42 protein-coding genes and 1 tRNA gene (2 of these 43 running past the window's edge) are annotated in these 57,671 nt (G+C 42.1%); 29 read left to right on the forward strand and 14 right to left on the reverse strand.

Features of this window, described 5'->3' with window-relative positions:
- On the reverse strand, positions 1-1,168 hold the 5' portion of the coding sequence (gene pdsS / locus GZH31_RS03590; RefSeq protein WP_180311381.1) for a proteobacterial dedicated sortase system histidine kinase. The gene continues 965 nt to the left of window position 1, outside the view; the window shows 1,168 of its 2,133 coding nt (coding positions 1-1,168); the start codon lies at positions 1,166-1,168; its stop codon lies beyond the left edge, outside the window.
- Complete coding sequence (gene pdsR, locus GZH31_RS03595; protein ID WP_036970667.1) at positions 1,168-1,857, reverse strand: proteobacterial dedicated sortase system response regulator; 690 nt, start codon at positions 1,855-1,857, stop codon at positions 1,168-1,170. Before pdsR ends, pdsS begins: the two co-directional genes overlap by 1 nt.
- A 230-nt stretch (positions 1,858-2,087) precedes the next feature.
- On the opposite strand from pdsR, the gene pdsO reads away from it, so the two are divergent.
- The 3 genes from pdsO to GZH31_RS03610 are packed head-to-tail and all read left to right on the forward strand — an operon-like array spanning position 2,088 to position 5,418.
- On the forward strand, positions 2,088-2,825 hold the full coding sequence (pdsO, locus tag GZH31_RS03600) for a sortase-associated OmpA-like protein PdsO (protein ID WP_065978062.1): 738 nt from the start codon (positions 2,088-2,090) through the stop codon (positions 2,823-2,825).
- 26 nt (positions 2,826-2,851) lie between these two features.
- Positions 2,852-4,843 (forward strand): marine proteobacterial sortase target protein, encoded by a 1,992-nt coding sequence (locus tag GZH31_RS03605; RefSeq protein WP_180311382.1) that lies wholly within the window; start codon positions 2,852-2,854, stop codon positions 4,841-4,843.
- Positions 4,831-5,418 carry a class GN sortase gene (locus GZH31_RS03610; protein WP_075594533.1) on the forward strand — a complete coding sequence of 196 codons (588 nt, stop codon included), beginning with the start codon at positions 4,831-4,833 and terminating at the stop codon, positions 5,416-5,418. Before GZH31_RS03605 ends, GZH31_RS03610 begins: the two co-directional genes overlap by 13 nt.
- Here the strand turns inward: GZH31_RS03610 and GZH31_RS03615 are convergent.
- Entirely contained in the window at positions 5,325-6,272 is a 948-nt protein-coding gene (locus tag GZH31_RS03615) for a DMT family transporter (protein ID WP_036970658.1), read from the reverse strand. The two genes, GZH31_RS03610 and GZH31_RS03615, sit on opposite strands and share 94 nt — an antisense overlap.
- 122 nt (positions 6,273-6,394) lie before the next feature.
- Here GZH31_RS03615 and proB point away from each other — a divergent pair, with 122 nt between their 5' ends.
- From proB to GZH31_RS03655, 9 genes are all read left to right on the forward strand, one after another.
- A complete protein-coding gene (gene proB / locus GZH31_RS03620) occupies positions 6,395-7,498 on the forward strand; it encodes a glutamate 5-kinase (protein ID WP_036970656.1) in 1,104 nt (367 codons plus the stop codon).
- A 63-nt stretch (positions 7,499-7,561) separates the two neighbouring features.
- Entirely contained in the window at positions 7,562-8,533 is a 972-nt protein-coding gene (locus tag GZH31_RS03625; RefSeq protein WP_180311383.1) for a GGDEF domain-containing protein, read from the forward strand.
- Positions 8,534-8,600: 67 nt separating this feature from the next.
- Positions 8,601-8,960: a glutathione S-transferase N-terminal domain-containing protein gene (locus GZH31_RS03630; RefSeq protein WP_036970649.1), complete on the forward strand. Its 360-nt coding sequence runs from the start codon at positions 8,601-8,603 to the stop codon at positions 8,958-8,960.
- A gap of 80 nt (positions 8,961-9,040) precedes the next feature.
- On the forward strand, positions 9,041-10,525 hold the full coding sequence (gene gltX / locus GZH31_RS03635) for a glutamate--tRNA ligase (protein ID WP_180311384.1): 1,485 nt from the start codon (positions 9,041-9,043) through the stop codon (positions 10,523-10,525).
- A 222-nt stretch (positions 10,526-10,747) separates the two neighbouring features.
- Positions 10,748-11,959, forward strand: coding sequence for a sulfatase-like hydrolase/transferase (locus GZH31_RS03640; RefSeq protein WP_257473675.1), 1,212 nt, complete (start codon positions 10,748-10,750; stop codon positions 11,957-11,959).
- Positions 11,960-11,974: 15 nt separating this feature from the next.
- Positions 11,975-12,274, forward strand: a complete 300-nt coding sequence (locus GZH31_RS19965; protein WP_257473676.1) for a hypothetical protein — start codon at positions 11,975-11,977, stop codon at positions 12,272-12,274.
- Between the two features lie 810 nt (positions 12,275-13,084).
- The gene (locus tag GZH31_RS03645) at positions 13,085-18,952 is read left to right on the forward strand and encodes a S8 family serine peptidase (RefSeq protein WP_180311385.1); all 5,868 of its coding nucleotides are present in this window, start codon (positions 13,085-13,087) and stop codon (positions 18,950-18,952) included.
- A gap of 436 nt (positions 18,953-19,388) precedes the next feature.
- A complete protein-coding gene (locus GZH31_RS20090; RefSeq protein ID WP_180311386.1) occupies positions 19,389-25,259 on the forward strand; it encodes a S8 family serine peptidase in 5,871 nt (1,956 codons plus the stop codon).
- Between the two features lie 511 nt (positions 25,260-25,770).
- Entirely contained in the window at positions 25,771-26,613 is an 843-nt protein-coding gene (locus tag GZH31_RS03655) for a MipA/OmpV family protein (protein ID WP_075593813.1), read from the forward strand.
- Here the strand turns inward: GZH31_RS03655 and GZH31_RS03660 are convergent.
- The 3 genes from GZH31_RS03660 to GZH31_RS03670 are packed head-to-tail and all read right to left on the reverse strand — an operon-like array spanning position 26,597 to position 28,874.
- Complete coding sequence (locus GZH31_RS03660; RefSeq protein WP_180311387.1) at positions 26,597-27,787, reverse strand: ATP-binding protein; 1,191 nt, start codon at positions 27,785-27,787, stop codon at positions 26,597-26,599. The genes GZH31_RS03655 and GZH31_RS03660 overlap by 17 nt on opposite strands.
- Positions 27,784-28,473: a response regulator transcription factor gene (locus tag GZH31_RS03665; protein ID WP_036970639.1), complete on the reverse strand. Its 690-nt coding sequence runs from the start codon at positions 28,471-28,473 to the stop codon at positions 27,784-27,786. The genes GZH31_RS03660 and GZH31_RS03665 overlap by 4 nt, the downstream gene beginning before the upstream one ends.
- Positions 28,473-28,874 (reverse strand): DUF3019 domain-containing protein, encoded by a 402-nt coding sequence (locus GZH31_RS03670; RefSeq protein ID WP_036970636.1) that lies wholly within the window; start codon positions 28,872-28,874, stop codon positions 28,473-28,475. The genes GZH31_RS03665 and GZH31_RS03670 overlap by 1 nt, the downstream gene beginning before the upstream one ends.
- Positions 28,875-29,410: 536 nt before the next feature.
- On the opposite strand from GZH31_RS03670, the gene GZH31_RS03675 reads away from it, so the two are divergent.
- From GZH31_RS03675 to GZH31_RS03685, 3 genes are all read left to right on the forward strand, one after another.
- Positions 29,411-30,112, forward strand: a complete 702-nt coding sequence (locus GZH31_RS03675; protein WP_036970634.1) for a DUF3581 domain-containing protein — start codon at positions 29,411-29,413, stop codon at positions 30,110-30,112.
- 158 nt (positions 30,113-30,270) lie between these two features.
- The gene (gene tnpA, locus GZH31_RS03680; protein WP_036970631.1) at positions 30,271-30,705 is read left to right on the forward strand and encodes an IS200/IS605 family transposase; all 435 of its coding nucleotides are present in this window, start codon (positions 30,271-30,273) and stop codon (positions 30,703-30,705) included.
- 112 nt (positions 30,706-30,817) lie between these two features.
- The gene (locus tag GZH31_RS03685) at positions 30,818-32,053 is read left to right on the forward strand and encodes a DEAD/DEAH box helicase (protein ID WP_036970629.1); all 1,236 of its coding nucleotides are present in this window, start codon (positions 30,818-30,820) and stop codon (positions 32,051-32,053) included.
- Positions 32,054-32,259: 206 nt separating this feature from the next.
- Here GZH31_RS03685 and GZH31_RS03690 read toward each other — a convergent pair whose 3' ends face one another.
- Positions 32,260-33,216 (reverse strand): methylenetetrahydrofolate reductase, encoded by a 957-nt coding sequence (locus GZH31_RS03690; RefSeq protein WP_065978452.1) that lies wholly within the window; start codon positions 33,214-33,216, stop codon positions 32,260-32,262.
- A 257-nt stretch (positions 33,217-33,473) separates the two neighbouring features.
- On the opposite strand from GZH31_RS03690, the gene GZH31_RS03695 reads away from it, so the two are divergent.
- Complete coding sequence (locus GZH31_RS03695) at positions 33,474-36,359, forward strand: pitrilysin family protein (protein WP_180311388.1); 2,886 nt, start codon at positions 33,474-33,476, stop codon at positions 36,357-36,359.
- 19 nt (positions 36,360-36,378) lie between these two features.
- Here GZH31_RS03695 and GZH31_RS03700 read toward each other — a convergent pair whose 3' ends face one another.
- From GZH31_RS03700 to GZH31_RS03710, 3 genes are all read right to left on the reverse strand, one after another.
- Positions 36,379-37,320, reverse strand: coding sequence for a sensor domain-containing diguanylate cyclase (locus GZH31_RS03700; protein WP_180311389.1), 942 nt, complete (start codon positions 37,318-37,320; stop codon positions 36,379-36,381).
- Between the two features lie 404 nt (positions 37,321-37,724).
- Positions 37,725-38,042, reverse strand: a complete 318-nt coding sequence (locus GZH31_RS03705; RefSeq protein WP_036970624.1) for a helix-turn-helix transcriptional regulator — start codon at positions 38,040-38,042, stop codon at positions 37,725-37,727.
- A gap of 3 nt (positions 38,043-38,045) precedes the next feature.
- Positions 38,046-38,450, reverse strand: a complete 405-nt coding sequence (locus GZH31_RS03710) for a hypothetical protein (protein ID WP_065978449.1) — start codon at positions 38,448-38,450, stop codon at positions 38,046-38,048.
- 32 nt (positions 38,451-38,482) lie between these two features.
- On the opposite strand from GZH31_RS03710, the gene GZH31_RS03715 reads away from it, so the two are divergent.
- From GZH31_RS03715 to GZH31_RS03725, 3 genes are all read left to right on the forward strand, one after another.
- Entirely contained in the window at positions 38,483-38,656 is a 174-nt protein-coding gene (locus tag GZH31_RS03715; protein WP_155950843.1) for a hypothetical protein, read from the forward strand.
- A gap of 132 nt (positions 38,657-38,788) precedes the next feature.
- The gene (gene cysE, locus GZH31_RS03720) at positions 38,789-39,613 is read left to right on the forward strand and encodes a serine O-acetyltransferase (RefSeq protein WP_036970620.1); all 825 of its coding nucleotides are present in this window, start codon (positions 38,789-38,791) and stop codon (positions 39,611-39,613) included.
- Between the two features lie 34 nt (positions 39,614-39,647).
- Positions 39,648-40,307 (forward strand): hypothetical protein, encoded by a 660-nt coding sequence (locus GZH31_RS03725; RefSeq protein WP_074989758.1) that lies wholly within the window; start codon positions 39,648-39,650, stop codon positions 40,305-40,307.
- 11 nt (positions 40,308-40,318) lie between these two features.
- Here GZH31_RS03725 and xseA read toward each other — a convergent pair whose 3' ends face one another.
- The gene (gene xseA / locus GZH31_RS03730; protein WP_036970617.1) at positions 40,319-41,653 is read right to left on the reverse strand and encodes an exodeoxyribonuclease VII large subunit; all 1,335 of its coding nucleotides are present in this window, start codon (positions 41,651-41,653) and stop codon (positions 40,319-40,321) included.
- Between the two features lie 135 nt (positions 41,654-41,788).
- Here xseA and guaB point away from each other — a divergent pair, with 135 nt between their 5' ends.
- From guaB to rimI, 5 genes are all read left to right on the forward strand, one after another.
- A complete protein-coding gene (guaB, locus tag GZH31_RS03735; protein ID WP_036970614.1) occupies positions 41,789-43,258 on the forward strand; it encodes an IMP dehydrogenase in 1,470 nt (489 codons plus the stop codon).
- A 101-nt stretch (positions 43,259-43,359) separates the two neighbouring features.
- Positions 43,360-44,937, forward strand: coding sequence for a glutamine-hydrolyzing GMP synthase (gene guaA, locus GZH31_RS03740; RefSeq protein ID WP_065978447.1), 1,578 nt, complete (start codon positions 43,360-43,362; stop codon positions 44,935-44,937).
- A gap of 146 nt (positions 44,938-45,083) precedes the next feature.
- Positions 45,084-45,160, forward strand: a tRNA-Trp gene (locus GZH31_RS03745).
- 68 nt (positions 45,161-45,228) lie between these two features.
- Positions 45,229-45,531 carry a hypothetical protein gene (locus GZH31_RS03750; RefSeq protein ID WP_036970608.1) on the forward strand — a complete coding sequence of 101 codons (303 nt, stop codon included), beginning with the start codon at positions 45,229-45,231 and terminating at the stop codon, positions 45,529-45,531.
- Positions 45,518-45,964 carry a ribosomal protein S18-alanine N-acetyltransferase gene (gene rimI, locus GZH31_RS03755; RefSeq protein ID WP_065978446.1) on the forward strand — a complete coding sequence of 149 codons (447 nt, stop codon included), beginning with the start codon at positions 45,518-45,520 and terminating at the stop codon, positions 45,962-45,964. Before GZH31_RS03750 ends, rimI begins: the two co-directional genes overlap by 14 nt.
- 3 nt (positions 45,965-45,967) lie before the next feature.
- On the opposite strand, the gene GZH31_RS03760 is transcribed toward rimI, so the two are convergent.
- Entirely contained in the window at positions 45,968-48,622 is a 2,655-nt protein-coding gene (locus GZH31_RS03760) for a hybrid sensor histidine kinase/response regulator (protein ID WP_118844052.1), read from the reverse strand.
- A gap of 249 nt (positions 48,623-48,871) precedes the next feature.
- On the opposite strand from GZH31_RS03760, the gene prfC reads away from it, so the two are divergent.
- The 4 genes from prfC to GZH31_RS03780 all read left to right on the forward strand — a co-directional run bounded on the left by prfC (position 48,872) and on the right by GZH31_RS03780 (position 53,914).
- The gene (gene prfC / locus GZH31_RS03765) at positions 48,872-50,455 is read left to right on the forward strand and encodes a peptide chain release factor 3 (protein WP_180311390.1); all 1,584 of its coding nucleotides are present in this window, start codon (positions 48,872-48,874) and stop codon (positions 50,453-50,455) included.
- Positions 50,456-50,514: 59 nt separating this feature from the next.
- Entirely contained in the window at positions 50,515-52,257 is a 1,743-nt protein-coding gene (gene argS / locus GZH31_RS03770) for an arginine--tRNA ligase (protein ID WP_036970597.1), read from the forward strand.
- A gap of 244 nt (positions 52,258-52,501) precedes the next feature.
- Positions 52,502-53,140: a pyridoxamine 5'-phosphate oxidase gene (gene pdxH / locus GZH31_RS03775; RefSeq protein WP_036970594.1), complete on the forward strand. Its 639-nt coding sequence runs from the start codon at positions 52,502-52,504 to the stop codon at positions 53,138-53,140.
- Complete coding sequence (locus GZH31_RS03780) at positions 53,141-53,914, forward strand: TatD family hydrolase (RefSeq protein ID WP_036970590.1); 774 nt, start codon at positions 53,141-53,143, stop codon at positions 53,912-53,914.
- Here GZH31_RS03780 and GZH31_RS03785 read toward each other — a convergent pair.
- Positions 53,881-54,501 (reverse strand): AhpA/YtjB family protein, encoded by a 621-nt coding sequence (locus tag GZH31_RS03785; RefSeq protein WP_036970587.1) that lies wholly within the window; start codon positions 54,499-54,501, stop codon positions 53,881-53,883. The two genes, GZH31_RS03780 and GZH31_RS03785, sit on opposite strands and share 34 nt — an antisense overlap.
- Before the next feature lie 134 nt (positions 54,502-54,635).
- Between GZH31_RS03785 and serB the strand changes: the two genes are divergently transcribed.
- Positions 54,636-55,655, forward strand: a complete 1,020-nt coding sequence (serB, locus tag GZH31_RS03790) for a phosphoserine phosphatase SerB (RefSeq protein ID WP_036970584.1) — start codon at positions 54,636-54,638, stop codon at positions 55,653-55,655.
- Here the strand turns inward: serB and GZH31_RS03795 are convergent.
- Positions 55,638-57,671, reverse strand: partial view of a PilZ domain-containing protein gene (locus GZH31_RS03795; protein WP_036970583.1) — the 3' portion only. 447 nt of this gene lie beyond the right edge of the window; only the last 2,034 of its 2,481 coding nucleotides appear in the window; its start codon lies beyond the right edge, outside the window; it ends in the stop codon at positions 55,638-55,640. The genes serB and GZH31_RS03795 overlap by 18 nt on opposite strands.

A 57,671-nucleotide genomic window follows, 5' to 3' on the forward strand; every position in this document is an offset into this window, starting at 1 on the left:
CACCAATGACCTTATCTTGAATCCAAATTGGGTAGGCTGCTGATAAGATCACCGCCTTGCTATCGGGAGTTAAACGCCACGATGAAGCGGGTTTCCCGTTTAATGCACTGGCGATATGCGTGCCTTGCATAGCGGCCACATCATGCAAAGTATCAATAAACTCATTTTCAGGGCGAGTTAGTATTTGGTAATAAAGCGGATGCAAGTAATCACGCTCAAATTGTTGCCACCATGTTGTTGCCGGTTTATCTGTGAGTCCATCTGCCCAGACACCATCAGCGTGATGTATAGACCCCGCTTGTGCGAGTACGCGATGGTGGCTATCGACTACCCAAATTCGACTGCCGCTATGGCCCATCCCTTTTAAAATACGGTTTATCTCTGGTGAAGGCACAAGCACCGAGCCAATGTCGTTGGGATTGAGTAGGTTAGACGTTGACATAAGTTGAGGCTCAACTTTGTCATCATCCCAATCTTCAATTGCAAATCCCAGCTTGTTGCCAAGCATGCTTAATGGAAAGCGCAGTTCAATGTTATAGCCCGTTTCTGTGCTTTGAAAATAGCCTTGAATCTTTGTAACAGGCTCGCGGCTGATAGCGTCAAAGGCATTAACCCAGCCATCTTGGCGAGCAGCAATCACGTAATGCTTAAATTCACCTTCGGGGGTCTTTAACATGATTTGTAAGTGATCATTGCGCGTAATACTGAGCGTATTTTTAGCGCGATACACCAACGAGCTATCACGCACCTCAAAGACTGCATACAAATAGTTTTCGTACTTACCAACCATATGACTAAATGCTAAATCAGCGTCTTCGTGCGCGGGGTTTACACGTTGTAAGTAGCGTTTATCGTAATGCCAAAAAAGTGCCCTATAGGGTTGCCAGTCAGCAAGTTTGCCATCAAGTTGAATCGGGTTACTGAGGTTATAGGCATATAAATCACGGCCTTTAACGACCTGATCTAAAAAATTGGTTTGCGAGTCGAATAAGGCTGGCCGTTCATGTAACGCTGTTGCCAGGGCTCGTGTGGTGCCTACGAGTGTTTTTTCTTGGCCCTGCCTTAAAAACTTTTCCATTTCCCAAACATATTCATAGCCAAGCCAAGGCAGTAAAAACAAAAAGCAAGACAGTAAAATAAACTTACTGCGCAAACCAAATCTGAGCATTAAGCTTGCTCCCAGCGATAACCCATACCGTACACTGTGTCGATACAATCGAAGCTATTATCTAAGGCAATAAACTTTTTTCGGATACGCTTAACGTGGGAAGTAATCGTACTGTCATCGACATAAATTTTTGCATCGCTCATTAATTCATTGCGACTTTTTACATGCCCTGGACGCTGCGCAAGTGAATGCACCATCCAAAACTCAGTCACCGTCAAGTCAACAAGCTGATCGTGCCAAAACACTTGCATACGCTGGCTATCTAATTTTAATAGACCACGATGCAGTAGCGCATCTTGATTAGCCGGTTGTTCAAGTGCATCTAAGCGTCTGAATAAAGCCCCAATTCGTGCGGCAAGGTGCGCCATACTGATATCTTTTGTTAAGTAGTCATCAGCACCCATGCGCAGGCCGCAGACCGTATCAATTTCACTATCACGCGCGGTTAAAAAGATAATAGGCAAGGTTTTCGAGAGCGACCGTAATGTTTGACATAATAAAAACCCTCCATCAATTTCATGCGCTAAGCCAATGTCTACGATGGCCAAATCTGGCAATGACTGGCTAAACGACAGCTCTGCGCTTGCTCGGTCAGCAAACCCAATGACTTGATAGCCTTGTGCGCTCAACATTTCAGTGTAGTTTTCGCGGATGGCTGTTTCATCTTCGACAATGGCTATTTTCTTCATTCTTCCTACTTATTTAGCTTCATAGTCAGCACTATGAATACACTATACCGAAAATTTTACTGTGCGTACTGGCAAAAATGCGATTGCCATTTTTCTGCCACAATTGCTCAGCAGTTTGCCTTTTTTGATCCCCTTTATTGCCATTTCGGCTTGTTTTAATAGCGCTATACCACGTTTGCAACGCCAACCAATAGTTGCCAAACAATTAATGTAAAAGAAAGGATTAAATTATGAAAAAGATCATCATTGCTGCACTTATAACGTCGGCCCTATCAACAAGCCAATTTGTTGAGGCTGCGCCTCAAGCAAAACAAGAAACACCAAAAGAAACAGCTATTGGCCTTAGTGCAGGCGCTGTAGTTGGCGGTTTGATTGGAGGCCCTGTGGGTGCATTTGTTGGCGCATTTGCCGGAGGATTAATCGGTGAAAAAGAAGCCGGTGAGCGTGTTATCGAAGCGCAAAACCAGGCACTTGTTGTTATGCAGCAGCACACCGCAGATTATCAGCAGGTTATTGCTAATAATGCAGTTTTGACTGAGCAACTTGAGAGCTTAAATGATGAGAAAGAGCAATTGCTTCAAGCCCAACTAAATACTTTGCTGGCCATGACCGTTCAATTTAAAACAGGGTCAAGTGAGATAGCCCCGCATTTTGCCAGTCAGCTCGATAAAGTCGCACAGTTACTGATTGAACAACCGCACTTGGCTATCGACTTAAACGGCTTTGCCGACCAACGGGGTGATGAACTCGCTAATTTAATGCTATCTAAGAAACGTGTGAATGCCGTGCAAAGTTATTTAATTAAACAAGGTGTGCCGCACACGCGACTGTCTGCTACAGCATTTGGCGAGAAACAAAGTGTTGCAAGTTCAAATGATTATGAAGATAACGTGTTTGATCGCAGAGTCACACTAACCACACGACCTGTTCAAAACACGCAATTACAGACTGCAAAAAGCAATCGCTAATTCATCTGTCGATGGAGTGACATGTTATGTTGAGTAACCGAACCAAAAGGCTCTTGTCCGTGAGCCTTTTTATCCTACTTTTAGGATATGCTATAAATCCTGCATTAGCCGCTAATGTCAGTGCACAATTACGGTTTTATGATAACTTGCACAGCGAAGTGTCATCAGGCGTTTTAGTCAAAAACGATGTGACGATGACGCTCACAGGTTTAATCAATCATGTGGTTGTTAAGCAGCGTTATCAAAACCCACACCCGTTTGCAGTTAATGCGCGTTATGTATTTCCTTTGCCCGATGAAAGCGCAGTACATGCATTACAAATGCAAATTGGTGAGCGTGTGATTACGGGCAATATTGCACTCAAACAGCAAGCTGAGCAGCAGTTTAAAGAGGCGCAGCAGCAAGGCAAGCGAGCAGCCCTAGTACGTCAGCAACGGGCGAATATTTTCGCAACCGATGTTGCAAATATCGGGGCGGGCGATGAAATTGAAATCACCTTACAGTATCAAGAGATAATTGGTTTTCGTGATGGGGTATTTTCACTGCGTTTCCCAACCATGATTACACCCCGCTATGAACCAAAAACAGCTCAGCTTAAGCCTCATACAAGCGAAAACCCAGAACCTAATTCATCGTCAATGTTGAATCAGAGCGCTCTGGCTTCTGCGTGGTTAAAACCGGTGTACCAAAGCACAAATAGTCAGCAGGTTGATGCACATTTAAACTTGGCTATTAACATAGATATTGGTTTAGAGCTTAGTGATATAAATGCAAACCTGAGCGGTATGCAAATTGATAACCCACATTTTGGGCGCTATATACTTGCCCTTAATCGCGATGTACCGATGACACGTGATTTTGAGCTGACATTTAAGCCGCTCGACAAAGAGAGTTCACAGGCTGCGTTTTTTAAAGAAGTCGTCAATGGCGAAGAATATGGACTATTGATGCTCGTGCCGCCAGCGGATCATTTTACCGCACAGGCACGCCTCCCGCGTGAAATGGTCTTTGTAGTCGACACGTCGGGTTCTATGCATGGTCAGTCCATGGAGCAGGCAAAGCACGCCTTGTTTTATGCTTTATCGTTACTCGATGAAAACGATAGCTTTAATATTATTGGTTTTGATAATGACGTTACGGCTCTCAGTGAGTCTGCAATGATTGCCAATGACTTTAATATTCGCCGTGCAGAGCGTTTTATATATGGCTTGCAAGCTGATGGTGGCACAGAGATAAGTAATGCACTATCGCGGGTATTAGATGGCAAACAACATGATGGTTTTGTGCGTCAAATTGTATTTTTAACCGATGGCAGTGTGGGCAATGAAACACAGTTGTTTTCGCAAATTCAAGCTGACTTAGGTGATAGCCGCTTATTTACCGTTGGTATTGGCAGTGCACCAAATAGTTTCTTTATGACACGCGCTGCTGATATTGGTCGTGGTACGTTTACCTTTATTAGTAGCGCCAGCCAAGTACAGCCTAAAATGCAGCTATTATTCGATAAACTCGCTCACCCAGTTGTAACCGAGCTTGTCTTACATGCAGATAACCAAGAGCTTGAGTACTGGCCATCGCCTTTACCCGATCTTTATTTTTCTGAGCCCGTGTTAGTTGCGGTGAAGTTAGCTGGAAATCAACATGTAACCCTGACCGGGCAGACTCTATCAGGACCCCTTAATATTAACTTATCAGCGAATCACGCGGCGCAAGGTGAGGGCATAGCAAGACTATGGGCAAGGCAGAAAATTAAGTCACTCCTGCTTTATAATGATAAAGACAGCGTAAAGTCAGAAGTCGAAACATTGGCACTTCAGCATCATTTACTCAGTCCATTTACTGCTTTTATTGCTGTTGATAACGTCGCTGGGAACGAAATTGCTGAGCGCTCAGTGCAACTAAGAAATAGGCTGCCGAGTGGAATGACATTGCCACAAACAGATGGGCAAAGTCGTGTATTTATAGTGTTTGGCTTGTTATTGGTATCGTTAGCATGGTTATGGCAATGGCGACGTTAAAAAAGGCCTTACCACTGTGTGTGGGGTTGCTTGGCATTTCACTGCTACTCAATGGCAGTTATATGCAAGCCAAGGCGTGGCTTGCCCAGCATCTGATTGAATCAGCTTGGCAACATGCTTTGCTGACGCCAAATGAAAAAGTCAGGCCGTGGTTTTACGCTGACGGTTATGTCACAGCACAACTAAATTGGCCTACTCAGCAGCAACGTTTAACTATTTTAGCGGGGGCGTCGGGGCGTAACTTAGCCTTTGCTCCCGGGCATTTCTTACCCAGTGGTGAACTTTCGAGTGACAATGGGGTGTTAATTGCAGGCCACAACGATACCCACTTTGCATTTTTAAAAAATGTGAAAGTGGGCGAGTCGTTTTCTATGCAGTTACAAAACGGCCAAGTCGTGCACTACCAAGTACGCAGTGTTCGTGTCATTCATCAACACGAGCAGGCCTTTTTAATGCAACCCGGTTTGTATTTATTAACCTGTTACCCTTTTGATTCTTTGGCATCGGGTACCGAGTTGAGATTATTAGTGTCGGCAGACAAGCTCTCATCATCTACGTCAATTTTAAGTTCTTGATGGCGTTGACTGACAATCACGCCCGCAAATACCACACCGATACTTAACCACTGCCAAGTTGTTAGCACTTCCCCCAGTAAGATAGCGGATAAAATTAACGCAAAAATAGGAATCAAATTAGAGTAAGCCGCGGCAGTTAGAACCGATACTTTACTGATGGCATAGTTATACATACCATAGCCGCCTAAGGTCACGCACGAGCCTAAATATAAAATACTCAATAGGGCACTCAAATCATGTTGATTCTCGCTCGGCAGTTCAATAAAGAATAAAAAGGGTGCAAAGAATAGGCTGCCACTAAAGCCTTGTATGGCTATCAGTGTAAGCGGGGAGTAACGTGTTACTAAGTGTTTAACACTGACAGTATAAAAGGCCGCGCAGACCATGGCCATGAGCTCTAAAAAGTTACCCAGTAAAGGGTTTGGCGCTTGCTCGCTACTTGGCGAAAGCAAGGTTAACAAAATACTGCCACCAATACAGAGTGTAAAGCCAACCACAATGGCTTTACTGATGTACTCTTTTAACATTAAGAAAGCTAAAATAGCGACAATAATCGGTAAGCAAGACACAATAACACCCGCTTGCGATGCTGATGTGTATTCAAGCGCATGACCTTCAAATAAGTAATATAAGCAAGGCTCTGCCAGCGACATGCCTATCAAGTATTTCCAGTCGCCTTTTTTAAATTCAAAGCGGATCACAAATCGCCACAAGCATAAACAAATTAAAAGGGTGGTTAACATCCTTAAAAAAATTACCAACACGGGGTCATAAATTGTGATTGCATGCTTTAACGCAATATAGGAACTTCCCCATAAAAAAGTGGCAATTATTAAGCATAAACTGGCAGGCATAGGTGTCGCTTCGTGTGTTAAAAATGAAAAAACGATCCTAGCATGAATTTTTTTAACTTGTTCAAAAACTGTTTGCTGGTATATATAAATTCTCTATTTTATTTACAGAATTAATAACGCAGATGCAAAGGCCACACGTCGTTGTTGTAAAGCTAGGCACAAGTGTGCTGACAGGCGGTACAGACAAATTAGATAAAGCACATATGGTGGAGCTTGTTCGCCAGTGTTGTGAGTTAAAAAAACAAGGTTATCAGGTTGTTTTAGTATCCAGTGGCGCAGTCGCTGCGGGTCGTGAGCAATTAATAACCCCCTGTGGCCGTTCTTTGATCGAAAAACAAATGCTGGCAGCAATTGGCCAAGGTCATCTTATTCATACTTGGCAGAGTTTATTTGCACTCTATGGTATTAATGTTGGGCAGATGCTGCTTACCCGAGCAGATGTTGAAGACCGCGAACGTTATTTAAATGCCCGCGACACACTCAATGCATTGCTTGCGCATAATGTGGTTCCAATCATTAACGAAAATGATGCCGTAGCCACGACTGAAATAAAAGTCGGCGATAATGATAACTTGTCTGCGTTGGTGGCTATTTTAGCAAATGCAGAAAAACTTTTGCTGCTTACCGACCAAGAGGGGTTGTTTACTGGTGACCCGCGCTCTGATGTTAATGCAACTCTCATAAACGAAGTATCACACATTAACGATGAGCTCAGAGAGCTTGCTGGTGGAAGTGGTACAAGTTTAGGAACTGGCGGAATGGCAACTAAACTTCAAGCTGCTGATATTGCTCGTCGTGCAGGCGTTGAAGTGATTATTGCCAAAGGTGCGGGCAAAAATGTGATTTTAAATTGCATGGCTGACAAACTGCCAGGTACTCGGTTTTTAAAATTAACCGCCCCCAAAGATGGTCGAAAAAAATGGCTATTAGCGGGCCCTAAAAGTTCTGGGCAACTGGTGATCGATGATGGTGCCAGTTTGGCACTTCAAGAGCGCGGAGCCAGTCTTTTAGCAAAAGGGGTCAGAGCTGTTAGAGGCCAATTTGAACGAGGTGATGTAATTGAAGTGATATCGAGTGAAGGTCAATGTATTGCAAAGGGGCTCGTTAACTTTAACCATCAAGAAATCGATACAATAAAAGGCTGCCACTCATCACAAATTGCGCAGTTACTTGTGTTTGCACCAAGCAGTGAAGTAATACACAGAGATGATATGATTTTATTATAGTTTTTTAGTAATTTTTATAAATTTAACTACACTAAAGTTACTTATAGTTCTGGGGACTTTTCAATGCAGGCAAACCCTTGCGGACATGAATGGGTTGTGACGATAACACAGCAAGAAGAAGAGCCAGAGCTTGATCAGGCCCTTATCGATGCGGTGGCAGGGTTAGGTGAGTTTTCGCGGTTTGCTGTTTACGTCAATAAATTTTTTAAACCTGGGCTACCTGCACAATTAATTAATAAAGACACCGTGATAGAGAAGCTCTCTGAACACGAGGTCAATGAATTAATAGAAAAAGTCAGTCGCAATAAAATCCGCATTAGCCTTAATTATGGCTGCATTTATACCTATGTGCCTGTTTATCATACGGGAAATGTAGTAGGGGTTTTAGTGATTGAGTCGAATCAAGAGCTCACCGAACGCTGTAGTATGTTAGCAATTTACATGCTAAATATTTACGCTAACCAACTTTCATTGTTGTATAAGTCCCGCCTTGACCCATTGACAGAATTACTTAATCGTCAAACGTTTGATAAAAAAGTGATTGATATTGCGGCGCAAGCCGCGCATGGAGTTACTCACTCAGATGTAAATCACCGCCACTGGTATTTGGCAATGATCGACATTGATCATTTTAAACGTGTGAATGATAACTACGGCCATGTTATTGGTGATGAAGTCATTTTGCTGGTCGCACAATTACTCAAAAATAACTTCCGATTCGAAGATTATGTATTTCGTTATGGGGGAGAAGAGTTTGCCATTTTATTTCAAGCAACCGACGAATGTGATGCGCGCAACGTGTTAAATCGATTTCGTGCGTGTGTCGCTGAGTATCCATTTCCGCAAGTAGGTAGCCTCACTGTAAGTTGTGGTTTTTTGCCTATTTGTGAGTTTGAAATGGTTGCAAGCTTAGTTCAAAAAGCAGATAACGCCTTGTATCATTCAAAGAACATGGGGCGTAATCGCATAACGGCGTATTGCGAATTGGATATTCAAGATAATAAACACAATGATGACTCGATAGAGTTATTTTGAGCCTGTTGCAGCGTGTAGTGCTGTGTTAAAATTGCCCACCTTATTTTATTCAGTATGAGAATGTGAGATGAAGTTTGTCCGCTGGTTGTTAGGCCGCCTTATTTTACTTTTTGATTTTATTTTTACGCCGCGCAGTAAAAAACGTCCTGCTGCAGAGCAAGCACAGCTTGATTTAGTAACATCACAATTTAAGCTATATCAATTCAAAGCGTGCCCATTTTGCGTAAAAGTACGCCGTGCGATTAAACGCCAGGGCTTATCTGTGGAAACTCGAGACGCCAAAGGTAATGAACTCTTTCGCCAAGAGCTATTAGAGCAGGGCGGAAAAATTAAAGTACCGTGTTTACGTATTGAAGAAAACGGCCAAGTAACGTGGTTGTATGAATCAAACGATATCATTGCTTATTTAGATAAAGTCGCTGCATAAAGCGGCTTTTCACTTCGATAATAGCTCATGCTGTGCTAGCATTTGGGCAAATTTTTAATTGTCTTTTGAGAGATATAACCATGACAATTCGCACCCGTGTTGCTCCTTCACCAACAGGTGATCCGCATCTAGGTACTGCTTACATCGCTTTATTTAACTACTGCTTTGCAAAACAGCAAGGTGGGGAGTTTGTTTTACGTATAGAAGACACTGACCAAGTGCGCAGTACAGCTGAATCAGAGCAAGCTATCATGGATAGCTTACGTTGGTTAGGCTTAAACTGGGATCATGGTCCTGATGTGGGCGGTGAGTTTGGTCCATACCGTCAATCTGAGCGAAGTGATTTATACAAAAAGTTTGCGCATCAGTTAGTTGAGCAAGGCAAAGCATTTTATTGTTTTGCAACTAGCGAAGAGCTAGATCAAATGCGTGAAGAACAAATGGCCGAGGGTTTGCGTCCTAAATATGATGGTCGTGGTTTAAATCTATCAGACGATGAAATCAAAGCGAATCTTGACGCGGGTAAGCCGTACGTTATTCGTATGAAGATCCCAAGCGAAGGCACGTTTAAGTTTAACGACTATCTTCGTGGCGAAATTGAGATCCCGTGGGAAAACGTAGACATGCAAGTGTTGTTGAAAGCCGATGGCTTCCCAACGTATTTCCTTGCTAACGTTGTTGATGATCACCACATGCAAATTAGCCATATTTTCCGTGGTGAAGAGTGGATCAACTCAGCGCCTAAGCTATTAAAATTATACGAAGACTTCGGTTGGGAAGCGCCTGTACTTGGTCACTTGCCGTTACTTCGTAACCCAGATAAATCAAAGTTATCAAAGCGTAAAAATCCAACTTCAATCAATTACTACAAAGAAATGGGTTACCTGCCAGAGGCACTATTGAACTATTTAGGCCGCATGGGTTGGTCAATGCCTGATGAACGTGAAAAGTTCACGCTAGATGAGATGATTGAACACTTTGATATGAAACGTGTTTCTCTGGGTGGGCCAATTTTCGACGTGGATAAGCTTAGCTGGTTAAACGGTATGTGGATCCGTGAAAACTTGTCAGATGCTGAGTTAATGCAACGTTTTGTTGATTGGAAATTTAATACTGAGTTATTCGCTAAAGTATTACCAGAAGCAAAAACACGTATTAATACGTTATCAGACATGGTTGATCTTGCCGGTCATTTCGTGGGCGGTATTCCAAGCTATGATCCTGCGTTGTTAACGGCTGGTAAAGCGGGTGAAGATGCAACACGTCAAGCACTGCAATTCTTCATCTGGCAATTAGAGGGCTTACGTACATGGGAAAAATCAGCGATTTTTGCCATTGCGAAAGAAGTTGCAACGTTCCATGAACTGAAGATTAAAGATTTTCTTGAGCCGATTTTTGTCGCTATTACGGGCAAAACATCATCAACATCGGTACTTGATGCAATGGAAATATTAGGCTCAGACCTGTCGCGTGCGCGATTACGTGTTGCACTTTCGCACATTGGCGTGTCAAAAAAGCAAGCGAAAAATATTGAGCGCGCTTACCGCGATTACCCGCAAGCTTAAAAATTATTACGCTTTAAAAACCGAGCTATATGCTCGGTTTTTTTATATTTAAATCAAAGTTAACGCAGATTTAACTATGTAAATAGGTACTACTCTAATAGTATTAAACATGTACAACTTATCACTTGTAGGAATATCTTAATTAAGCAGTATAAGGTGGCTGCAAGCGAGGGATTTTTTAAGCTGAAGTGAATGCTTCGGTTAATTTTCAAGGAGAAAGTGATGTTCAAATACTTATTGGTCTGTTTGACCTTTTTTGGCATTAGTATGTCGAGTTTCGCTGCTGATAAACCCAATGTGCTTATTATTTGGGGTGATGATGTTGGTATGTGGAATATTAGCGCTTACCATCGTGGCATGATGGGAGGTAGCACACCTAACATAGATAGCATTGCCAATGATGGCATGATATTTATGGATCATTACGCACAGGCCTCGTGTACGGCTGGTCGTGCTGCATTTATTACTGGTCAGTACCCAATGCGTACCGGTCTTAGTACGGTAGGTCTACCTGGAGCACCACAAGGTTTGCAAAAGAAAGATCCAACGTTAGCAACGATGCTTAAATCTAAGGGGTATGTAACAGGGCAGTTTGGTAAAAACCATTTAGGTGACCTTGATGAACACTTACCAACAAATCATGGTTTTGATGAATTTTTTGGTATTTTGTACCACCTCAATGCGGGTGAATACCCAGAACAGCAAGATTATCCACAAGACGCCAAAACACAAGAAAAGTTTGGTCTAAAAATGCGTGGAGTCATTCATTCAAAAGCGCTTGCTAATGGTAAACAAGAGGTTAAAGATCTTGGCCCATTTGGTAAAGAACGTCAGCGTAATTTAGACCAAGAAGTGCTTGTTGAATCAAAACGTTTTATTCGTGAAGCAGTAAAACAAAATAAGCCTTTCTTCGTTTGGCATAACACCACACGGATGCATTATCAAACTAACCTTAATAAAGCGTATGACGGTAAAACAGGGTTTGGTTTATATGCTGATGGTATGGCTGAACTGGATGATGATGTAGGAGAGCTGCTTAACTTACTTGATGAGCTTAAAGTATCTGATAATACAATAGTGATGTTTTCTACCGACAATGGAGCTGCATCAAACTCATGGCCTGATGGTGGCAACCAGCCGTTTCATGGTGAAAAAGGTGTTGGTGGCTGGGAAGGTGGTTTCAGAGTTCCTATGCTTGTTAAATGGCCAGGCCATATTCCAAGTGGTGTAAGCACGGGTGAGTTTATGACCATGGAAGATTGGATACCAACGATTATGTCATGGCTCGGTGATAAAGACCTAAAAGCTAATTTGCTTAAAGGTACAAAAATTAATGGCCAAAAGTATAAAGTTCATTTAGATGGCTTCGATCAAAGTGATATCTTGTTGAATAATGGTAAAACAAACCGTAAAGAGTTTTATTATTTTACCTAAACGACTTTCCACGGTATGCGTTACGGTGATTGGAAGTTAATTTTCACAGAGCAAGAGCATTGGTTCAGATCTTCGCAACAAGCCCTTACTACACCTTATATCATTAACCTAAAAATGGACCCATTTGAGCGCTTCATTGATGCAAGGGGTTACGATGAGTGGGCAGAAAACCGTAGCTGGATTTTAGGCCCTGCAGGTAATCAAATTTCAGAGTTTGTAAAAACCTTTAAGGCTTTCCCGCCTAGCCAAGAGAGCATGTCAGTACAAGTGGATAGTGTCGCTGAAATGATTTCAAAGCAAGCGCTAAACCGCTAACAATATAGGCTTTACCAGGGCACGACGTTGCGACATCGCAGTTTTGTTCGTCACTGGTAAAGCTTTTACAGCTTTCAATCCCGTAGCCATTACCGCCTCTATTTACCCCCTCACGTTTTAACGGCTCAATAGCAATACTCTATTTATCGCTGTTGGATTGTAACCGCTAGATTGCACTGAACGTTGCCCTTGGCAGCTAAGTTCTTCAACATCGCCAAAATAATATGCATCACTTTGAATAGCTTGTTCTTCACTTATAAATTCCTGTATTCGCTACTTTTCGAATTCATAAGTAAACAAATTAGGGGACTGTTAGTCTTAAACCTATGTTGCCGCAGGCAGATAAAGTTGAAAAAGTGGTGAGTAAAACGAGCAGTCGAGTGATGTCTTTTTCACTTTAACTAAGTTCTATTGTTCTATCGCTAAAAGCATGACTTTGTTGTTAAAAATTGAGGCTAATATTGAATCAATACATCTATTTATGCACTTTGGTTAGTCTTAAATGGGGTTGAAAATGTAACTAAGCTTGAATCTTTGTTAACAGTGTCGATTTTTTGCGTCTTAAATAAAAGTAGAAATTTTCACATTTAGAGAGTGTTCATTAAATTTCGATTAGCGTTATGGCTTGTTTTATAAGCTTAAATTTGATTTTGTCGTTATTTTGGTAATTTATTTGTTAAGGTTAAGTACAAAACGCTACAACTAAGTTGATTAATTTGTTTCATGGGTGTGATTGAATAACGGTTAAGTTTTGAAATGGATATTCATAAAACTTAAATAATTATTCAAATAACTATCCAGGAATTACTTATGCAAGTAAAAACACTCTCAATTGCTGTCGCTGCGGCTCTTTACAGTGCCAGCGCAGCCTATGCGACTGGTATTGAAGCTAATAACAACGCAAATAAATTACAAGCACCTAATATTACATTCGATGAAGTAAAAGCACTTTCAAATAAAGTTCATGACGCTAGTTCAGAAACAATGTTGCAAAACAATGGCTTGAACGTAAAAATAAATGCACAAACAAGAAAGTTCGTTGAAGAAGGCATCACAGGCGAAAGTATTTATATTGTAAAACTTCGTGACAATGCCGTTGCATTAGAAGCAAGAGATATTCAGTCTCCACTTGCTCGTAGCTTGCAACAACAAGGTGTAAGCAAGATTTTTGAACACGGTAAGCCGTCTTCTCCTGCTGTAATCGACTATCAAAATAAGTTATTAACTAAGCAGCAATCGGTAATGCAGAGCGTGGCTTCAGTAACAGGCCGTACAGAAATGCGCCGCCAGTTTACTAAAGCAATCAATGGTTTCTCAGTAAAAATGACAGAAGCCGAAGCGCGCAGAGTGTCAGAGCTTGGCTCTGTTTCATCTGTTATGCGTTCAAAGAATTATGACCTTTTATCTGATGAAGGCCCTCGTCATATTGGTGCAGACCAAGTGTGGAATGGTACGAGCGTACCAAGCGGTATCAAAGGCAAAGGTGAAGGGCAAATCGTTGGTATTATCGATACCGGTATTAATTCAGATCACCCGTCTTTTGCAGAAGTTGGCGGCGACGGTTATGTTCACACTAACCCGCTCGGCGATGGTAACTTCTTAGGTGACTGTGTTGACGATGCAGAGTTCATCCAATGTAATAATAAATTAATCGGTGTACGTTCTTATGACATGATCACCGATGTGTTCTCTGAAATTATCCCAGGCTGGCCTGCAATTGGTGAAGATTACCAAGGGCATGGCTCGCACGTTGCGTCAACAGCAGCGGGTAACGTAGTTAAAAACGTACCATTAGTCACTGTTGGTGCTGGTGACCAATCAGATGGCATGGTGATTAAAGAAGATCTCTTCCCAGAAATTTCGGGTGTGGCACCGCATGCAAATATTATTTCTTACCAAGTGTGTTACCCATCAAATGATATCGGTGCGAATGGCTGTCCGGGCGAAATATTACTAGCAGGTATCGAAGATGCGATTTCTGATGGTGTTGATGTTATTAACTTCTCAATTGGTGGTTCAGATTCAAACAGCTGGACAGACCCAGTACAACTTGCATTTTTAGCAGCACGTGAAGCGGGTATTAACGTTGCGGCTGCGGCTGGTAACAGCGGACAAGGGTGTGGCAGCGCAGAGTGTTTCGGCTATTTGGATAACTCATCACCTTGGCTTGCGCAAGTTGCAGCAACGACGCATGGTCGAAGTGTTGTGATTGAAACGCCGGTTGAATATGCAGGCTTTGCTGACGCATCAATGGGCTCTGAAGTGCCAAGCTGGTCAGAAATGGGTCTAACAGGTGGCTCACTTAACCAAACAGACATCACGGGTGTCGTTGTGTGGGCTAAAGACTATGCTGATGTGAATGGTGTTAAAGATGCGAATGGGTATTGTACTGCTGACTACCCAGCTGGCACATTTGACTTTTACAAAGATGGCTCGCCAATTGTGGGTGCTGCAGAGGGTGAAACTAACGTAATCGTTATTTGTCAACGCCATGACCCTCAAGACCCTAATGCTAATGCACGTGGTGCAAAGTCTGATCATATCAAAGCAGGCGGAGCAGATGGTTTCATTATGTTTAACCGTAATAGAGACCAAGGGACAGTTGCTGAAGGCTACTCACTTCCAAGTGTTCACTTTACTTATGATCAGTGGAATGGTGTATACCCAAATGATGGTTTAGAGGATTGGGTTGATAGCTTCTCTGAAAAAGGCCACATGATCACCATTAAAGCAACCAATGTTGAGCGTATAGTTAATGCTGAAGATGCTGATTGGTTAGCGCCATTCTCTTCTCGTGGTCCGTCGTATCCAAACCGTGAAGTATTGGCTCCAGCCCTTGCAGCGCCAGGTGTTGACATTTATGCGGCTTACGCTGATGAACATCCATTTGTTGCCACACCATACGGCACTGATTACTCAAGTTCTAGTGGTACATCAATGGCATCACCGCACGTTGCAGGTGCAATGACATTGCTACGCCAGGTACACCCAGATTGGTCAGCAACTGAAATTCAATCAGCATTATCAATGACTGCTGATAACGTGGTTAAATATCATCGCTTGAACAATGAAAAAGATACCATCGGTGAAGCGTCAGTTTACCGTGCTGGTGCAGGTCGTATTAATGTTGCTAATGCAGCTAAAGCCGGTTTTGTCATGGATGAGTCTGCGGAAAACTTTATTGCAGCAAACCCTGACAGTGGCGGTACACCACATAAGTTGAACATGCCAAATCTTGTTAATTTCTCATGTAAGCCAGAGTGTCAGTGGGTGCGTACCATTACAGCCACCGAAGATGGTACATGGACAGTAAGCAACGAAGAAGTTGTGAACTGGAATTTCGACATGAATAAGCAAATTCCACAAAATGGTATCAACTTTGAAATTACCCCTAATAAGTTCTCTCTAAAAGCGGGTGAAACACAAACCATTATTGTTAAAGCATCAATCATGGAAACACAAGATTGGTCAAGTAACTCAGAAGTAGAGCTGCACAGCAACCTACTGTTTAAAGCAGAAGAAGAGAACATTCCTGATGCGCGTTGGCCTGTTGTATTCAAATATGATCGTGGTGATTTACCAGCGAACCTAACAACCGTTGCACACTCTGATAAAGGCAGCTACGTTGTACAAGGCGTTGAGTTACCAGTTGTTTCATCACCTGTTGCACAAGCATATATGCCAGTTGAAGCAACCATAGATACGTTTGAATTACCAAAAGATAAAGACAATTTCTTCCCGTGGGCTTCTAATCGTACGGTTGAAGTAGACCCCGCTGATATACTTGATGAGGCTACCTATTCTAAGTTCATCACTGTGCCAGCTGATTCTAAACGTTTAGTCGTTGAAGTTGTGGGCGTAGAGTCTGAACTTGAAGGAAACTCTGACCGTGCTAACCCGCTTGTCTACATTGGTAAAGACTACAATGGTGATGGCGAAATTCAGATTGAAGATGAAATCTTGTGTGTCTCTGGTCACGTTGTTTATAACAACTTCTGTAATATCAATAACCCAGAAGAAGGTGAATATTGGGCCGTTATTTATAACCCAGCGAAACAACGTAACCCTGACTTTATCGAAAAAATTCAAATTGCAACAGCCGTTGTTAGTAATGATGTAGCGGATACGCTTGACGTTACACTTCCTGCAAGTGATGGCGTAAACCCAGTTGATATGACAATCAATTGGGATATGAACATGAATGCAGGCGGTATTTACTACAGTGCAATCGACGCTGGCACATCAACCGTAAATCCAGATAATCTAGGGACTATTCCACTTCGCATTGAACGTGGTGTTGATGTTGTTGACGTAGCCGTAGGCACTGAAGCAGCTAAAGTCGGTGACTTAATTCCTGTTAGCTTTAATGTACTTGCGAATAACTCGGGTGCCGACCGTGAGTTCTCATTTGATATTGATGCGCCTGCAGGATTAAATTTCCACTCTGACCGCATTGAAATCTCAAGCACATCAGATGTGGATGCTGAAGTTGTTGACGGTAAACTTGTTATCTCGGGTGTACAACCAGATACACGAGATGTTCAACCTGATTACCTTGTTACTAACAATGTAACCGATGAAATGTGTCGCCTTCCAAGTTTTGGTAATTCAAACCCAGGTGGTTATGTTAACTTATCTGATTTTGGTATTTTCCCAATGTTGTCGGGTTTCCAAGAAAATGGTCAAGCTAACTATGGCCGTGGTTGGATAATTCCAGTTAACACTTTATTCAATGGTGCATACGATAAAGTAAGCCTGTTTAATAATGGTGATGAAGTAAATATGTGGAATAACTTCATCCAAGTTAAAGGGATTGGTACGGTTGATACGCTAGGTGCGCGTTACCTTGTTCCTGCACATTTACGCTTCCCTTACAACAATGTTCCATACGAAAATATGGCACCACTTTGGCGTGGTTGGTCTATCACTGAATCATCTATCACCAAAGATGTTCTCTCTGTAGGTCTATCTGCATCTGAAGGTATCTCACTGGCTTCAACAGCAAATGGTTGGGCTATTATTGAGTGGGATAATGCATCTGACTACGGTAACGAGTTTGGCTTTAGAGGTCAGTACTCTTATGACCGTCGTGATAACTCATTCGATTTCCAATTAATTTTCAATGCTGAAACACGTTTTGGTAAGAATGAGCATGAAATCTACTATGCGTACGATAACATCGACTTTGGCAGTACAGGTACTCACGGTAGTATCGGTGTGCAAGGCTTTAAAGGCCAAGTATCAACATTTGGTCCATTAGGTGATTATTTAGGGGTTGATATTGCGTACGATAACATCGACGAAGTAGTAAAAGATGACTACATCGTGTGTATGGATTACGTTGGCCCTGAAATGTCTCAGTTCGAAGTAACGGCATGGGCTGAAGTACTCCCTTCTGCTGCAGGTCAAACATTGGCACTGAACACGATTGCAAATGTTGATGGCATCGAAGCAATCACTAAGCTTAATGAAATTACAGTACCAAGCAACATCACAGTTGTAGCGCTTGACGATATGGTAACCACAGAAGAAACAGCAATTAGCTTTGATGTTCACTATATTGATGAAACAAACTCGAAAAATGAAATTTCAGTTATTTCAGACAATGTAAGTTTTGAAGTTGATGGCGATACAGTCACCGTAACACCCAATGAGAATTTCTACGGTGAAACAGAAGTGACGGTGGTTGTTTCTGACATTGAGAACCCATCAGATGCTGCAAGCACGACGTTTATGTTGACAGTAACTGGCGTGAGCGATGCACCTGTTGCAAATGTAGCGAATACAGAGATGGTTATCACAGAAGGCGATACGGTCACACTAGATGCATCAGCGTCAATGGACCCAGATGGTGATGAGCTGAGTTATAGCTGGCAAGGTAACGGTGTTATTGCAGATGCAAGCGCAGCGTTAACAACCGTGTCAGGCTTAACTGCGGGTGACCATGTATTTACAGTGACAGTATCAGATGGTGAACTTGAAACATCAGCAACTGTGAATGTGAAAGTAGTTACTGTTGCAGAGCGCTTAGCAATTGATGTTATTTCTAACCAATCAGTTGATGAAGATAACAGCACAGAGATTGCGGTTAACTTTGACAACCAGTTAGGTAAAGAAACCGTTATTACAGCAATGGCTGACAATGCTGAAGTTGAGGTAATGGGCCATGAAACGGGTTCAATGCTAAAACTGACACCAGCAGCAAACTTCAATGGTGAAATTGAAGTAACAGTAATGGTTGCTTATACAGACGAGCCTTCGGCGGTAGCACAAACAACCTTTACACTGACAGTAAACGCAGTGAATGATGCGCCTGTTGTAGAGCTTGCAGAGACTCATTTATATGTACGTGAAGGTCAAGTACCGACACTTAGCGCAACGGCATCAGACCTTGATGGTGATGAGTTAACGTATGAGTGGACGGGTCCAGGTACGATAGAGTCAGCAAACAGTGCGAGCACGAAAGTGTCAGGTCTCGTTGCGGGTGACTATGTTTATACTGTGACAGTAAGTGATGGTACAACAACGGTTGAACAAAGCTTACAGTTATCAGTAACAGAAGCTCCCGAGGTTGATGACTCAGATGACGATGAGGATTCAAGCGGCTCACTTGCGTGGCTAACACTTCTAATGGCAGGTTTTGCAGGCTTAAGACGCCGTAAAGCAAAACGCAGCTAATCACTCCCTAAGTGTGTTATGTGACAAAGGGCCTTCGGGCCCTTTTTTCGTTTTTAGGATTCCTCATACTAATTCGCAGTAATACTCACTCATTTTGAAGGGGAGGAAGCAGAGCGTTAAAAACGTCTTATGAGTAGCTGCAACAATACAGGAATTATCACTGCTACATTGTTTACAAAAAGTAAATAATAAAAACGGTTTTGCTGCTGCCTATGAGTGAACTTACCCTAAAATAGGGTGCTTCTATTTATTAATTGCAAATAAAAATACGATTACAGGAGTTTTAAGTATCTTAAATGTTAATCGTGTGTACAAAGCGCTACACGAATGTAGGTAATTTTTTAATTCTCTGTGGTTATATTATAAGCGCGAGCGGTGGAATGGATATCCACCCAGCTTGAATAATTATACTAATTAACTATCCAGGGGATACTTTATGCAAGTGAAAACTCTCTCGATTGCTGTTGCCGCAGCTATCTATAGTGCCAGCGCTGCTCATGCAGTCGGTGTTGATAGTCAGCTTAAAACACAAAATCAATTAAAAGCACCTAATATTACATTTGAAGAAATCAAAGCATTTAGCAAAGAGTACAATCAAGGCGACTCAACTAGCATGATGCAGAATGATGGTCTAAATGTGCAATTGAGTGGACAAAATAAAAAGTTTACTGAAGAAGGCCTAGACGGTGAGCATATTTATATTGTTCGCTTAAGAGATAACTCTGTTGCACTTGAAGCGCGTGAGTTCGATTCGCCTTTAGCGAAAACAATGCAAACTCAAGGTGTGACAAAGGTTTTCGAAAAAGGTCAGCCGTCGATTTCTGCCGTGACCGAGTACCAAAATAAGCTACTTACAAAACAACGCACTGTTATGCAAAGCGTAACGGCTGTAACAGGCCGTACAGAAATGCGTCGTCAGTTCACTAAAGCATTGAATGGTTTCTCTGTAAAAATGACAGAACGTGAAGCAATGAGTGTTGCTGAACTAGGAGCGGTCGCTTCTGTTATGCGTTCAAAAAATTACGATCTTTTATCTGATGAAGGTCCTCGTCATATTGGTGCAGACCAAGTGTGGGATGGCACAAGTGTTCCCAGCGGTATTAAAGGCAAAGGTGAAGGCCAAATTGTCGGCATTATCGATACAGGTATCAACTCTGATCACCCATCATTTGCTGCAGTAGGTGATGATGGTTATGAGCACATTAATCCATTTGGCAGTGGTAATTATGTGGGTGACTGTGTTGAAGAACCTGAAGAAATCCAATGTAATAGTAAGTTAATCGGTGTGCGTTCTTATGATGTGATCACTGATGCATTTGATGCCATGATCCCAGGTTGGCCTGCAATTGGTGAGGATTATCAAGGTCACGGTTCACACGTTGCATCAACTGCAGCGGGTAACGTCGTTAAAAATGTGCCTTATATGTTACCGAGTTTTGGTGAAAATACAGATGGTAATATCCTTGCAGAAGATTTATTCCCTGAGATTTCAGGTGTTGCACCCCATGCGAATATTATTGCTTATCAAGTATGTTACCCGTCAAGTGACGAATACAGAGGGTGTCCGGGCGAAGCGCTTGTTGCGGGTATTGAAGACGCGATTTCTGATGGTGTTGATGTAATCAACTTTTCAATCGGTGGTGCAGATTCGAACGTGTGGGCTGACCCTGTGCAACTTGCATTTTTAGCCGCGCGTGAAGCGGGCATTAACGTTGCAGCAGCGGCTGGTAATAGCGGACAAGGGTGTGGCAGCGCAGAGTGTTTTGGTTATTTAGATAACTCATCGCCTTGGCTGGCGCAAGTTGCAGCGACTACACACGGCCGTAGTGTTGCTGTTGAAACCGCCGTTGAGTTCGCTGGTTTTGCAGATGCCTCACTTGGATCTGAGGTTCCTAGCTGGTCAGAAACGGGTCTAGTAGGGGGCGCAATCAACAGTGAAGAAATCACCGGGGTTGTTGTTTGGGCTAAAGACTATGAAGATGTTAATGGTTTCAAAGATTACAACGGTTATTGTACAGCTGATTACCCTGAAAATACCTTTAACTTCTATAAGGATGGCACGGAGATAGCGGGTGCGGCTGATGGAACGACTAACGTTATTGTTATTTGTCAGCGTCACTTAGCAGCTGATCCTGCTGCGAATGCACGTACAGCAAAAGTTGATCACGTGAAAGCCGGTGGAGCGGATGGTTTCATCATGTACAACCGTGATGGTGCTCAAGGTACTGTTGCAGAAAGCTATTCTTTACCTGGCGTACACTTTACGTATGATCAATGGAATGGTGTTGATGGTAATGATGGCCTAGAAGACTGGGTCGATAGTTATTCAGAAATGGGCCATATGATCACTATTAAACCAACGGTGATTGAGCGTCGAGTTAACGCTGAAGATGCTGATTGGTTAGCAACGTTCTCATCGCGTGGTCCTTCATTCTCAAATATAGAAGTGCTCGCACCAACACTTGCTGCTCCGGGTGTTGATATCTATGCTGCTTATTCTGATGAGCATCCGTTTGTAACACCACATGGCCAAGATTATGCGGCAATTAGTGGTACTTCAATGGCATCTCCACATGTTGCGGGTTCAATGGCGTTACTTCGTCAAATTCACCCAGATTGGACTGCAGCTGAAGTTCAGTCAGCATTATCAATGACGGCTGAAAATGTGGTTAAATATCACCGCTTAAATAATAAAAATGATGTAGTTGCAGATGCGAAGACTTATCGTTCAGGTGCGGGTCGCATAAATGTTGCGCTAGCAGCAAAAGCGGGCTTTGTCATGGATGAGTCAGCAGATAACTTCTTAGCTGCAGATCCATTCAATGGCGGTACACCGCATAAACTTAACTTGCCTAATTTAGTTAACTTCTCATGTGCACCAGAGTGTCAATGGGTACGAACGATTAAAGCGACAGAAGACGGTACTTGGACCGTTAGTCATGAGGATGTTGAAAACTGGAGTTATGATGTTAATTCACAATCCGCTCAAAATGGTGTGAATATTGATATCTTCCCGAAAACTTTCTCATTGAAAAAAGGTGAGACACAAACCATTATCGTTAAAGCGTCGATTATGGATACGCAAGATTGGTTTAGTAACTCTGAAGTTGAGCTACACACGAACCTAGTATTCCAAGCTGAGGAAGCGGGTATTCCAGATGCGCATTGGCCTGTAGCGTTTAAATATGATCGCGGTAACTTACCTTCAATGCTATCTACAACTGCGCATTCTGACGAAGGAACGTATGTTGCTAAAGGCATTATGTTACCAAACATCGAAGCACCTGTAGCACGTGTCTATGAACCAGTGAAAGCAGAAATTACTTCTGTAACACTGCCAAAAGATGACGATACTACTTTCCCTTGGACAATGAATCGTAAAGATGATGTAGCTGCTGAAGATATCTTAGATGAAGCAACATTCACTAAGTTTGTAACCGTCCCCGCTAATTCTAAACGTTTTATTGCAGAAACTGTCAGTGTTGAATCGGAACTTGATGGTTCACTGAAAAAAGGTAATCCAATCGTTTATGTAGGTAAAGACTACAATGGCGATGGTATTGTTCAGCCTCAAGATGAGATTTTATGCGTATCTAACCATCGAATCTACAACAACTTCTGTAATATTAATAACCCTGAAGAAGGTGAATATTGGGTTGTTTTATATAGCAGTAATAAAACCTCTGTAGGTCCAGTTGAAGAAACCTTTGAACTGGCAACTGCTGTTGTATCAGAGCAAGTTGCAACAGGGATGACTGCACGCCTTCCTGCGAGTGATGGTTTAAACAAAGTTGACATGACTGTTGATTGGAACATGGAATTTGATGCTAATAGTGTTTACTACTCATTATTGGATGTGGGCACATCAGCAGTTAATCCTGGTAACTTAGGTTCTATTCCATTCAAGATTAATCGTGGTAAAGATGTTGCGCACCTAGATGCGCCGAATACAGGTGCTAAAGTCGGTGACTTCGTTCCTTATACTTTTGAAGTATTGGCAAATAACTCAGGTGTTGACCGTGAATTTACTCTTGAACTAGCGATTCCAGAAGGTCTGGATGTTAAAGCTGAAAATGTTGCAATATCAACAACATCAGAAATCAATATTGAAGTTGTTGATGGCAAGGTTATTGTAACAGGAATGCAGGCTGATACGCGCGATGTTGAGCCAGACTACATTGTTACCGATAACATTACTGATGAGATGTGTCGTACACCTGACTTTGGTAATGCAAACCCAGGTGGTTATGTAGATTTATCACAGTTTGGGATTATGCCGCTGCTATCAGGTTTTGATGATCAAAACCTATATAACTATCGTGATGGCTATACTTTACCTATCGCAAGTTTTTACAATGGTGCGTACGATAACTTCAGTTTGTATAATAACACTGGAAATACAAACATTCAGAACCAGGTTATCCAAATTCGCGGCATGGGTACGGTGAATACAAGCGGTAGTCGCTTCTTCTACCCAGTTCACAATCCGTTCCCATATAATTCATTCCCATTTGAAAACATGGGTCCATTATGGCGTGGTTGGGAATTCTCTGAACAAGGCTTACTACGCTCTGTAATGTCTGTTGGCTTATCGTCAAACGAGGGTATTTCACTAGCAAGTACTGCAACGGGATGGGGTATTGTTGAGTGGGATAATGCATCTGATTATGACGATCCTGTTTATGACCGTTCAACAGGCACATACAGTTATACAAAACGTGATAACTCATTCGACTTCCAAGTGCTATTCAATGCAAATACGCGTTTTGGTAAAGGTGAGCACGAAATTTACTATGCATACGATAATCTTGACTTTGGTACGACCCGTCCGCACGGCAGTATTGGTCTTCAAGGTTTCCGTGGCGAAGTATATGAATACGGTCCACTTGATAAATATCGCGGCGTTCAAGTTGCTTATAACAATCTAGATGAAGTTATTAGTGACGACTATGTTGTGTGTATGGATTACGTTGGCCCAGAATCATCACAGTTCGAAGTAACGGCATGGGCAGAAGTATTGCCATCAGCGGCAGGTCAAATGCTAAATATTGATGCGAAAGCAGCTATCTCTGGCCTAAATGACATGACAACGACTGCGACACTCAGTGTACCAAGCAATATCACGGTTGTAGCGCTTGACGATATGGTAACCACAGAAGAAACAGCAATTAGCTTTGATGTTCACTATATTGATGAAACAAACTCGAAAAATGAAATTTCAGTTATTTCAGACAATGTAAGTTTTGAAGTTGATGGCGATACAGTCACCGTAACACCCAATGAGAATTTCTACGGTGAAACAGAAGTGACGGTGGTTGTTTCTGACATTGAGAACCCATCAGATGCTGCAAGCACGACGTTTATGTTGACAGTAACTGGCGTGAGCGATGCACCTGTTGCAAATGTAGCGAATACAGAGATGGTTATCACAGAAGGCGATACGGTCACACTAGATGCATCAGCGTCAATGGACCCAGATGGTGATGAGCTGAGTTATAGCTGGCAAGGTAACGGTGTTATTGCAGATGCAAGCGCAGCGTTAACAACCGTGTCAGGCTTAACTGCGGGTGACCATGTATTTACAGTGACAGTATCAGATGGTGAACTTGAAACATCAGCAACTGTGAATGTGAAAGTAGTTACTGTTGCAGAGCGCTTAGCAATTGATGTTATTTCTAACCAATCAGTTGATGAAGATAACAGCACAGAGATTGCGGTTAACTTTGACAACCAGTTAGGTAAAGAAACCGTTATTACAGCAATGGCTGACAATGCTGAAGTTGAGGTAATGGGCCATGAAACGGGTTCAATGCTAAAACTGACACCAGCAGCAAACTTCAATGGTGAAATTGAAGTAACAGTAATGGTTGCTTATACAGACGAGCCTTCGGCGGTAGCACAAACAACCTTTACACTGACAGTAAACGCAGTGAATGATGCGCCTGTTGTAGAGCTTGCAGAGACTCATTTATATGTACGTGAAGGTCAAGTACCGACACTTAGCGCAACGGCATCAGACCTTGATGGTGATGAGTTAACGTATGAGTGGACGGGTCCAGGTACGATAGAGTCAGCAAACAGTGCGAGCACGAAAGTGTCAGGTCTCGTTGCGGGTGACTATGTTTATACTGTGACAGTAAGTGATGGTACAACAACGGTTGAACAAAGCTTACAGTTATCAGTAACAGAAGCTCCCGAGGTTGATGACTCAGATGACGATGAGGATTCAAGCGGCTCACTTGCATGGCTAACACTTCTAATGGCAGGTTTTGCAGGCTTAAGACGCCGTAAAGCAAAGCGCAGCTAATCACTCCCTAAGTGTGTTATGTGACAAAGGGCCTTCGGGCCCTTTTTTCGTTTGTGTACTCTGCTCGACTTAAAAGGATGTGGCCTATATGTCGTGTTTACTTCGCTTTTTAGTCAGGCTGTTTTATTAACGTTTGCAGTTAATTAAAAATGGGGGCAAAAGCCAGATTGCAAAAAGGGGTGATAGGGAAGGTGAGTGTTTATGTTACTCTTTTATAAGGGAAAATAAGTCATCTTAGAAAGATGGGTTTTTACCTTATAGCTAAAAGTAATAAAGCGATTGAAAATCCTCTGTAGCAAAATGTACAGAGTATTTCATATTTTTTTCAGTGTGTTAGTTTGAAGTAAGTGAGGGATTAGCCCCGCATTAACATAGTTGTTGAGTGAAAAAATTATACAAAAATGTGTGCAAACGCTATGATCGCACCCAGAAGGGTGGAAACCTGTGGGTTATTAATCGTGTTTAGGCATCATTATAATCATTAATAATGCTATTAAGGTGAATTAAGTTGATGAAAAAATTGCTTGGCTTACTGTGTTGTTTAACGACGTCTATCGCTTATGCGCAGGGAGATGTAAAACAACCACAGTTGATAAAAAAGTCGACAATTCATGCCAGTATTACACTAGGATACGGTGGTATAGAGAACCCTGTTCTTGGTGCGGATAACGTCACGTCTCCTGTTTTACCAAGCGTGGCTTATTATGGTGATGATTGGTACTTCGACGACTTTTCGCTCGGTTACAGCTTAATCGAAACCCCAGATTACTATGTCGATTTACTCGGCCGCTTTAACGATGATGGTTTCTTTTTTGAGTTGGATGGTATCGATAAACTGTATGCCACGGGTGTCATTAGAACAGGCACTGATAGACCAACAAGACCCTCAGCTTCACCAATAAACCTGACCCCAATTGAACGTGATTTATCGTATATGGCAGGGGTAGCCTCAGCGGTAAACGTGTACGACTCTGTGTGGTTAAGTGCTGCATATTTTCACGATGTAACGCATGTACATGACGGTTATGAATTACTTTTGACTGGCTCTCGTGAATTTAAATTGTTTTCGGGTATCGCGGGTATAGAGGCCGGCGCGACCTATAAGAATGAAGAATTAATCGATTATTACTACACCGTTTTACCATCAGAAAGTGTGGTTCGCTTACCTAAATATGATTTAGAGAGTGCGGTTAATTATCACTTAAAAGTGAGTTACGTATACCCACTGAGTGACAGTTTTAGTATCGACTTTAAGCTTAAACACACGTGGCTTGATAGCCATTTGGCACGTTCACACATGATCGAAAAAAATGGTTACTTTTCGGGTTTTGCTGGAATTACTTACCACTTTTAGGCCAGCGTATTGCAATTTCAGCCCCACCGGTGTCTGTGTTGTTTGCAAGTGATATGACCCCACCATGCCAGCTGGCAATGCGATGCACAATGTAGAGCCCTAACCCATAGCCGCTTGCGAGTTTATCCCCTTCACCTTGTTTAAAAGGCTCTATGAGTGCGTCAGCATTTATAGGCAGTCCGGGCCCGTCATCAGTCACACTAATGGTATAAAAATCACTTTCTTCCGCGCTGTGTATTAAAATGGTGTGTTTTGCGTACTTAGTGGCATTAATCAGCAAGTTTTGAACGGCAATGGCCATAAAACTTGCTTCGCAATAGGCATTTATTACGTCTAATTTAACGCTAAACTTAAGCTCTTTGTAGAGTTCAAATTTGTGGATCTCAGTCTCAATCAACCTTGTCAGGTTGGTTTTCTCTTGATTAAAGACACTTTGTTGATGCTCTAATCGTGCAAATGACAAATATTGTTCAAGGCGTAATTCAATTTCATCGATATCGCGTTCTATTTGAATACTTTCTTCTGTTTCACATTCAGAAATCGACAGTGCAAAGCGCATTCGTGAGAGTGGGGTACGAATCTCATGGGAAATAATGCGTGATAAATCATTATGAAGTTGTACAAACTGTGTGATGCGATCAGACATATGAGTAAAGGTATTTGCTAAAGGCGCAATGGAGGAGTTTGGTTTGATATCCAGCTCAATACGTTGCGGCTTTTTACTGAAACGGTATGCGGCACGTTGCAATAACCCCAAATCACGAAATACAGGGCGAATAAAGGCTAAGATCATGGCTGCAAGCAAAATGTAAAATGCAAAAAAAGCGAGCCAGTCATTTTTACTTTGTGAAATAAGCGTAATAGGGCCGACTCTTTGTATTGCACCATTATCGCTCTTCAAATAAACAAATTGTTGGCCGTTTTCATTGACACTGATAATGCCATCTCTGTCGAATGATGCCTGTAAAGAGTCAGGTAAAATTAACTCATTTTGATTAAATGCGTTAATACGCGTGTCTTTATGTTGAGCGATGAGTGCTAATTCATCCACACTGAGTTGAATACTAGGGGTTTGCTCTAAGAAAAACTGATTATAGAGTTGGCCAAATGCAAGCACTAAGGCAATTAAACTTACGGTGATGATTAAATAAAGTTTAAAAAACTGCTGCTTCATATTTCTGAAATATCCAAGCTGTATCCTTTACCTCGCACAGACTTGATATCTAAAGATTCTTTATGATCTTTAATGGTTTCTTTTAGTTTTTTCCTGAGTCGACTGATTTTTAAATCGATAGCACGGTCAAGACCGTCGTACTCACGACCGATAATATGTTTGAACAAGACTTCACGTGAAACGGGTTGCGGTGAGTTTTTGGCAAGGTAGGCAATAATTTCAAATTCACTGTCGTTCAGGTTAAGCGCTGTGTTATGGAAAAAGATATCTCTTTTTTTATTATCGATGCGCAAAATATCGTTTTGCTTAGAAAAGTTATCTTGGCCAACAGAGTGGGTAATAATGGTTTTAATTTTGGCCAGTAGTAATTCAGGCTTGATTGGTTTTAAAAGATAGTCATAGGCGCCCAAATCTAACCCTTTAATTTGTGATTGCACTGAATCTAAGGCGGTTAAAAAGATCACCGGACAGCTGAACTTTTCTTTCAGCTGCGAAATTAGTTCAAAACCATTACCATCTGGGAGCATTATGTCGCAGATAATAAGTGATGGAATAAAGGTAATTTCGCTTTGGCGATATGCCTTTGCTGTATTAAAAACATCAATTGTGTAGCCATGCTTCAATAAATACGTTTGAATTAAGCTAGCTAGCTTTACATCATCTTCAATTAAAAAAATATGGTGCATTATAAACTCCAGCCAAAACGCCGTTTAATACGATAATCTTTAGCTTCATAGTTTGCTATTGAAAGTAATTGTTGCTGAACAACTTCATTGTTTATCGGATTTATTAGTTTAACAGTCAGCGGGTGCTCGGTTTTTATTATAAATTTTTCAATAATTAAGCCGTTTTGTGTATAGCACTGTGTGTACTGTGGGCGTTGTGTTACCTCTAAGCAAAGTTCTTTAAATGGGGCTAACCTAAAGTGAACTTGAATATTAAATTCACATACTTTTTGTTTTGTATCTGTTACACACACAATGGGTGATACTTTAAAAAAAGGCTGGTCTGTACTTTCATCGGCCAGCAAATTTGCTGAAAAGCACAAACATAAAAACAGTAATGACCAGCTTAATCGGTTTATCATTTAACCAAGCCCCTGTTTTCTAAAAGTCTTTTTTTCAAAGTAATATTAACCATTGAACGTTGGTGTAACGTACCTATCTCAATATGAGAGCTCATTTTTATGCCGCTTATTATAATTATGATTATGCAGCCTATGAGTGGCAATTACACGATAAAAAACGTGTTCATCATACCTTATTTACCGTTCCCGCCACAAATAGCACTAAGAACTGCCAGCGCTTTCAGACCTATTTGTGTTTTTGTCGCGACTTCTAAGTTAGCGCCTTGTTTTAAAATAGAATCTGAATTTATATTTAGTTAAAATTAATAACTTTTCATTACGCTCTGGCGCTGCTTTAGTGTTCACTATTGTTGTTCATTTGTTAACTGTTGCGTACAAATTGATACAAAGTTCATTTTAGATATAAAAACCAACATTTTAGTAATTGTAGCTAAACTCTCGCTGAGCGTGTGACTTATATTTAACAGATTCGACCTCTCCTATAAATTTTTCTGGTAGTATAGGCAGGTTATAAGCAGTTTAAGCAGTGAACAATTATGTTAAGTCCATTTTATCAGCAACATGCTGATTACGTCTCTATTACTCGTGAGCAAGGTTGTCGTTTTGCTAAGTCCGTGGCAGATGACTTTAATCCGTTACACGACAAAGATGCCAAAAAGTTTTGTGTACCTGGCGATTTACTTTTTTCGCTTGTACTCAGCCGTTACGGGATCAGCGAAAAGATGGAATTCACTTTTGCTGGTATGGTTGATGAGACATCAAAGCTCTCTTTTCCAGAAGGCGCCGATGAATTTGATATCACTGATGGCGATAAAGTAATGCTTAAAGTGAAACGTGAGGGGGCGGTCAGTCAATGTCCAGATTTGATCAATAGCTTAATTAAAAACTACGTTGAGTTTTCTGGTACCACTTTCCCGCATGTGATCATTCCATTAATGGGTAAGCAAGATGTAATGATCAATCCAGCACGACCTATGGTTATCTATGAGTCAATGCTCATTAATTTAGACCGACTTGATATTACGTCACCAGCGCTGCAATTCGCGGAGCCTGATTTCACTTATACAGGTAAGCGAGGAAAAATCACCTTACGTTTCGATTTATTAGAAAAGGGTGAAAAAGTCGGGTCAGGCGAAAAGCACATGGTGGTGTCAGGTATTCGTGAATACTGCCAAGCAACCGTGGATGATTTGATTGCGTTTTATAATCAACGCAAAGAAACACTTAAACCTGCATAACGGCAACGCTTGTAAGAAAAGGCGCTTTAGCGCCTTTTTTGTTTTCGGCCCTAAACCACCTACTTCAGTAGGTGGTTATCATCATTTAGGCTTTGCCTGAAAAAATACTCATGTTAATTCCTTACTTGATTTTTAGCGAAGTCATATAAGGAAAAAACATGAGTAGATACGAGAAAGCATCGCATGTGTATTGGCGATGTCAATATCATATAGTCTGGACGCCAAAGTATAGGTTCAGAATATTGAAGAACAAAGTAGGCAGAGATGTTTACAGGTGCATACAAGTTTATTGTGAGCAGTTAGGGTGCAAAGTAGTCGAGTTAAATGTGCAGGTTGACCATGTTCATTTGGTAGTAAAGATACCGCCGAAGTTATCAGTCTCGAAATTAATGGGTGCTTTAAAGGGAAAAATAGCGTTAAAGCTATTTAGCAAATATCCATACTTAAGGAAAAACAAGTTATGGGGAAACCATTTTTGGCAGAGAGGGTACTTCGTAGATACTGTAGGGATAAATGAAGAAATAATAAGGCGGTATGTCAGGCACCAAGAAAAGGAAGAGGTGCAAGAGCAGGCGCAGTTAACACTCCAGTAAACAACGCCCCCTTCTAGGGGGCTAATGCAAAGCCACCTTCTTTAGAAGGTGGATCTTTTACTTTTAGTGTTGCGCGTACAATAGACGTTTTACAGTAATTGTGCACCCTATCATGTCAGTAACCAGCTTTTCAGAGTTAAACCTTGCGCCTGAACTCCTTTCAGCATTGCAAGCAGAGAATTATCACACCCCAACGGCTATTCAAAGCCAAACTATCCCGCTTATTTTAGCCGGGGTTGATGTTATGGGAAGTGCACAAACAGGCACGGGTAAAACAGCTGCCTTTGTATTACCACTGCTTGATAACTTATTGCGTGAAGAGCCGCTGCCCGAGGCTGTAAAAGTTTTAATCCTGACACCAACGCGAGAGCTTGCACAGCAAGTATTTGCCAGTGTTGAGCGTTATGCAGCTAATACACCTATTAAAGCCGCGCTTGCTTATGGCGGCGCCAGTATTGGCCCACAAATTAAAGCCATTAAAGGTGCGCAAGTTGTGGTGGCTACACCAGGACGATTACTTGATCATGTGATTAAAGGGAGCATTAAATTATCTGCCATTAGTGCCCTTGTTTTTGATGAAGCAGATCGCATGCTTGATATGGGGTTCATTGATGAAATAAAGCGTATTCTTCGTCATGTTCCAAAACAGCGCCAAACCTTACTCTTTTCAGCCACATTTGATGACAGCATTTTTGAGCTAAGTAAACAGTTGTTGAATGATCCTAAGTTAGTTGAGGTTGATAAACGCAATTCGGCTGCTGTTGAAGTTGAGCAGATTGTGTATGCGGTTGATGAGGATCGTAAACGCGAACTCGTTTCACATATGATCGGCATGAAAAATTGGCAACAAGTACTTATATTCACCCGCACTAAACAAACGGCCGATAGTCTGGCAAAAGAAATGTGTAAGGATGGCTTAAAAACAGAGTCTATTCACGGCGATAAAAGCCAAGGGGCGCGAGACAAAGCGCTGCAAAATTTTAAAACGGGTGTCACTCGAGTACTTGTCGCTACAGATGTTGCGGCGCGTGGCCTTGATATCGCCTCATTAAAGTATGTGATTAACTACGAACTACCTTATGTTGCAGAGGACTATGTTCACCGTATAGGGCGGACAGGACGAGCAGGTGAAACTGGGTTGGCCATGTCATTGGTGAGTATTGATGAGCAATGGTTACTGGATGAAATTGATGTTTTATTAGATACACGCTTAACACCACAATGGCTGCCAGGGTACGAGCCTGATTTAACAAAAGAGCCAAAACAAGTCCGAAAAAACACGAATAAGGCACGACGCTCTCGTGACAAAAAACGTATATTAGGGCAAAAAAATCCTAGGCGCCGATAGATTAAGCTGTATCAGTGCTAATTTAAGGGAGCCTAAATTAGCACTAATCAACACGCTAATAGCATAAAGTCGTGTGTACATTAGCTTGGTGAACAAAAGCGTTTAATGAACTGTTATGCTTACCCGCATTTTCTTTGCTAGCGACCACGTTTTCTTGTTTTAAAATCGCTGTTAATTAAACGTATTGGTATAAACGCGCACATTATTTAAGCGATTTGTTTTTCGGCTAGGTTTAATTCCATGGTTGCTTTAAGTAAGCGGTAAAGATTAATTGACGCATCAATTTCTTCTTTACGGTTTGTTAAGCTCTCAATATTTAAACCAAGTGGCACCGCTAAATGTGCGCAGCTTTGTAATATGAGGTCAAGATTTTCACGGCAAATGCGTACTGACTCACTCAATGGATTTGCAGAATCAAGCATGCGCCATTTTGTTGCCTCCGGTACAGAGATACCCAGCCACTCCATAAAATCTAACGTTTTCTCACCACCACAGGGTGTAAACGTTAAAATTATACGCTTAGGTGCGATGCCTAACGCTTTGCAGCTACGTGCATAGCTAGTGATTAAATCAATGGTTGCTTGTGCGTTGTACACAGCTTGTGAAATAAAAAACTTACAACCTTGCTCTGTTTTTTCTAATAGGCGGTCATGCTCGTTACGTTTGCTTGCATGGCGTTCAGCAATGGTCACGCCGCCAAGAAACACATCATTGTCTTGCTTTGCAAGGGTGTTATAAGCATCCGGTAAACTTAGTTTGATATCACCATGCGAAGATGGGCTGCCTACCAAGACTAGATTTTTTAAATCAAACTCATTACGTGTTTCGTGTAGCCAATCGGTAAATTCAGCTTCACCGCGCTGAGCAACACTTTTGTAAGTAATAACATCTAAATGAGACAGGCTACGCAACAAATGGCTGTACTCACGTGGGTCTACGGTTTCTTTAAATGGAAACGGACGCGGCTTTTCTGTACGGCTGCTCTCATCTTGAATGTCGTAGATAATGACACCATCGTATTCAATTTCATGAAGGCGACCCAATAATTTTTGTGCAATGGTTTCAAGCATGGCTTTATCAGTGCCTGATTTAGGCGGTGTGGTACCAATCAGGTATACACCCTGATTGGTGTCTTCAATTTTCTCTTGTAGTGATAAAGCCATAATCCTCATTCCAGCTCGTGCCTGCGTCTATGGGAAATAATATAGCAGCCATTTAGACGTCTAGATAGATTTTTCTGTTGAAAGTTTTTCAATGAGCATGAATTTAATTCAAGTTGGTGGTGAGGTGTTATCTTAAATTGACACACCTGTTTACATTAATTGTGCCCTTGACCCTCATATTTTCCAGTACTTTCATGCATAATCAAACACAACTGATTATGAGAAAAATAACTAACAAGTAAAATTAAAGGATCATTATGACATTTAGATTATTAGCGACCAGTGTTGCTGTAACGCTTGCTCTTAGCGGGTGTGCGACGAATTCACAATCAAATATGGTTAAAGAAGTCGAAATAGAACAGGTTGTCAGCCAAGAAGATAACCGTGTATTTAGCCAAGATTACGTTTTAGAAGAACTAGAAAATGGTCTTCGTGTCATGGTGGTAAAAACGGATTACCCCGATGTTGTTTCATTACAAATTCCCGTGTCGGTAGGTTCTCGTAACGAAGTAGAAGAAGGCAAAACGGGCTTTGCTCACTTTTTTGAGCACATGATGTTTAAAGGCTCAGAAAAATTCCCACAAGACGTGTATTCAGATATTTTAAAAAACTCGGGTGTTGATAACCGCGCGTATACTACTAATGATTACACCAACTATCATTTAAACTTCTCAAAAGAGCACCTTGATAAAGTGCTTGAAATTGAAGCTGATATCTTTCAAAACCTCACGTACAGCGAAGAACAGTTCCGTACAGAAGCCTTAACAGTGAAAGGTGAGTACTTAAAAAATAATGCCAGTCCAATTCGTAAATTGCTTTCAGCAGTGCGTAACGAAGCATTTGAGAAACATACTTATAAACACACCACGATGGGCTTTTTTGAAGACATTGAAGCCATGCCAGATCAAATGGCTTACGGGAAAGAGTTTTTCGCAAAATTTTATAAACCAGAATATGTATCGTTGGTCATTGTTGGTGATGTCGACCCTCAAGAAACCATGGCAATGGTGAAAAAACATTGGGGTAACTGGAAAAAAGGTGATTACCAAGCAGATATTCCAGTAGAGCCAAAGCAACAAGCGCCAAAATATATACATGAGCAGAATGACGGTTTACCAGGCCATTGGTTGCTTGTATCGTATAAAGGCACTGCGTGGGATCCAACGCAAAAAGATCGCGCCGCACTTGATTTAATCTCACAGCTTTATTTCTCAAATAACTCAGCGCTTTATCAAGAATTGGTGGTTGATAAGCAAATCGCAAGTCAAATGTTCACTTATAATCCTGATACAAAAGATCCGGGGTTATTGCATGTCTTTGTAAAAGTAGAAAACGAAGCTGATCTTGCAAAAGCACGTGATGCCATTAATCGCACGTACGTACAAGCACGCACTGAGCTTGTTGATACCCAAAAACTGGCAGACTTAAAATCAAATTTAAAATACAGCTTTATCAATGGGCTTGATTCATCGCAATCAATCGCCTCGACACTTGCAAGCTACATGCATTTTGAGCGTGACCCAGAGGTAATCAATCAGCTCTATGCGACTGCTGATAGCATCACCCCAGAAGACATTAAAGCAATAGCGAATAAGTACTTTGTTGATTCAAGCCGTACTACAGTGACGATGTCGGCTTTAGATAACGTGGCAGGATTTGAGCAAGAAGTTGACCTAAACGCAGCCGTTGCAAGTACAGAACAAGCGCCAACAGAGCGTCATTTTAAAGTGCTCGATAAAACCAACAGTTCACCATTGGTTGATGTTAACTGGTTATTTAATACCGGTGCCGCGGCCGATCCAGCAGGTAAAAAAGGCGTCGCCGCATTAACGGCAGCCATGCTTGCGAAAGGTGGCTCAGAAACGATGAGCTATAAAGACATTCAAAAAGCGTTATACCCACTCGCGGGTAGCTTTGGGTATCAAATCGATAAAGAGATGATTTCGTTGCGCGGTCGTGTACACAAAGACAATGCGGCACAGTGGTATGCGCTTGTGAGTGAACAATTACTCAACCCAGGTTTTAGAGAAGATGACTTCAAGCGCCTGAAAAAAGAGCTTATCGATAGCATTAAAGCGGGGCTTAAAGCATCAAACGATGAAGAGCTCGGTAAAGAAGTGCTTTATCATCAACTGTATAAAGGCCACCCATACGAAAGCTATAACTATGGTGACTTATCTGATCTGGAAGCATTGACGCTTGATGATGTAAAAGCGTTTTACGACAAGCAATTCACACAATCAAAACTAACTGTAGGTTTAATTGGTGCGATTCCAAGCGATGTAAAATCGGCGATGCTAAAAGATTTAACATCGCTGCCACAAGGCAAAGAAAGCCGTTTAGTAATTCCCGATGCGCCAGCACTGAGTGGTCACCATGCCACCATTGTTGAAAAGTCGGCGCAATCAACAGCCGTGTCGTTTGGTTTCCCAATAGAGACGATTCGTAGTAGTGAAGATTGGACTGCATTATGGCTAGTGCGTTCATACTTTGGCGAGCACAGAAGTTCAAATAGCTTCTTGTATCAGCGTATTCGTCAAACCCGTGGTATGAACTATGGTGACTATGCGTATATTGAATACTTCCCACGTGGTATGTTCCAAACTAAGCCTGATGCGAACTTAGGCCGCTCTGAGCAAATTTTCCAAGTATGGCTGCGTCCATTGCGCTCTAATAACGATGCGCACTTTGCAACCCGTACCGCGTTATTCGAGTTAGATAAGCTTATTAAAAACGGCATCAGCAAAGACGATTTTGAAGCAACGCGCAACTTCTTAATTAACTTTGTGCCACAAATGGTGGCAAGCCAAGACCGCCAACTAGGCTACGCGCTAGATAGTGAGTTTTATAATACAGAGAGCTTTGTTGACTATGTACGTGGCAAGCTTGAAAAGCTAACACTTGAGGATGTGAACCGTGTTATTCGCGAGAATCTGCAAACCGACAATATTCACTACGTGTTTATTACAGGTGACGGTAAAGACATGCAAAAGCGCTTAGCGTCAGAGCAAACATCGCCTATGGTTTATAACGCAGAAAAACCAGCAGAACTTGTCGCGGAAGACAACGTGATTGCTGATTATAAGCTCGCTATTCCAGCGAAAAATATATCAGTCGTTGATGTAGAAAAGGTGTTTCAATAACACACAATAGAGTGCTCCTTTAGGGGCACTCTTCTTTATTTGTTTGCGGGTAGTGATCAGCAACAACAAGTTTGTTGCGGCCAGTATCCTTCGCTTGATAAAGTGCATTATCGGCCATTTCGATCAATTGCATGGCATTATCAGCGAGGTTTGGCACAAGTGTTGCCAAACCAATACTGACTGTTAAAGGGTGGCCAGCCAGTTCGGGGAGCTTTAATGCTGTAAGCTCGGCCATAAAACGCGTTAATAGCATTTGAGCCTGTAAACAGTGAGTATTTCCCATCACTAATATAAATTCTTCGCCACCGTATCTTGCACATAAATCGCCAGGTCTACGCGCGTAGTCGGGCAGTATTTTTGCGACTTCTTTTAGGCAGGTGTCACCAACGACATGGCCAAAGTTATCATTGAGAAGTTTGAAGTTATCTAAATCAATCATCGCCAGCGATATGGGAAGTTTGAGTCGCATGCAGCGGCTCCACTCTTGCTCATAAAAGTCATCAAAATGACGTCGATTAGCAATTTGTGTCAGACCATCAATATGCGCTAACTCTTGAACTTGCTGTTCAGCAAGTTTTCGTTCAGTGATGTTTAAATGACTAATCACCACGAAACGCTGCGCATTATACTCCAGTGGCACAGCACGCATCATAAACCAGCGTTTTTCGATGTCGCTATGACAAGGGTACTCTAAGTAAAATTCAGGTTCTTGATTATTGATGACTTTATTGAGACCTGCTAAGGCTTTTATTCCAAAATCATCGCCTTGTATTGCGGCTGACTTGCAGATAGCTAAGTAATTTTGTTTCTGCCATTGAATATCACAGTCACAGTTATTCTCATCGCCAAACGTTTGCCAACTGCGATTAACAAATATGATATCGCCCAGCTCATTGATAACAACGATATGCTCTGAGATGGTATCAAGTATTAATTTCAAAAATTCTTTTGATTCAACCACATTGGTTCCTGACCATGACTACTCAATTAAGATTAGCAATAAATGCTGAGTTTTCACTGTTGTTGATGTAAAAAATAATCCGAAGCACTTAATTTATTGCGCAGTTCATTTTACTGCATTGTGAAGGTGTTACAACAGGGAATAAGTCGATACTTCAAACAACAGTGAAACAGGTTACTCATATTTTTAAGTAACCTGTTTTACGTAATAGAGAGGCTGTTGAGTCGGTTTTAAGGTTTTGCTATTTAGTTTTCTGCCGGAATCACACCAAGGCTCAACTCTGACAGTCAATCTATTTGTTATAACAATGCGCCAACTTTCACACCGATAGCTAACAACAAAGCTGCTGCAATAAAGGCGATGAGTACTACGTGACCACGCTGTTCTTTTTTCATCGTTTACTCCTAAAAAATAACAAATACTGTTGCCATACCCAATGCAAAACTAACACACGATGAAGCTGCAACAATTGCGGCCAAGTTTTGCTTCGATACTGCTTTTGCTTCGCTTTCAATGGCTGGTTCATCGTCTAGTTTGATAAGCTCACCTTGGCGTACTTCAAATACCGCACATAGGCTCATGGTGGTTTCTTTTGATGCCGCACCTTCTTTTTCAACGCGTTGAATTGTTCGTAGGCTCACATCACAGGCGTCGGCCAACTGCTGTTGTGTCCAGTCGAACTTAAGCCTTAATGTTTTAATTGTATTAGGGTTTAATTGCATCACTTACTTCCCAATAAACGGCTCGATAAGTGTGATAAAGGCAAAACCAAAAATAGCCCCCCCAATAAAGCAACCTAAGGTAACCATAGCAACTTGTTTTGGGTTATCAGTCAGTGCGGTTTGCGTGCTTTGCTTTACCAATTTGCCAGCTTTAAAAAACGAACATTCAAGCTTGCCTGTTAGCATATTTTGCATCTTAAATTCGACTGCATACGCATTATCTTGGTAGTTAAAGTCGTGACGACTTTTAAAGCCGAAGCTGCGCTTTTCACTAACCAATTCATCGTTTACATATATTTCTTCTTTGCCGCTCATAATGTGACCAAAGCATGCGATTTGGTTATCACCATCTTGAAAGTAAAGTTTATAACCTAGTTTATGTGAGTTTAGTACGTCGTTTTTCATCATCGTTTCCTTGTTAAGTTGATGATGTAAATTTAATGATTATTTTTGTTTTTTACGCCGTCAGCGATACGCCAGTCCCTATTTTGGCATATGACAGCCAAGATGTCATATTGGTTTTGTTATTGAAATATAAGCGAATTATTTTAAGTGGTTCGATTGATGTTGTATCGGTCACTGTCGTATTGGCTTGCACTAAAATAACCGTTTGATAACAAAAAAGTAGCGATGACACTCTGGTTATTAGATATAACCAGAACAAATAAACAACGGGTTAGTACATCTTGCTACAAATCCGTTAAACTTAGGGCATAGCAGTTAGGTACAACCAGAAAGGCAAAAATATGCGTCATGAAATTTGGCAACAGCTTCGCGAAGAAGCAAACGAAGTCGTTACTCGCGAACCATTATTAGCAAGTCATGTTTACTCGTGTGTGTTAAATCATGAGTGTTTGGGGTCGGCGCTGAGTTTTATTGTTGCTAATAAGCTGGCAGATGCCGTCGTGTCAGCATTTACTATTCGTGAATTATTTGACCAAGCCTTTGTAAAATGTGACTTAATGCTAACGCATGTGGCCCATGACATAAAAGCTGTTAAAGATCGTGACCCCGCAGCCGATAGTTATTTAACTGTGATACTTAACTTAAAGGGCTTCCATGCAATACAAGCACACCGACTCGCACATTGTTTATGGCTGCAAAACAGAAAAGAGCTTGCTCGCTTTATTCAAAGTAGAACCTCAGAAGTATTTGGCGTTGATATCCATCCTGCTTGTAAAGTCGGTCATGGTATTATGTTTGACCATGCAACTGGGATTGTAATTGGTGAAACCGCGGTTATCGAAGATAACGTATCGATTCTACAGTCTGTGACATTAGGCGGTACGGGTAATGAGCAAGGCGATCGCCATCCTAAAATTCGCGCAGGCGTTTTAATTGGCGCGGGTGCAAAAGTACTTGGTAATATAGAAGTCGGTGAGGGTGCGCGTATTGGCGCAAACTCTGTGGTATTGAGTCCTGTTCCTGCCCATACAACGGTGGTTGGGGTGCCAGCTAAAGTAGTCGGTAAACCAAACTGCCCATGCCCCGCAGAAAGCATGAATCAAAACTTTTTAGATGATAGTGCAGCCACCCCTAGCAATGAATCGCATACGAGTGCTATGTTGTAATTTCAATTACATTGTTATTTAAAGGGCAACGGAAGTGTCTAAATTATCTTTAGGGTTAGTCGTTGCAGCGTCTTTTTTATGTGGCGCTGCTGCGATGTCGTTCTATCAATCTTTTTCTGCTACAACAACGTCTGACATTGAGCCAGCAGCGCCGAGTGTTGCTGGTTATGAACCGCATGAAACTTCATCTGTGAGCATTAAAAAACCTGAAACCATGAGCGCTCAAAATGAGCCACTCAACAAGGCGCCTATAGAATCCGCTACGGCAACTGAGCTTGTGCAACAAATTGAAGAGTTACAGCAGCAAGTGGCAAATCAGCAAACAATTATAGCCAGTTACAAAGCGGCGGTTGTCTCACCGCAACAGATTAATTCGCGTACCGAGGCATTGTACAGTTTATTAGAAGAGCAGGCGCGTGATGAAGCATGGGCGTATCAAACAGAAACGGCCATGGCAGACTTTCTTATCATGGCCGATTTACCTGTACAGCCAGATATGACTGTTGCCAACTGTAAAACCTCCGTCTGTGAATTTAAATTGCAACAGCCTGAAGGGGTTGATTCACTTCCTGCACATTATTGGCGAAATATCAGCGATAAGTTGATGGAGCAAGGCTGGTGGAAGCAGTTTAAATACTCTTCTTCCACATCAAGCGACGATACTCTGAGCATCATTGTTAGTACTGAACAGTAAATAACGCACAGCTAGATCACGTTTGATTTTAATTGGCCGTCCGCTAGTTCAGTTATCAATAATTCCCCTGATTTGATATCAGCCACTGACTTCACAACGTGACCGTGCTCATTTTTAGTGATGCTGTAGCCACGTGCTAGCACGCTTAGCGGACTCACCGAGTCTAAACGGCTTGCTTGCAGTGAAAGGGTGTTACGAGAGATTGAGAGCTGTTGTTGCATAGCTTGCGTTAAACGGCCATGTAATTGCACTAATTGATGTTCGCTTCTGGCCAGCTGCTTTTCAGGTGAACGCTGCATTAAACGCGGTGTTAAGTTTGCAAGAACGCGCTCATAATGCTGAATTTTACCGTTAATAGCGCTGTGCAATGCGAGGGTTAACTCATCTAATTTTTGAGTTTGCTGGTTTAACTGGTTACGCGGATGACACAGCTGCAAACGATGTTCAAACTGTGTTGCAGTGCTGCGTTTAACAGACAGTGTATGTTTAAATGCATGGTGTAAATGCTTCACTAACTGACTGACTTTATTGTGTAGCTCCTGCGTGTTAGGGCTAACAAGCTCGGCAGCGGCAGAAGGTGTAGCGGCACGTATATCGGCTACATAATCACTGATTGTGGTGTCGACCTCATGCCCAACTGCGCTGACAATAGGTAATTCACTGGCAAATATAGCGCGGGCGAGTTGTTCATTGTTAAAGCACCATAGATCTTCTAATGAGCCACCGCCACGACCGAGTATTAATACATCAACTTCATGTCGCTGGTTAGCAATATTAATTTTTTCAATAAGTTGGCTGTGGGCATCAGCCCCTTGCACCATGGCAGGGTAAATCACAACTTCAAGCTGCGGTGCGCGACGCTTTAAAACGGTTAAAATATCGCGGATGGCAGCCCCAGTCGCAGAGGTAATGACACCAACGCGGTTTATCGTAGTGGGGAGGGGCTTTTTATGTGCAGAACTAAAAAGGCCTTCAGCGGCAAGGCGCATTTTCAGTGCATCGAATTCTTGTTTTAGTAACCCTTCACCAGCCGGTGCCATATGCTCAACAATGAGTTGATAATCACCGCGCGGTTCGTACAATGAAACCCGAGCACGCACTGTGACTTGCGCGCCATTTGTTGGGCGAAAAGTCTGTCCACGGTTATTGCCTCGCCACATAGCCGCTTTCACTTGAGCTCTGTCGTCTTTTAAAGTGAAATACCAATGGCCTGAAGCCGGGGCAATAAAATTAGAAATCTCGCCCGTTAACACAAGTGATGAAAAGCCTTGCTCTAAAACATGGCGAATTTCCTTATTTAGGCGCGAGACCGTATAAATAGGCTGTGTTGAGTGCGTTAAAGCCATTTAAAACCCCAATAAAATAAACTGCGTCTACTTTATCATAAATAAATGCGGAATTTTATTTACTCATGCGCATAACGCTGATAAAATTTGGCCGCAATTCCTTATACTCAGATCCACATGTGAGAAGTTGCCAAAATGCTTAGAATTGCTAAAGAAGCTCTTACCTTTGACGACGTACTTTTAGTACCAGGTCATTCTACTGTTTTGCCACACACGGCAAATATTTCAACTCGCTTAACGCGTGGTATCAAACTTAACTTGCCGCTAGTTTCAGCATCTATGGATACTGTAACAGAAGCTCGCTTGGCGATTGCGCTAGCGCAAGAAGGCGGTTTAGGTTTTATCCACAAAAACATGACAATCGAAGAGCAAGCTAAAAACGTACGTAAAGTAAAAACGTACGAGGCAGGTATTGTTTCTTTCCCTGTTACTGTGACTGCGGATCTAACAATTGCTGATGCTATCGCGCTTTCAGAAGAAAAAGGTTTTTCAGGTTTCCCTGTAACCGACGCTGACAATAACCTTGTAGGTATTGTTACAAGCCGTGATATGCGTTTTGAAACTAAACTTGAGCAGCCTGTTTCTACAGTGATGACGAAAAAAGAATCGTTAGTGACTGTAAAAGAAGGTGCAGACCGCGATGAAATTTTAGGTCTCATGCACGAGCACCGTATCGAAAAAATTCTTGTAGTTGATGATGCATTTAAACTGAAAGGCATGATCACTGTAAAAGATTATCAAAAAGCACAAGACAAACCTCACGCATGTAAAGACGAACAAGGTCGTTTACGTGTAGGCGCTGCTGTAGGTGTTGGCCCAGGTACTGATGAGCGTATCGCTGCCCTTGTTGAAGCGGGTGTTGACGTATTACTTATCGATACTTCACATGGTCACTCACAAGGTGTTATCGACCGTGTTGCACAAACTCGTCAAACATACCCAGATTTACAAATCGTAGCGGGTAACGTTGCGACAGCTGAAGGTGCAATTGCCCTTGCTGATGCAGGTGTTGATGCCGTTAAAGTGGGCATTGGCCCAGGCTCTATCTGTACTACACGTATCGTTACAGGATGTGGTGTACCACAAATCACCGCTATTTCAGATGCAGTTGAAGGCTTAAAAGGCCGTGACATTCCTGTTATTGCTGACGGTGGTATTCGTTTCTCTGGCGATATCGTAAAAGCACTGGTTGCGGGTGCATCATGTGTCATGGTGGGTTCAATGCTCGCGGGTACAGAAGAAGCACCAGGTGAAGTTGAGCTATATCAAGGCCGTTACTACAAGTCATACCGTGGTATGGGTAGCCTTGGTGCGATGAACCAAAAAGAAGGTTCATCAGACCGTTACTTCCAGAAATCGAACGAAGCAGACAAGCTTGTTCCTGAAGGTATCGAAGGCCGTGTTGCTTATAAAGGACCTATTGCGACAATCATTCACCAACAAGTGGGTGGTCTTCGCAGTGCAATGGGCTTAACTGGCTGTGCGACAATTGAAGAGTTAAATACTAAACCTCAGTTTGTCCGTGTAACGTCGGCTGGTATGGGTGAATCACATGTTCACGATGTGCAAATCACCAAAGAAGCGCCAAACTACCGTTTAGGTTAATAACCGTAACGTATTGAAATTACATGGGCTAGCATATGCTAGCCCTTATTTATTTTTCATCTCCCCTGTGGGAGAGCAGTTCCTGACTAACGAGATACTCCATGAGCAAAGACATTCACGATTCACGAATTCTCATTTTAGATTTTGGTTCGCAATACACGCAATTAATCGCACGTCGTATACGTGAAATTGGTGTTTACTGTGAGCTGTGGGCTTGGGATGTAACAGAAGAGCAAATCCGCGAGTTTAACCCACAAGGTATTATCTTGTCGGGTGGCCCTGAGTCAACAACGCTTGATAACAGCCCACGTGCTCCAGAGTATGTATTTAATGCAGGCGTGCCTGTACTTGGTATTTGTTACGGCATGCAAACAATGGCAATGCAACTTGGCGGAAGTGTACACAGCTCAGATAAGAAAGAGTTTGGTTATGCGCAAGTTGAAAAAGTAGGCAACTGTGCGTTATTCGATGCTATTGAAGATCACATTACAGATGGCGGCGCAGGCGTACTTGATGTATGGATGAGCCACGGCGATAAAGTAATGGAAGTACCTGATACTTTCAAAACGACTGCTAAAACATCAACGTGTCCACATGCTGCTATGTCATGGGAAGAAAAGCGTTTTTACGGCGTACAATTCCACCCAGAAGTGACACATACTCACCAAGGTCTTCGTCTTCTTGAGCGTTTTGCGATTGATATCTGTGGCTGTGAAAAGCTTTGGACACCTGCAAAAATCATCGACGATGCGATTGAGCGAATTAAAGAAACAGTCGGTGACGATGAAGTTATCTTAGGTCTTTCAGGTGGTGTTGATTCATCGGTTGTTGCGATGCTTATTCACCGTGCGATTGGCGACAAGCTGACTTGTGTATTTGTTGATAACGGTTTACTTCGTTTAAACGAAGGCCAACAAGTCATGGATATGTTTGGTAACAAGTTTGGCCTAAACATCATCAAAGTAGATGCTGAAGATCAATTCCTTGCAGATCTTGCCGGTAAATCAGACCCAGAAGACAAGCGTAAAGCAATTGGTCATACATTTATCAAAGTATTTGATTCAGAAGCGAAGAAACTGAAGAATGCACGTTGGTTAGGTCAAGGTACTATCTACCCAGACGTGATCGAATCTGCTGCATCAGCAACAGGTAAAGCACACGTAATCAAGTCTCACCACAACGTAGGTGGTTTACCAGACGACATGGAAATGGGTCTTGTTGAGCCTTTACGTGAGCTATTCAAAGACGAAGTACGTAAAATCGGTCTTGAGTTAGGTTTACCGTACGACATGCTTTACCGTCACCCATTCCCAGGGCCAGGTTTAGGTGTACGTGTACTGGGCGAAATCAAGAAAGAATACTGTGATTTACTTCGCCGTGCAGACGCTATCTTTATCGAAGAGCTACACAAAGCTGAGCTTTACCACAAAGTAAGCCAAGCGTTTACGGTATTCCTACCTGTTAAATCAGTCGGTGTAATGGGTGATGCGCGTAAGTATGATTGGGTTGTATCACTGCGTTGTGTAGAAACAATCGACTTTATGACAGCACGTTGGTCACACTTACCTTATGAGTTCTTGGGGGTGGTGTCTAACCGTATCATTAATGAAATTGATGGTATCTCACGCGTTGTTTACGATATTTCAGGTAAGCCACCTGCAACTATCGAGTGGGAATAATCCTTTTATTTCTGTAACTACCGTATAAAAAACGGCGGATTAGCTTGCTAATTCGCCGTTTTGTTTATTTTGAAAGCAGTTGAACCACAAACTGTGTTTTTTTACTTTACCTTTATAAAAAGCTCTATATAATTCATCGTCATTGCAGGGGCGTAGTTCCAATTGGTAGAACAGCGGTCTCCAAAACCGACGGTTGGGAGTTCGAATCTCTCCGCCCCTGCCATTTCTTCCCGCTTTACTTTAATCGCAAATCTCCCTATATTACTTGCTCTTAATCATGATTGAGTTGTTATGAATCCAAGTTACGCTGCGATATTTTCTGTACAATCTTTAGAGTTAAACCAACACTATCGAACAGTGCCTGATGTTCAAGTAGAACATGCGCCAATGTCTGAGCAAACGCCGCTTACACTCTCGTTACAGTTTCATCATGATCTTGAAAAAGCATGTGCTCCTTTGGTGATTACACACGTTGTCAAAGCGCCAAATATAAGCTGGCAGGATGGCTGTTTAGCCTTACCAAGTGAGAAACTTAACAGTGAGCAAAAAAAACAATTGTGGTCTTTAATTGGTGAACAACTTGATAAGCTTTAAGCCTGTTGATGCAAATTATATAACTCAGCTAATGACAATCGAAAATGCCTGTCACAGTCACCCATGGACCGAAAAAACCATGTTGTCGTGTTTAGCTGGACGTTACTTTAATCTTGCCGCTTTTAAAGGTGATGAGATGCTTGGTTTTTACATTGGTGAGCAAGCTGGGCCTGACTACACGTTAATGGATATTTGTGTGGCGCCAAGTCATCAGGGGCAGGGCATTGCAAAGCAGCTTTTAGATGCTTTTATTCATCATGGTGAGCAACAGCACGCTGAGAATCTATTTTTAGAAGTGCGAGAGTCAAACACGCGTGCCATTGCACTATATGAGCGTGCAGGTTTTTCTCATATGTCGGTGCGAAAAAATTATTATCCGACAGCAACAGGTAACGAAGATGCCATTTTAATGGGCTTAACTTTACGCTTCTAGCGTTTAAGAAGCCTTTTTTAACGCACTGATAAGCATTTCGTAACTTTGTTCTATTTGCTGGGCTTGGTTACTGCGTAGTGCCGTTTCGAGTTGCCCCGCAGTCTCATGGATTTCCTCAAAGCTAAAGCAACCCGCACTGCCTTTTAGACTGTGTGCCAGCGAGCGTAATGCTTCCCACTCTTTAGTTCGGTACAACTGCACGACTTGGTTGAGGTAGTCAGGTAATTTAGAACGGTAGTTGTCGTTAATTTGCTGGAACTTCTCACTCTTGAGTAAATTTTCCCACTTGTTTTGACTGTCTTTTTCAATATTTAAATAACTAACCAGCACTTGCTCAAGGGCATTTTTATCAATCGGTTTTGCAAGTGCTTCATCGCAGCCTGCTTCGAGATAGGTGTCAACATCGGTTTTCATTACATTTGCCGTAAGCGCGATGATTGGGCCATCGTAGGCTGCATGGCGCAGCATTTGCGTCGCCTCTAAACCACCCATAACAGGCATTTGCATGTCCATAATAATGAGTTGGTAGTCATTGACGAGTGCCATTTCAACGGCTTCTGCGCCGTTTTTCGCGATGTCTGGCTCAAGTCCCCAGGTCTGTAATAACAGTTTGATAAGCAATTGGTTATCAGGGTTATCTTCGGCGACCAATATATTTGCATCAAAACTATTTGAGGCAAAAGAAAGCTGTAGATCTTTACTGGGTGACAATTGCTCTAAGTTATGAATAAAGGCGTCATTTTGTTGTTGCTCTGGTTTTAGGTGACACGCAATTTGCACTGTAAAACAGCTGCCTATACCGGGCTCGCTCTTAAGGTAAACATCCCCTCCTAATAGCTGAGCCAAGTTTTTCGAAATACAAAGTCCTAACCCAGTACCGCCAAAGCGGCGAGTTGTTGTGGCATCGGCTTGTTCAAACGGTTTAAACACCCGTTCAACTTCGCGCTCTGACATACCAATACCTGTATCTTGAATCGCAAATTCTAGATATTGTTTTGCACTGTTGTAGCGAATATCAATGGAGATATGCCCTTGTTCGGTAAATTTCACTGCATTACTAGCTATGTTGATTAATATTTGCTTTAAACGGGTCGTATCACTGTTAATACTTTTAGGAATTGGCAGGCTGTAGTTAATTGTAAACTCTAATCGTTTTTCGTTTGCCAGTGGACGAATAATCGAATCAAGATCATGAATTAATTGGACGACTGAGCATGGCCCACACTCTACAGCAAGCTTTTCAGCTTCAATCTTTGATAAGTCGAGAATGTTATTAATGAGCTCAAGCAGGTGTTTTGAGTTTCTTAAAATAGTGCTTAAATGCTGGTCGTCATTCACGGCATCTTTATTGTGAAGTAGCTGTTCGGTAAACCCCATAATGGCAGTAAGAGGCGTGCGAATTTCATGACTCATATTCGCTAAAAAACGACTTTTAAGTTGATTCGCTTGTTCAGCTTGTGCAATGGCTATTTCAAGCTTGCTATTCATTGCTTCAAGTGCTTTTGTACGGCTTTCAACTTTATCTTCTAGGTGGTGTTTATACTCTTTTAACTCATCTTGATAATGACGAATCTGGTTCACCATGTGGTTAAAGTCGTTAAATAATACACCGACTTCATCATTGGTGTGGGCGGGTAAATACACCGATAAGTCACCATCTCCAACGCGATGGCTGGCCGCACCCAATAACTCAACAGGGGTGAGTAGTAAATTGCGTACCACAATATAAATTAAAATGGGTAACGAAATAACCGAGATGATCACAATCAGCGCGGTGATTAAACTAATGGCTTTACCAGATTGGTAAAGTAAATCTTTGGGCGTGGTCGATACATAATAATCGCCATCGGTCATTTGTACCGCATAAATAATACGCTCTTCTTTATCGATACTCGACAGTTCAATGCTAGACAGCTTGCCATAATCGGCCAAGCCTTTAATTTGTTCTAATTCATACTCACTTAAATAGTTGCCCCGTAAATCGTAGTCGGAGCTAAAGAGTATTTGCCCTTTACTGGTCAAAAATAGGTTTAAGGTGTTATTAAAAGGGGCTTCTAAAATACTGGTGTTCAAAATTGATGGCTCAACATGAACAACGATAAAGCCTAACTCTTGGGGTCGTTTTAAGTAATAGTCGATATTGTAAATAGGGTGCACAAAATAAAGACTGGTTGAGCCGTCTTCTTTGGGGATCATAAATTGTTGTTGACGTAAATTAGACTGTAGAACTTGATCAAAAAACGGGTAACTTTTAGGTGCAGGAGTTAATTGGCTCGAATAAAACGCATCACTTTTACCTTGCGAGTCAACATAGTTAATGCTGACAATATCAGGGTACGCTTCTGAGTAACTGGCAAATACATTCATTAACTCGCCGAGGTGTTCTATATACTGATTTTTCGAATTAGGCTCGCGTGCTAAAAAATCGGCAAGTACCGGAGAGGTTGATAAAAGGCGAGTGATGGAATGAAATGAGTCAATATAGTTGAAAATTTTATGCTGTTGCTGCTCAACAAAGCGACTCACAATAAGCTCTGCTTGTTTTTTTGTTGAATTGGTCACATTGGTTAACGTAAAGCCACCTAAAAACAACAAAGGTAAGATCACTAATGGCGTGATATACCATAATAATCGAATACTGAGCTTACTGGTTTTCATGACCTAAATTGATATCCCTCCGTGCAATTTGTCAATAGTATGCGTTACAACTTGATTACACAAGCTTAGCAAAAAAGTGAACAACGAAAATTGCTTATCAAGGGGGAATAATTACTTACAATCGCTGCTTTTTTGGCTAAGACAAACAGGGTATAATGCCCGCAATTCTATTTTATTTTTCAGTGCGCACCGAGGCCTCTCGTTTTTAGAGCCGCTAGGTGTGCTTTGTTATGACTAAAAGCAGCTTACATGTCTAATTTAACTACCGAAATTAATAAACGACGCACCTTTGCGATTATCTCGCACCCGGATGCGGGTAAAACCACCATTACAGAAAAAGTGCTGTTATTCGGACAAGCAATCCAAAAAGCAGGTACCGTAAAAGGTCGTGGCTCAAACCAGCACGCTAAATCTGACTGGATGGAAATGGAAAAAGAACGTGGTATCTCGGTAACTACGTCAGTAATGCAGTTTCCCTATAACCAGCGTTTGGTAAACCTTCTTGATACACCAGGACACGAAGATTTCTCTGAAGATACATACCGTACCTTGACCGCAGTTGACTCGTGTTTAATGGTTATCGATGCGGCAAAAGGTGTTGAGGATCGCACACGTAAATTAATGGAAGTAACGCGCTTACGTACCACGCCAATCGTTACCTTTATGAATAAGTGTGACCGTGATATTCGTGATCCTATGGAGTTATTAGACGAAGTAGAAACCGAACTAAACATTGCATGTGCACCAGTAACATGGCCGATTGGCTGTGGTAAAGAATTCAAAGGTGTTTACCATATTCACCGCGAAGAAACGATTTTATATAGCACCGGCCAAGGCCACACTATTCAGGAAGTTCGTACAATTAAGGGCTTAGATAACCCTGAGCTAGATGCAACCATCGGCAGCGAACTAGCAGAGCAATTACGTGAAGAACTTGAGCTGGTAATTGGTGCATCGCACGAGTTTGACTTAGACCTCTTTTTAGCGGGCGAACTCTCACCTGTTTACTTCGGTACGGCGCTAGGTAACTTTGGTGTTGACCATGTACTTGATGGCTTAACTGAGTGGGCTCCGTCACCATTACCACGCGAAACAGAAGATCGCCAAGTGCTTGCAACAGAAGAAAACTTCACTGGTTTCGTATTCAAAATTCAAGCGAATATGGACCCTAAACACCGTGACCGCATTGCTTTCATGCGTATCGTATCAGGCAAATACAGCCAAGGTATGAAGATGAATCACGTACGTATTGGCAAGCAAGTGAGCATTTCTGATGCGGTAACCTTTATGGCCGGTGACCGCGAACGTGCGCAGGATGCTTATGCGGGCGATATTATTGGTTTACATAACCACGGTACGATTCAAATTGGTGATACTTTTACCCAAGGTGAAAAGTTGAAGTTTAGCGGTATTCCTAACTTCGCGCCTGAATTATTCCGCCGTATTCGTCTAAAAGATCCTCTTAAGCAAAAGCAGTTATTAAAAGGCTTAGTGCAGTTATCAGAAGAAGGGGCGGTGCAAGTATTTAGACCACTTATTAACAACGACCTTATCGTTGGCGCTGTTGGTGTACTACAGTTTGATGTGGTTGTTGCACGCTTAAAAGCAGAATACAACGTAGATGCTATTTATGAAGGGGTCAGTGTTAATACTGCACGCTGGGTAAGTTCAGACGATACTAAAAAGTTTGAAGAGTTTAAACGCAAGTGCGAAAGCAACTTAGCGCTAGATGGGGGGGATAACCTTACTTACATCGCGCCAAGTCGTGTAAACCTAAACTTATCAATGGAACGTTATCCTGATATTAAGTTTAACCATACACGCGAAAACTAAGCTTACACAGGCACATATTTTAAGTGCCCGCATGGCGGGCAATAAAGGTAAAAATTACAATGAATATCCGTACTCTTTTAATTGAAAAAGCCGTTGCAGCCATGGTTGCAGCAGGACTACCCGAAGACACGAACCCCGCGGTAACACAAAGTACACGCCCGCAGTTTGGTGATTACCAAATCAATGGCGCGATGGGAGCGGCTAAAAAGCTAAAATCAAACCCACGCGAACTGGCACAAAAAATTATCGATAACCTAGACCTTGCTGATATCGCAGAAAAAACAGAAATTGCAGGCCCAGGTTTCATCAACATTCACTTAAAGCCTGAATTTTTATCAACAAGCTTAAAAGCAGCGAATGAAGATGAAAAGCTCGCGGTTTCACCGCATGCAACCGCGCAAAAAGTTGTGGTTGATTACTCATCACCCAACCTTGCGAAAGAAATGCACGTTGGCCATTTACGTTCTACGATCATTGGCGATGCTGTTGTTCGTGCGCTTGAGTTCCGTGGTGATGATGTTATTCGTCAAAACCACATGGGAGACTGGGGTACGCAGTTTGGTATGTTGATTGCGCATTTAGAAGACCAAATTAGCCAAGGTGTCGACTTAGACAAAGTGGCTCTGGCAGACTTAGAAACCTTCTACCGCGATGCGAAAAAACGGTTTGATGATGAAGAAGGCTTTGCCGATAAAGCCCGTGACTACGTGGTTAAATTACAAGGTGGCGATGCGCACTGTGAAAAGCTGTGGAAGCTATTCATTGCCACGTCAGTGAAGCACTCTGAAGAAGTGTATAAGCGCTTAAATGTTACGCTTAAACAAGACGATATCATGGCTGAAAGTGCTTACAACAGTGAGCTTGCTAATATCATCGCTTTATTAAAAGACAAGCACATTGCTGTTGAGTCTAATGGCGCACAAGTTGTGTTCCTAGACGAGCTTGCTAATAAAGACGGTGAACCTTCAGTATTTATCGTGCAAAAATCAGGCGGCGGTTTCTTATACGCGACAACTGACTTAGCAGCGTGTGATTACCGCTCAAACAAACTTGGTGCTGACCGTATCTTAATTTTTGTTGATGCGCGTCAAAGCTTACACTTTAACCAAGTTGAGCTAACTGCACGTAAAGCTGGTTTGTTACGTGATGAAACTAGTTACGAGTTTTGCCCATTCGGCACCATGATGGGTGAAGATGGCAAGCCATTCAAAACACGTACGGGTGGCACCGTTAAACTAGCTGACTTACTTGAAGAGTCAATCACGCGTGCAGCAGCAAAGCTTGCAGAGCGTGAGTCTGATCTAAGCGACGAAGAGCGTAGTGAAATTGCCCGTAAAGTAGGGATTGGCGCAGTAAAATATGCGGATCTTTCAAAGCACCGCACCAGCGACTATATCTTCAATTGGGATACGATGTTGAGTTTCGAAGGCGCAACTGCACCTTATCTTCAATATGCGTATACGCGTGTTCGCAGTATTTTCCGCAAGTCAGGTATCGATGCCGCTTCATTAACAGCAGACGTTGCTATCAACGAGCCGCAAGAAAAAGCACTTGCGCTAAAACTTCTCCAATTAGAAGAAGTACTCGACCTGATGATCAGCGAAGCAACACCACACGTACTATGTGGATACCTATACGAACTTGCAAGCCTATACATGACGTTCTACGAAGCGTGCCCAGTACTTAAAGACGGTGTAGAACCAAGTGTACGTGATAGCCGTTTAGTACTGTGTAATTTGGTTGCGAAGACGCTTGAAAAAGGGTTGGATTTGTTAGGTATCGAAGTTATGGAGCAAATGTAATCTGCTTCGTGTAGTTCGCTTTAGCTGCGTTAATGAGTTTATTTAGCCTAAGTCACATACAAAAACGTATGCTCCATGGCATAAATAAGCTCATTGCCTTGCTAGCACTCCTACACTTGCAGATAACGTATGTTACCGCCTTCGTAGGTTGGGTAGAGCGCAGCGACACCCAACAAAAATTGACAAGATATAAATGTTGCTTAATTTTTAGCTGATAGCTTACTGTGATAGAAGGAATTTTTAAATGAAACTTGAAGATATTCGCCGTGAATATTTACAGGATGGTTTATCTGAAGACATGCTTGATGCATCGCCTATTAAGCAGTTTGAAAAATGGCTTGAGCAGGCTGTGGCAACTAACTTGCCAGATCCGACGGCAATGGTGGTGGCAACGGTTGATGAGCATGGTCAGCCTTCGCAGCGCATCGTTTTGCTAAAGCACCTTGATGAAAACGGCTTCGTGTTTTTTACCAATACGGGCTCACGCAAAGCGCAAGAGCTTAAAGGGAACAACAAAATTTCCTTACACTTTCCTTGGCACCATATGGAGCGTCAAGTAATTGTGTATGGCGAAGCAAAACCATTACCAACCACAGCAGTGGCAAAGTACTTTTTATCGCGTCCTAAGGAAAGCCAGCTTGCAGCTTGGGCGTCTGCGCAAAGTCGCCCTGTCTCGTCTCGTAAAGTGCTAATGGAAACCTTTGCTAAAATGAAGCAGAAGTTTTCTAATGGTGAAATTCCTCTCCCTGATTTTTGGGGAGGGTACTGTGTAGAGCCGACTAAAGTTGAATTTTGGCAAGGCGGTGCACACCGTTTGCATGACCGCTTTATGTATCAGCGCAACGCTGACGGCAGTTGGCAATTCGGTCGTTTAAATCCATAAATGCGTTTTATTGATTCCCATTGTCACCTCGATTTTAGCGAGTTTGATGAGAATCGCGACGCGCTTATCGACGCGTGTCAAAACGCAGGGATCGCGCACTTTGTTGTGCCGGGTATTAGCTTGGCACAATCGACCCAATTGCTTTGCTTTTCAAAATCGTATCCAAGCGTATCAATTGCACTAGGCTTACACCCTTATTTTTTATCACAGCATCAACCTCATCATCTAAGCGAGCTAGAGCAGCTTGCTAAAACCCATGCGAATGAACTTGTTGCGATTGGTGAATGCGGGCTTGATCGCAGTATTGATAATCTTGATAAACAAATTGCGTTATTTGAAGGGCAGATTGAGCTTGCTAACCAATTGGCACTCCCGCTGATAGTTCACCACCGACAAAGCCATGATCTCATTGCGCGTTCATTCAAGCGATGCAAGCCTAAATATGGCGGGGTAATTCATGCATTTTCCGGGTCGCAGCAACAAGCAAACAGCTATATTAAGCAAGGTTTTAAACTCGGGGTGGGTGGGGTGATAAGTTACCCTCGAGCTGAAAAAACACGCCAAGTGATAAGTAATATTGCCCCCCAGCATTTAGTGCTTGAGACCGATGCGCCCTCAATGCCACTTGCAGGCTCTCAAGGGCAAATCAATACGCCACTAAAAATACGAGAGGTGTTTACTCACCTATGTGAGCTAAAAGGTGTCTCGGGTACTGAAAAGCAATTGTTAGCTGATGCGCTTTATGACTCTTGCTCAGCACTTTTTTTGATATAACGATTTACCTGCCAGCGCTTTAATCCTCGGCCTAGTTGCCATGTAAAAATACAGGTAATAACCAACATGAGTAAGACCTGTCTGCCTAAATCATGAAAACTGCTGTGACTGGTTGCAATTGACGCTTGTGTTAAATAAGTGATGGTTACAAAGCCTATCGGACGCTCATCATCGCTTATTACAGGCTCGACAAAGGGGGTTTTGAGTTTACTTATTCCCGGGGTCGAGTCTGGTAAAAGTCCAAATGTGTGGTGGCTTTGCCAGTTATCACTGGCGGCAATTTGGATCCCTTGTTGGTCATAAACGATGGCTGCTAAAACATACTCGTCTTCTGCTATGTTATTACACAGTGCATTTAATGCGGGCTTATTTTTTTCTTCGAGCGGGGTCTGCGCATTAAGCGCCATAAATTTTGTTAGGCTTGTCGCGGTACTGTTAGCACTGTCATAAAGTAGTTGATGGCTTTGAAAGCTACTATTAACGGCAACCCAACTAAGCAACACAAAACAGGCCGCAGCTAGGCTTAATCGCACGATGCGTTGGCGATAAGTAGCCGAAAATGGAGTTTTAAGTTGGTTATTTTTCATAGTCACCGTATACGCTGCTGACAGCTTTTACAATTGATGGTACAACTAAACCAGTATAATAACCTTATTAGTTCATTGATTGCGAGTAGCAAATACACGCACAACAACAGACATAAGTCTAACGTGGAGCCACTATGTCACAGCTTAGCTTAGCTGCTACACCTACAGCAAATTTAACAGGTCAAATAACACTAAATTGCTGGTATAAAATTGAAAATAAACACCTAATTGCGACAGATATTTTACCCAAAGCACACCAAGGCGTACTGAGCGTGGCGTTTGGCGGTGAACTCAGTGCTGACCATTTACTGGCTCTGACAGCGTTTTTAAGCTCGCACGGCTTCACAAATTTAACCGTGTGTTGTTATCAGCCTATTGAATCTATGCCCTCAGCGTGGTGTGTTCATAGCGACTCAACATCACCACTCAGTCCATCCGTATTAACCGCCTTTGCCAATCAGCATGGCTTGCAATTGGTGCAGTTAACGAATCCACCCACCGTGAATGAGCCTGGTTTATTACTCATGGACATGGATTCAACAGCGATTACGATAGAATGTATTGATGAAATTGCACGTTTAGCCGATGTGTATGATGAAGTGGCCGCTGTCACTGCGCAAGCCATGGCTGGGCAGCTTGATTTTGCACAAAGCTTAAAACAGCGTGTTGCAAAGCTTGAAGGCATTGATGTTGATTTAATCGATGATTTAAAATCGCGTTTACCCTTGATGCCTGGTGTGAATGAGCTCTGCCAATACCTTAAAAAGTATGACTGGCATCTTGCCATTGCCTCGGGTGGTTTTGTGCCATTTGCTGAGCAAGTACAATCGCTTATTGGTTTAGATGAAGTACATGCTAATACACTTGAGTTTAAAGATAACCGGCTAACGGGTAAGGTCATAGGCACGATTGTTGATGCAGAAGAAAAAGCGCGAGTGCTTAAGCGAATCGCAGAAAAACTGGCGCTTAATACCCGTCAAACTGTTGCCATGGGTGATGGGGCTAATGACTTAAAAATGATGGCTGCAGCAGGGCTTGGCGTGGCTGTTCATGGAAAACCGAAAGTTGTTGAGCAAGCACAAACAGCCATTAATGAAGGCTCGTTACTTCAAGTCAGTTACTTGCTCACAATTCCATTAGATTACACGCTTTAACCACGTTTTCTTGCGCTTATTCATTTCGATTTTGAGTGTTTCATCAATATCAAAATGCGTAAGCGCTTCATCACTAATATCAATTAAATCACCCACACCTGCCACGGCCCACAGCGCTTCTTCAAGATCTTTCGCTTTATGTAAGGCATACTGACTTATATATTTGAGTTCGTTTGATAAATAATCAATATCAGGGCGCCCTGTACGTGATACATATAAACGAAACACAAACATGAGGTCATTTCTCAGCGCTTTTTTTACAAACAAAGTCTGGGGTTTGTAGTCATCTTCACTAATGCACCGACTCGTAATCGCGTCGCTGATTGAAGGTTGGCGAGGGTCAAAACGAATAAATAAGGTAAAAGCAAGCGGCGGGTCTTGGCGGCTACGATCTTTTATGAGTGGTGTAATGACTTCGGTGATTTGCTGCGTTGATAAAATCCCTTCAATACTGGTGTTTTCGTTTAAGAGCGCAAAGTTTTGCAGTAATACATGTAATGGGCTCGGATATAAACCCTGACCAATTGCACCGGCTTTAAAATGCGCTGCTTCTTTGTGTAAATAAAACGGAAATTGGCAAACACTTTTGGTTACCATATTTCTGAGTGCCGTTGAAAGACCCGGTATTTTAGGCGACTCTTCACACACCCTTAACTTATCTTTATTGTTTTCAATCAGTACCGTAAAGAACTTAATCGCCATATGTGGTAAGTCTGTAATACGGTGAACTTTTAGATTAACCGTGGTGAGTGACTTACTAATCGCCATGACTTCGTAAGCAAGGCTCGATAAATCATGTTTTTTGGTAATTTTTTGTAAATCAGGCAAGCTAATATTAATTATGTCGCCTTTTTTAAACTCAACAGGTTTATCACACTCGATTTGTAATCCCATAACTGACAAGTCGCGGGTATGACCTGTGATAATCTGCTCGTGATGATTTATGGCGATAGCTGTCTTGTACAAATAGCGCTTGTGCGCCCTTAAATTGACATACTCAAGGGCTACGGGCTCAAGGTGTGGCGGTGTTTTATGTTTGCTATGGCCAAATTGTTTTAGTTGATTAACCGCGCTTTTATCAAACGTTAATTGTTTATAAGAGAGCTGCTCATAGGGCGTACCAACGGCCGTTAAGATCAGTAAATATTTAACATCTTTGATCAACCCTTGCACGCGAGGTGAGGGCGGTTTGTTCAACTTTTCAATGTCTTTCCCTGCACTACTGGGCAGTGACAACGGAATATACGAATCTTCAGGGTGACTTGGCATCAATTGCAACTTAAAACATTGCCAGCTGTCTTTTTGACTACCAAACCCTAAAAATAAATTTTTGAGCTGAGGCTGGCTTTCAAGCTCACTACGCGTGGCAGAGTAGTAATACACTTTACCAGCAACAACATGCGTGAAAGTATAAAGGTACTCTTCTTTTACTGCCTCTGGTGAGCTTAATAAGTGGCCTATACGTTGTTGGTTAATAATACTGTATAAGCAAGACAGCTTGCGCTCGTCACAAAAATAACGCTGAATAAAAATATTATTTTCAGTTGTTAAGGCAAGGCTTGGGTATAGCTTGTCACCTTGTAAGCTTAAAAAGGTATAAAGAGAGGTCACACGCGGAATGTAGTATTGTTCATAGCCTTTTGACACAACCGCATCGAGCGTATTGTCTAGGTTAACTTTATAGCGACGCTTATTGCCGTGGATAAAGCTTTCTAAAAACTCATCAAACTTTTCGTTGTTTTCAATAAAGGTGCGTTTTAGGCGAACATGATTGTATTCGCGTGATACTTTTTCAATCGCGACGACTTCGTACTGAATTCCGTTTTTTAAACCTAACTCAAAATCTTGTTCAAGGCCGACTAGGCGCAGGCCTATAAGTTGACCTTTTTTTAACTTATAGCGTGGCGCGAGCTTTATCTTTGCACCACTGAGTGAGATATCAGATGTTGTTGCGGCTACTTTGCTGTCTTTATCAAACTCAACAGTGATTTTGATAGAGTAATTCATCCGCTCTTC

The organism is Pseudoalteromonas sp. JSTW (genome assembly GCF_013423925.1).
Taxonomy (GTDB): Bacteria; Pseudomonadota; Gammaproteobacteria; order Enterobacterales; family Alteromonadaceae; genus Pseudoalteromonas; species Pseudoalteromonas lipolytica.

Coding starts and splice junctions, on each gene's coding strand:
- GZH31_RS20090 (WP_180311386.1), top strand. CDS start 19,389: ATGCAAGTGAAAACTCTCTCGATTGCTGTTGCCGCAGCTATCTATAGT.
- GZH31_RS03630 (WP_036970649.1), top strand. CDS start 8,601: ATGAAGTTTGTCCGCTGGTTGTTAGGCCGCCTTATTTTACTTTTTGAT.
- GZH31_RS03690 (WP_065978452.1), bottom strand. CDS start 33,216: ATGGCTTTATCACTACAAGAGAAAATTGAAGACACCAATCAGGGTGTA.
- GZH31_RS03710 (WP_065978449.1), bottom strand. CDS start 38,450: ATGATGAAAAACGACGTACTAAACTCACATAAACTAGGTTATAAACTT.
- GZH31_RS03625 (WP_180311383.1), top strand. CDS start 7,562: ATGCAGGCAAACCCTTGCGGACATGAATGGGTTGTGACGATAACACAG.
- GZH31_RS19965 (WP_257473676.1), top strand. CDS start 11,975: ATGCGTTACGGTGATTGGAAGTTAATTTTCACAGAGCAAGAGCATTGG.
- argS (WP_036970597.1), top strand. CDS start 50,515: ATGAATATCCGTACTCTTTTAATTGAAAAAGCCGTTGCAGCCATGGTT.
- GZH31_RS03675 (WP_036970634.1), top strand. CDS start 29,411: ATGTTAAGTCCATTTTATCAGCAACATGCTGATTACGTCTCTATTACT.
- proB (WP_036970656.1), top strand. CDS start 6,395: ATGCAAAGGCCACACGTCGTTGTTGTAAAGCTAGGCACAAGTGTGCTG.
- pdxH (WP_036970594.1), top strand. CDS start 52,502: ATGAAACTTGAAGATATTCGCCGTGAATATTTACAGGATGGTTTATCT.
- GZH31_RS03655 (WP_075593813.1), top strand. CDS start 25,771: ATGAAAAAATTGCTTGGCTTACTGTGTTGTTTAACGACGTCTATCGCT.
- GZH31_RS03785 (WP_036970587.1), bottom strand. CDS start 54,501: ATGAAAAATAACCAACTTAAAACTCCATTTTCGGCTACTTATCGCCAA.
- prfC (WP_180311390.1), top strand. CDS start 48,872: ATGTCTAATTTAACTACCGAAATTAATAAACGACGCACCTTTGCGATT.
- GZH31_RS03660 (WP_180311387.1), bottom strand. CDS start 27,787: ATGAAGCAGCAGTTTTTTAAACTTTATTTAATCATCACCGTAAGTTTA.
- tnpA (WP_036970631.1), top strand. CDS start 30,271: ATGAGTAGATACGAGAAAGCATCGCATGTGTATTGGCGATGTCAATAT.
- GZH31_RS03670 (WP_036970636.1), bottom strand. CDS start 28,874: ATGATAAACCGATTAAGCTGGTCATTACTGTTTTTATGTTTGTGCTTT.
- GZH31_RS03715 (WP_155950843.1), top strand. CDS start 38,483: ATGATTATTTTTGTTTTTTACGCCGTCAGCGATACGCCAGTCCCTATT.
- GZH31_RS03705 (WP_036970624.1), bottom strand. CDS start 38,042: ATGCAATTAAACCCTAATACAATTAAAACATTAAGGCTTAAGTTCGAC.
- GZH31_RS03645 (WP_180311385.1), top strand. CDS start 13,085: ATGCAAGTAAAAACACTCTCAATTGCTGTCGCTGCGGCTCTTTACAGT.
- GZH31_RS03780 (WP_036970590.1), top strand. CDS start 53,141: ATGCGTTTTATTGATTCCCATTGTCACCTCGATTTTAGCGAGTTTGAT.
- GZH31_RS03640 (WP_257473675.1), top strand. CDS start 10,748: ATGTTCAAATACTTATTGGTCTGTTTGACCTTTTTTGGCATTAGTATG.
- GZH31_RS03605 (WP_180311382.1), top strand. CDS start 2,852: ATGTTGAGTAACCGAACCAAAAGGCTCTTGTCCGTGAGCCTTTTTATC.
- xseA (WP_036970617.1), bottom strand. CDS start 41,653: ATGGCTTTAACGCACTCAACACAGCCTATTTATACGGTCTCGCGCCTA.
- GZH31_RS03750 (WP_036970608.1), top strand. CDS start 45,229: ATGAATCCAAGTTACGCTGCGATATTTTCTGTACAATCTTTAGAGTTA.
- cysE (WP_036970620.1), top strand. CDS start 38,789: ATGCGTCATGAAATTTGGCAACAGCTTCGCGAAGAAGCAAACGAAGTC.
- serB (WP_036970584.1), top strand. CDS start 54,636: ATGTCACAGCTTAGCTTAGCTGCTACACCTACAGCAAATTTAACAGGT.
- GZH31_RS03665 (WP_036970639.1), bottom strand. CDS start 28,473: ATGCACCATATTTTTTTAATTGAAGATGATGTAAAGCTAGCTAGCTTA.
- pdsR (WP_036970667.1), bottom strand. CDS start 1,857: ATGAAGAAAATAGCCATTGTCGAAGATGAAACAGCCATCCGCGAAAAC.
- guaB (WP_036970614.1), top strand. CDS start 41,789: ATGCTTAGAATTGCTAAAGAAGCTCTTACCTTTGACGACGTACTTTTA.
- pdsO (WP_065978062.1), top strand. CDS start 2,088: ATGAAAAAGATCATCATTGCTGCACTTATAACGTCGGCCCTATCAACA.
- GZH31_RS03615 (WP_036970658.1), bottom strand. CDS start 6,272: ATGCCTGCCAGTTTATGCTTAATAATTGCCACTTTTTTATGGGGAAGT.
- gltX (WP_180311384.1), top strand. CDS start 9,041: ATGACAATTCGCACCCGTGTTGCTCCTTCACCAACAGGTGATCCGCAT.
- guaA (WP_065978447.1), top strand. CDS start 43,360: ATGAGCAAAGACATTCACGATTCACGAATTCTCATTTTAGATTTTGGT.
- GZH31_RS03610 (WP_075594533.1), top strand. CDS start 4,831: ATGGCGACGTTAAAAAAGGCCTTACCACTGTGTGTGGGGTTGCTTGGC.
- GZH31_RS03695 (WP_180311388.1), top strand. CDS start 33,474: ATGACATTTAGATTATTAGCGACCAGTGTTGCTGTAACGCTTGCTCTT.
- GZH31_RS03760 (WP_118844052.1), bottom strand. CDS start 48,622: ATGAAAACCAGTAAGCTCAGTATTCGATTATTATGGTATATCACGCCA.
- GZH31_RS03685 (WP_036970629.1), top strand. CDS start 30,818: ATGTCAGTAACCAGCTTTTCAGAGTTAAACCTTGCGCCTGAACTCCTT.